This is a genomic window from Streptomyces sp. NPDC058092, from assembly GCF_042884935.1.
Classification (GTDB): Bacteria; Actinomycetota; Actinomycetes; order Streptomycetales; family Streptomycetaceae; genus Streptomyces.
In genome coordinates this window covers 99,164-154,782 of sequence record NZ_JBHVSY010000009.1, presented here as the reverse complement: position 1 = coordinate 154,782, position 55,619 = coordinate 99,164, and the positions used below count along the sequence as shown (strand labels likewise).

General features: G+C 70.3%; 51 protein-coding genes and 1 pseudogene (1 of these 52 cut by a window edge). 31 read left to right on the top strand and 21 right to left on the bottom strand.

Going from position 1 to position 55,619, the window contains the following annotated elements:
- A protein-coding gene (locus tag ACFVV1_RS17345; protein ID WP_389990047.1) for a PH domain-containing protein crosses the window boundary here: on the top strand, nt 1–541 show its 3' end. 1,025 nt of this gene lie to the left of the window's left edge; only the last 541 of its 1,566 coding nucleotides appear in the window; its start codon lies beyond the left edge, outside the window; the stop codon is at nt 539–541.
- 180 nt (nt 542–721) lie between these two features.
- On the opposite strand, the gene pgl is transcribed toward ACFVV1_RS17345, so the two are convergent.
- Genes pgl through tkt form a run of 5 tightly spaced genes read right to left on the bottom strand, consistent with a single transcriptional unit; the run spans nt 722 to nt 7,373 of the window.
- Complete coding sequence (gene pgl / locus ACFVV1_RS17340; protein ID WP_389990046.1) at nt 722–1,504, bottom strand: 6-phosphogluconolactonase; 783 nt, start codon at nt 1,502–1,504, stop codon at nt 722–724.
- A complete protein-coding gene (gene opcA, locus ACFVV1_RS17335) occupies nt 1,501–2,538 on the bottom strand; it encodes a glucose-6-phosphate dehydrogenase assembly protein OpcA (RefSeq protein ID WP_389990045.1) in 1,038 nt (345 codons plus the stop codon). Before opcA ends, pgl begins: the two co-directional genes overlap by 4 nt.
- Nucleotides 2,535–4,067, bottom strand: coding sequence for a glucose-6-phosphate dehydrogenase (gene zwf, locus ACFVV1_RS17330; RefSeq protein WP_389990044.1), 1,533 nt, complete (start codon nt 4,065–4,067; stop codon nt 2,535–2,537). The genes opcA and zwf overlap by 4 nt, the downstream gene beginning before the upstream one ends.
- Nucleotides 4,068–4,072: 5 nt before the next feature.
- Nucleotides 4,073–5,251 (bottom strand): transaldolase, encoded by a 1,179-nt coding sequence (gene tal, locus ACFVV1_RS17325; RefSeq protein WP_389990043.1) that lies wholly within the window; start codon nt 5,249–5,251, stop codon nt 4,073–4,075.
- Between the two features lie 34 nt (nt 5,252–5,285).
- Nucleotides 5,286–7,373 carry a transketolase gene (tkt, locus tag ACFVV1_RS17320; protein ID WP_389990042.1) on the bottom strand — a complete coding sequence of 696 codons (2,088 nt, stop codon included), beginning with the start codon at nt 7,371–7,373 and terminating at the stop codon, nt 5,286–5,288.
- 412 nt (nt 7,374–7,785) lie between these two features.
- On the opposite strand from tkt, the gene ACFVV1_RS17315 reads away from it, so the two are divergent.
- Together ACFVV1_RS17315 and ACFVV1_RS17310 are read left to right on the top strand one after the other, a co-directional pair.
- Nucleotides 7,786–8,739 carry a heme o synthase gene (locus ACFVV1_RS17315; RefSeq protein ID WP_389990041.1) on the top strand — a complete coding sequence of 318 codons (954 nt, stop codon included), beginning with the start codon at nt 7,786–7,788 and terminating at the stop codon, nt 8,737–8,739.
- A gap of 98 nt (nt 8,740–8,837) precedes the next feature.
- Nucleotides 8,838–9,194 carry a hypothetical protein gene (locus tag ACFVV1_RS17310; RefSeq protein ID WP_389990040.1) on the top strand — a complete coding sequence of 119 codons (357 nt, stop codon included), beginning with the start codon at nt 8,838–8,840 and terminating at the stop codon, nt 9,192–9,194.
- Between the two features lie 138 nt (nt 9,195–9,332).
- Here ACFVV1_RS17310 and ACFVV1_RS17305 read toward each other — a convergent pair whose 3' ends face one another.
- The 3 genes from ACFVV1_RS17305 to ACFVV1_RS17295 all read right to left on the bottom strand — a co-directional run bounded on the left by ACFVV1_RS17305 (nt 9,333) and on the right by ACFVV1_RS17295 (nt 12,151).
- On the bottom strand, nt 9,333–10,346 hold the full coding sequence (locus ACFVV1_RS17305) for a heme A synthase (RefSeq protein WP_389990039.1): 1,014 nt from the start codon (nt 10,344–10,346) through the stop codon (nt 9,333–9,335).
- Between the two features lie 96 nt (nt 10,347–10,442).
- Nucleotides 10,443–11,228, bottom strand: coding sequence for an ABC transporter permease (locus ACFVV1_RS17300; RefSeq protein ID WP_389990038.1), 786 nt, complete (start codon nt 11,226–11,228; stop codon nt 10,443–10,445).
- The gene (locus ACFVV1_RS17295; protein WP_389990037.1) at nt 11,225–12,151 is read right to left on the bottom strand and encodes an ABC transporter ATP-binding protein; all 927 of its coding nucleotides are present in this window, start codon (nt 12,149–12,151) and stop codon (nt 11,225–11,227) included. The genes ACFVV1_RS17300 and ACFVV1_RS17295 overlap by 4 nt, the downstream gene beginning before the upstream one ends.
- A gap of 136 nt (nt 12,152–12,287) precedes the next feature.
- Here ACFVV1_RS17295 and ACFVV1_RS17290 point away from each other — a divergent pair, with 136 nt between their 5' ends.
- The 11 genes from ACFVV1_RS17290 to ACFVV1_RS17240 all read left to right on the top strand — a co-directional run bounded on the left by ACFVV1_RS17290 (nt 12,288) and on the right by ACFVV1_RS17240 (nt 20,235).
- A complete protein-coding gene (locus tag ACFVV1_RS17290) occupies nt 12,288–13,028 on the top strand; it encodes a helix-turn-helix transcriptional regulator (RefSeq protein WP_389990036.1) in 741 nt (246 codons plus the stop codon).
- On the top strand, nt 13,025–14,446 hold the full coding sequence (sufB, locus tag ACFVV1_RS17285; protein WP_093899511.1) for a Fe-S cluster assembly protein SufB: 1,422 nt from the start codon (nt 13,025–13,027) through the stop codon (nt 14,444–14,446). The genes ACFVV1_RS17290 and sufB overlap by 4 nt, the downstream gene beginning before the upstream one ends.
- A gap of 59 nt (nt 14,447–14,505) precedes the next feature.
- Nucleotides 14,506–15,723, top strand: a complete 1,218-nt coding sequence (gene sufD / locus ACFVV1_RS17280) for a Fe-S cluster assembly protein SufD (RefSeq protein WP_389990035.1) — start codon at nt 14,506–14,508, stop codon at nt 15,721–15,723.
- Nucleotides 15,723–16,040: a bifunctional 3-phenylpropionate/cinnamic acid dioxygenase ferredoxin subunit gene (locus ACFVV1_RS17275; RefSeq protein WP_389990034.1), complete on the top strand. Its 318-nt coding sequence runs from the start codon at nt 15,723–15,725 to the stop codon at nt 16,038–16,040. The genes sufD and ACFVV1_RS17275 overlap by 1 nt, the downstream gene beginning before the upstream one ends.
- A 7-nt stretch (nt 16,041–16,047) precedes the next feature.
- The gene (sufC, locus tag ACFVV1_RS17270; RefSeq protein WP_389990033.1) at nt 16,048–16,812 is read left to right on the top strand and encodes a Fe-S cluster assembly ATPase SufC; all 765 of its coding nucleotides are present in this window, start codon (nt 16,048–16,050) and stop codon (nt 16,810–16,812) included.
- Complete coding sequence (locus ACFVV1_RS17265; RefSeq protein ID WP_389990032.1) at nt 16,809–18,065, top strand: cysteine desulfurase; 1,257 nt, start codon at nt 16,809–16,811, stop codon at nt 18,063–18,065. The genes sufC and ACFVV1_RS17265 overlap by 4 nt, the downstream gene beginning before the upstream one ends.
- A 26-nt stretch (nt 18,066–18,091) precedes the next feature.
- On the top strand, nt 18,092–18,547 hold the full coding sequence (gene sufU, locus ACFVV1_RS17260; protein ID WP_148834121.1) for a Fe-S cluster assembly sulfur transfer protein SufU: 456 nt from the start codon (nt 18,092–18,094) through the stop codon (nt 18,545–18,547).
- Nucleotides 18,544–18,897, top strand: coding sequence for a metal-sulfur cluster assembly factor (locus tag ACFVV1_RS17255; RefSeq protein ID WP_389990031.1), 354 nt, complete (start codon nt 18,544–18,546; stop codon nt 18,895–18,897). The genes sufU and ACFVV1_RS17255 overlap by 4 nt, the downstream gene beginning before the upstream one ends.
- Before the next feature lie 84 nt (nt 18,898–18,981).
- Entirely contained in the window at nt 18,982–19,164 is a 183-nt protein-coding gene (locus tag ACFVV1_RS17250; RefSeq protein WP_389990187.1) for a hypothetical protein, read from the top strand.
- Between the two features lie 64 nt (nt 19,165–19,228).
- Nucleotides 19,229–19,594, top strand: a complete 366-nt coding sequence (locus tag ACFVV1_RS17245; RefSeq protein WP_389990030.1) for a VOC family protein — start codon at nt 19,229–19,231, stop codon at nt 19,592–19,594.
- Nucleotides 19,595–19,761: 167 nt separating this feature from the next.
- Nucleotides 19,762–20,235, top strand: coding sequence for a carboxymuconolactone decarboxylase family protein (locus tag ACFVV1_RS17240; protein WP_389990029.1), 474 nt, complete (start codon nt 19,762–19,764; stop codon nt 20,233–20,235).
- Nucleotides 20,236–20,346: 111 nt separating this feature from the next.
- On the opposite strand, the gene ACFVV1_RS17235 is transcribed toward ACFVV1_RS17240, so the two are convergent.
- Nucleotides 20,347–21,351: a hypothetical protein gene (locus ACFVV1_RS17235; RefSeq protein WP_389990028.1), complete on the bottom strand. Its 1,005-nt coding sequence runs from the start codon at nt 21,349–21,351 to the stop codon at nt 20,347–20,349.
- 220 nt (nt 21,352–21,571) lie between these two features.
- On the opposite strand from ACFVV1_RS17235, the gene ACFVV1_RS17230 reads away from it, so the two are divergent.
- Together ACFVV1_RS17230 and ACFVV1_RS17225 are read left to right on the top strand one after the other, a co-directional pair.
- Nucleotides 21,572–21,892 (top strand): multidrug efflux SMR transporter, encoded by a 321-nt coding sequence (locus ACFVV1_RS17230; protein ID WP_266745506.1) that lies wholly within the window; start codon nt 21,572–21,574, stop codon nt 21,890–21,892.
- The gene (locus ACFVV1_RS17225) at nt 21,892–22,428 is read left to right on the top strand and encodes a TetR/AcrR family transcriptional regulator (RefSeq protein WP_389990027.1); all 537 of its coding nucleotides are present in this window, start codon (nt 21,892–21,894) and stop codon (nt 22,426–22,428) included. The genes ACFVV1_RS17230 and ACFVV1_RS17225 overlap by 1 nt, the downstream gene beginning before the upstream one ends.
- A gap of 21 nt (nt 22,429–22,449) precedes the next feature.
- On the opposite strand, the gene ACFVV1_RS17220 is transcribed toward ACFVV1_RS17225, so the two are convergent.
- On the bottom strand, nt 22,450–23,337 hold the full coding sequence (locus ACFVV1_RS17220) for a winged helix-turn-helix transcriptional regulator (protein WP_389990026.1): 888 nt from the start codon (nt 23,335–23,337) through the stop codon (nt 22,450–22,452).
- 107 nt (nt 23,338–23,444) lie between these two features.
- On the opposite strand from ACFVV1_RS17220, the gene ACFVV1_RS17215 reads away from it, so the two are divergent.
- Together ACFVV1_RS17215 and dapD are read left to right on the top strand one after the other, a co-directional pair.
- Complete coding sequence (locus ACFVV1_RS17215) at nt 23,445–24,686, top strand: MFS transporter (RefSeq protein WP_389990025.1); 1,242 nt, start codon at nt 23,445–23,447, stop codon at nt 24,684–24,686.
- A gap of 89 nt (nt 24,687–24,775) precedes the next feature.
- Nucleotides 24,776–25,765, top strand: a complete 990-nt coding sequence (gene dapD / locus ACFVV1_RS17210) for a 2,3,4,5-tetrahydropyridine-2,6-dicarboxylate N-succinyltransferase (protein WP_389990024.1) — start codon at nt 24,776–24,778, stop codon at nt 25,763–25,765.
- Here dapD and dapA read toward each other — a convergent pair.
- Complete coding sequence (gene dapA, locus ACFVV1_RS17205; protein WP_389990023.1) at nt 25,762–26,646, bottom strand: 4-hydroxy-tetrahydrodipicolinate synthase; 885 nt, start codon at nt 26,644–26,646, stop codon at nt 25,762–25,764. The genes dapD and dapA overlap by 4 nt on opposite strands.
- A 216-nt stretch (nt 26,647–26,862) precedes the next feature.
- Between dapA and ACFVV1_RS17200 the strand changes: the two genes are divergently transcribed.
- A complete protein-coding gene (locus ACFVV1_RS17200) occupies nt 26,863–27,507 on the top strand; it encodes a DUF4232 domain-containing protein (protein WP_389990178.1) in 645 nt (214 codons plus the stop codon).
- 61 nt (nt 27,508–27,568) lie between these two features.
- Here ACFVV1_RS17200 and ACFVV1_RS17195 read toward each other — a convergent pair whose 3' ends face one another.
- Nucleotides 27,569–28,702 carry a lipid II:glycine glycyltransferase FemX gene (locus ACFVV1_RS17195; RefSeq protein WP_389990022.1) on the bottom strand — a complete coding sequence of 378 codons (1,134 nt, stop codon included), beginning with the start codon at nt 28,700–28,702 and terminating at the stop codon, nt 27,569–27,571.
- Between the two features lie 137 nt (nt 28,703–28,839).
- Here ACFVV1_RS17195 and ACFVV1_RS17190 point away from each other — a divergent pair, with 137 nt between their 5' ends.
- Nucleotides 28,840–29,553: an antibiotic biosynthesis monooxygenase gene (locus ACFVV1_RS17190; protein WP_389990021.1), complete on the top strand. Its 714-nt coding sequence runs from the start codon at nt 28,840–28,842 to the stop codon at nt 29,551–29,553.
- A gap of 12 nt (nt 29,554–29,565) precedes the next feature.
- On the opposite strand, the gene ACFVV1_RS17185 is transcribed toward ACFVV1_RS17190, so the two are convergent.
- The gene (locus tag ACFVV1_RS17185) at nt 29,566–31,431 is read right to left on the bottom strand and encodes an endonuclease/exonuclease/phosphatase family protein (RefSeq protein WP_389990020.1); all 1,866 of its coding nucleotides are present in this window, start codon (nt 31,429–31,431) and stop codon (nt 29,566–29,568) included.
- A 205-nt stretch (nt 31,432–31,636) separates the two neighbouring features.
- Between ACFVV1_RS17185 and ACFVV1_RS17180 the strand changes: the two genes are divergently transcribed.
- The 4 genes from ACFVV1_RS17180 (at nt 31,637) to ACFVV1_RS17165 (ending at nt 37,178) form a co-directional block, all read left to right on the top strand.
- A complete protein-coding gene (locus ACFVV1_RS17180) occupies nt 31,637–33,085 on the top strand; it encodes a hypothetical protein (RefSeq protein ID WP_389990019.1) in 1,449 nt (482 codons plus the stop codon).
- A gap of 254 nt (nt 33,086–33,339) precedes the next feature.
- Complete coding sequence (locus ACFVV1_RS17175) at nt 33,340–34,800, top strand: alkaline phosphatase PhoX (protein ID WP_389990018.1); 1,461 nt, start codon at nt 33,340–33,342, stop codon at nt 34,798–34,800.
- 491 nt (nt 34,801–35,291) lie between these two features.
- Nucleotides 35,292–36,869 carry a TROVE domain-containing protein gene (locus ACFVV1_RS17170; protein ID WP_389990017.1) on the top strand — a complete coding sequence of 526 codons (1,578 nt, stop codon included), beginning with the start codon at nt 35,292–35,294 and terminating at the stop codon, nt 36,867–36,869.
- Nucleotides 36,870–36,947: 78 nt separating this feature from the next.
- Nucleotides 36,948–37,178: a hypothetical protein gene (locus ACFVV1_RS17165; RefSeq protein WP_037691698.1), complete on the top strand. Its 231-nt coding sequence runs from the start codon at nt 36,948–36,950 to the stop codon at nt 37,176–37,178.
- A 122-nt stretch (nt 37,179–37,300) separates the two neighbouring features.
- Here ACFVV1_RS17165 and ACFVV1_RS17160 read toward each other — a convergent pair whose 3' ends face one another.
- From ACFVV1_RS17160 to ACFVV1_RS17150, 3 genes are all read right to left on the bottom strand, one after another.
- A complete protein-coding gene (locus ACFVV1_RS17160; protein WP_389990016.1) occupies nt 37,301–38,506 on the bottom strand; it encodes a TerD family protein in 1,206 nt (401 codons plus the stop codon).
- Between the two features lie 160 nt (nt 38,507–38,666).
- On the bottom strand, nt 38,667–38,885 hold the full coding sequence (locus tag ACFVV1_RS17155; protein WP_389990015.1) for a hypothetical protein: 219 nt from the start codon (nt 38,883–38,885) through the stop codon (nt 38,667–38,669).
- A gap of 67 nt (nt 38,886–38,952) precedes the next feature.
- Complete coding sequence (locus tag ACFVV1_RS17150; protein WP_389990014.1) at nt 38,953–39,762, bottom strand: NAD-dependent epimerase/dehydratase family protein; 810 nt, start codon at nt 39,760–39,762, stop codon at nt 38,953–38,955.
- Nucleotides 39,763–40,234: 472 nt separating this feature from the next.
- Between ACFVV1_RS17150 and ACFVV1_RS17145 the strand changes: the two genes are divergently transcribed.
- Both ACFVV1_RS17145 and ACFVV1_RS17140 read left to right on the top strand, forming a co-directional pair.
- Entirely contained in the window at nt 40,235–41,194 is a 960-nt protein-coding gene (locus ACFVV1_RS17145; protein ID WP_389990013.1) for a 5-dehydro-4-deoxyglucarate dehydratase, read from the top strand.
- Nucleotides 41,191–42,369, top strand: coding sequence for a hypothetical protein (locus ACFVV1_RS17140; protein WP_389990012.1), 1,179 nt, complete (start codon nt 41,191–41,193; stop codon nt 42,367–42,369). Before ACFVV1_RS17145 ends, ACFVV1_RS17140 begins: the two co-directional genes overlap by 4 nt.
- Here ACFVV1_RS17140 and ACFVV1_RS17135 read toward each other — a convergent pair.
- The 4 genes and pseudogenes from ACFVV1_RS17135 to ACFVV1_RS17120 form a co-directional block, all read right to left on the bottom strand.
- Nucleotides 42,352–43,584 carry an MFS transporter gene (locus ACFVV1_RS17135; protein ID WP_389990177.1) on the bottom strand — a complete coding sequence of 411 codons (1,233 nt, stop codon included), beginning with the start codon at nt 43,582–43,584 and terminating at the stop codon, nt 42,352–42,354. The genes ACFVV1_RS17140 and ACFVV1_RS17135 overlap by 18 nt on opposite strands.
- A gap of 223 nt (nt 43,585–43,807) precedes the next feature.
- Nucleotides 43,808–45,259 (bottom strand): penicillin-binding transpeptidase domain-containing protein, encoded by a 1,452-nt coding sequence (locus tag ACFVV1_RS17130; RefSeq protein ID WP_389990011.1) that lies wholly within the window; start codon nt 45,257–45,259, stop codon nt 43,808–43,810.
- A 203-nt stretch (nt 45,260–45,462) separates the two neighbouring features.
- Nucleotides 45,463–45,937: pseudogene (locus ACFVV1_RS17125) on the bottom strand (GNAT family N-acetyltransferase).
- Between the two features lie 3 nt (nt 45,938–45,940).
- Nucleotides 45,941–46,711, bottom strand: coding sequence for an IclR family transcriptional regulator (locus ACFVV1_RS17120; protein ID WP_389990010.1), 771 nt, complete (start codon nt 46,709–46,711; stop codon nt 45,941–45,943).
- Nucleotides 46,712–46,883: 172 nt separating this feature from the next.
- On the opposite strand from ACFVV1_RS17120, the gene ACFVV1_RS17115 reads away from it, so the two are divergent.
- The 5 genes from ACFVV1_RS17115 to ACFVV1_RS17095 all read left to right on the top strand — a co-directional run bounded on the left by ACFVV1_RS17115 (nt 46,884) and on the right by ACFVV1_RS17095 (nt 54,982).
- Entirely contained in the window at nt 46,884–48,404 is a 1,521-nt protein-coding gene (locus ACFVV1_RS17115; protein ID WP_389990009.1) for an aldehyde dehydrogenase (NADP(+)), read from the top strand.
- Entirely contained in the window at nt 48,401–49,012 is a 612-nt protein-coding gene (locus tag ACFVV1_RS17110) for a DUF1349 domain-containing protein (protein WP_389990008.1), read from the top strand. Before ACFVV1_RS17115 ends, ACFVV1_RS17110 begins: the two co-directional genes overlap by 4 nt.
- A gap of 108 nt (nt 49,013–49,120) precedes the next feature.
- Nucleotides 49,121–49,474 carry a hypothetical protein gene (locus ACFVV1_RS17105; protein ID WP_389990007.1) on the top strand — a complete coding sequence of 118 codons (354 nt, stop codon included), beginning with the start codon at nt 49,121–49,123 and terminating at the stop codon, nt 49,472–49,474.
- 241 nt (nt 49,475–49,715) lie between these two features.
- Nucleotides 49,716–53,693 (top strand): metallophosphoesterase, encoded by a 3,978-nt coding sequence (locus tag ACFVV1_RS17100; protein ID WP_389990006.1) that lies wholly within the window; start codon nt 49,716–49,718, stop codon nt 53,691–53,693.
- A 116-nt stretch (nt 53,694–53,809) separates the two neighbouring features.
- On the top strand, nt 53,810–54,982 hold the full coding sequence (locus ACFVV1_RS17095) for a HupE/UreJ family protein (protein WP_389990005.1): 1,173 nt from the start codon (nt 53,810–53,812) through the stop codon (nt 54,980–54,982).
- Between the two features lie 190 nt (nt 54,983–55,172).
- Here the strand turns inward: ACFVV1_RS17095 and ACFVV1_RS17090 are convergent, their stop codons facing one another.
- Nucleotides 55,173–55,472, bottom strand: a complete 300-nt coding sequence (locus tag ACFVV1_RS17090) for a hypothetical protein (RefSeq protein WP_389990004.1) — start codon at nt 55,470–55,472, stop codon at nt 55,173–55,175.
- Nucleotides 55,473–55,619: the final 147 nt, after the last annotated feature.

Genomic DNA, 55,619 nt, shown 5'->3' with positions numbered 1-55,619 from the left:
CGCGCCCCGGCCCGTCGCCGACACGGTGGCCGCCGACGTCCTGCGCGCGACCACGTCCCCGACCGGCGTCCCGCTGACCGGGCACCCCCTCGCGGCCCGCGGCCGCCGGCTGCGCCGGGCGTTCTGGGCCGTCGTCGTCCCCGTATGCGTCCAGGCCGTGCTCGGCGTGCTGCTGACCCCCGTACTGCTCTGGACCGCGCTCGGCTGCGCAGCCGTGGGGCTGCCTCTGGGGGTGTTCCTGGCCCGGGACGCGTACCGCGGTCTGGGGCATGCCCTCAGCGGCGAATACCTGGTGGTCCGGTCGGGCACGGTCCGGCGCTCGACCGCCGCGCTGGAGCGGGCCGGTGTCATCGGCTGGACGGTCCGGCAGACGTACTTCCAGCGGCGGTCCGGGGTGCTGAGTCTCACCGCGACGACGGCCGCCGGAGCGGGCGCGTACACGGCGTACGACGCGGACGCGAGCGAGGGCCTCGACTTCGCCTCGCAGGCCGTCCCGGGCCTGCTGGAACCCTTCCTGGAGCGCACCCCGGCGGCCGGCTGATCGCTGGATCGGCCGTGCATCGTGCCGATGACGCGGAACCTGCTGCCCCCGGTGTCGGCCGGTGCCACGAAAATCCGGGTCGTCGGGATACGGCGCGCCGGGCTCCCTGCCATTTCACGCCGCGGGCCCGGCCGCTCCAGGGAGCGAACCGGGCCCGGGCACAACGGTACTGACGGCCGCTCAGGGAGAGGCCGGCGGATACAGCGCACGCGGCAGCCGCGAGGCCGCCGCCGCGTCCAGCAGCCACAGGGTGCGGCTGCGTCCGTACGCACCGGCCGCCGGGGCCTGGATCTCCCCGGCACCCGAGAGCGCGATCTCCGCTGCCTCCGCCTTGTCCTCACCCGCGGCGAGCAGCCACACCTCGCGCGCCGCCCGGATCGCGGGCAGCGTGAGCGAGACCCGGGTGGGCGGCGGCTTGGGGGCGCCGTGCACACCGACGACGGTGCGCTCGGTCTCCCGTACCGCAGGCAGTTCCGGGAAGAGCGACGCGACATGCGTGTCCGGACCCACGCCCAGCATCAGCACATCGAACGTCGGCACCGGACCGTGGTCCTCCGGACCGGCCGCCGCGGCCAGTTCCTCGGCGTACGCGGCCGCGGCCGTTTCGGCGTCATTGCCGCAGGGGCCGTCCGAGGCGGGCATCGCGTGCACTCGGGACGGGGTCAGCGGCACCGAGTCCAGCAGGGCCTCTCGGGCCTGCGTGACGTTGCGCTCCGGATCGCCTTCCGGCAGGAACCGCTCGTCGCCCCACCACAGATCGAGCCGCGACCAGTCGATCGCGTCCCGGGCGGGCGCGGCGGCGAGGGCGGCCAGCAGGCCGTTGCCATTGCGCCCGCCGGTGAGGACCACCGAGGCGTAGCCACGGGCGGCCTGGGCGTCCACGATCCTCGTGATCAGCCGGGCCGCGGCGGCCTGCGCCATCAGCTCCTTGTCGCGGTGCACGACAAGCTGAGGGGCACTCACTTCGTCGCCGCCTTCTTGGCCGCCGTCTTCTTGGCGGCGGCCGGGGCGGCGGCGGTCCCGCCGGACTTCGGCTCGGCGGACTTGGGCTCGGCAGGCTTCTGCTCCGCCGGCCCGCCGAGCTTCTCCACGCCGAACTTCACCGTCGCCGCATAGGTGTTGTCCGGGTCCAGGCGCCGCAGCTCCTCGGCGAGCAGCTCGGAGGTTTCCCGCCGCTTGAGCGCCACCGCACGGTCGGGCTGGCCCTGCATCGAGAGCGTGGCCAGCGAACCGTCCGGCCGGTCCAGGACGATGACACCGTTCTTGGTCGCCATCCGCACGGCCGTCAGACCGGGGCCGTCGGACCGGGTGCGCTCCACCGGAACCTTGAGCCGGTCGGCGAGCCACATGGCGAGCAGCTCACAGCTCGGGTTCTCCGACTCGCCCTCGACCGTCGCCGCGACGACCTCGACGTCCTGCTGGTCGAGCGCGGCCGCGAGCATGGAGCGCCACGGCGTGATGCGGGTCCAGGCCAGGTCCGTGTCGCCCGGGGTGTACGACCGGGCGCGGACCGCGAGTTCGTCGCTCGGGTGCTCCGAGGAGTACGCGTCCGTGATCCGGCGCTGGGCGAGCGCGCCCAGCGGGTCCTTCGCCGGGTCGTCGGGTGCGTCCTCGGGCCACCAGACCACGACCGGGGCGTCCGGCAGCAGCAGCGGCAGGACCACCGACTGGGCGTGGTTGGCCAGCTCGCCGTGGAGACGCAGGACGACGGTCTCGCCGGTACCCGCGTCGGAGCCGACCCGCACCTCGGCGTCGAGCCGGGCGTCCCGGCGGCTGCGCGGCGAGCGGCTGACCCGCTTGATCACCGCGATGATCCGCGAGGGGTGCTCGCGCGAGGCGTCGCCGGCCGACTTGAGCGCGTCGTACGCGTTCTCCTCGTCGGTGACGATGACCAGGGTCAGCACCATGCCGATGGCCGGGGTGCCGATGGCCCGGCGGGCCGACACCAGCGCCTGGTTGATCTTGCTGGAAGTGGTCTCCGTGAGATCGATCTTCATGGCCGACGCCAGCTCCGTCCGTCTCGTGCGAGCATCTCGTCCGCCTCGGCCGGGCCCCAGGTGCCCGCCGGGTACTGCGCGGGCTTGCCGTGCTTGTCCCAGTACTTCTCGATCGGGTCGAGGATGTTCCAGGAGAGCTCGACCTCCTGGTGCCGCGGGAACAGGTTGGCGTCGCCGAGCAGCACATCGAGGATGAGCCGCTCGTACGCCTCCGGGCTGGACTCCGTGAAGGACTCGCCGTACGCGAAGTCCATCGTGACGTCCCGGACCTCCATCGAGGTGCCGGGCACCTTGGAGCCGAACCGCACGGTCACGCCCTCGTCCGGCTGGACCCGGATGACCAGGGCGTTGCCGCCCAGCTCCTCCGTCGCACCGGACTCGAAGGGCAGATACGGGGCGCGCTTGAAGACGACCGCGATCTCCGTGACCCGGCGGCCGAGCCGCTTTCCGGTACGGAGGTAGAACGGCACGCCCGCCCAGCGGCGGTTGTTGATCGTCAGCTTGATCGCGGCGAAGGTGTCGGTCGTCGACTTGGGGTCGATGCCGTCCTCCTCCAGATAGCCGAGGACCTCCTCGCCGCCCTGCCAGGCGCGCGCGTACTGGCCGCGCACCGTGTGCTTGCCCAGGTCGTCCGGCAGCTCCACCGCCGTGAGCACCTTGAGCTTCTCGGCGACCAGGGCCTTCGGGTGGAAGGAGCCGGGCTCCTCCATGGCCGTCAGCGCCAGCAGCTGGAGCAGGTGGTTCTGGATGACGTCACGGGCGGCACCGATGCCGTCGTAGTAGCCGGCCCGGCCGCCGATGCCGATGTCCTCGGCCATCGTGATCTGGACGTGGTCGACGTACGACCTGTTCCAGATCGGCTCGAACATCGTGTTGGCGAACCGCAGCGCCAGGATGTTCTGGACCGTCTCCTTGCCCAGGTAGTGGTCGATCCGGAAGACCTCGTTGGGCGGGAACACATCGTGCACGATCTGGTTGAGCTCCTGCGCGCTCTTCAGATCGTGGCCGAAGGGCTTCTCGATGACGGCACGCCGCCAGGAACCCTCCTTCTGGTCCGCGAGCCCGTGCTTCTTGAGCTGCTGGACGACCTTGGGGAAGAACTTCGGCGGCACGGACAGATAGAAGGCGAAGTTGCCGCCCGTGCCCTGTGCCTTGTCGAGCTCCTGGATCGTGGCCTTCAGCGTTTCGAAGGCCTCGTCGTCGTCGAAGTTGCCCTGGACGAAGCGCATCCCCTGGATGAGCTGCTGCCAGACCTCTTCGCGGAACGGCGTACGGGCGTGCTGCTTGACGGCGTCGTGGACCTCCTGTGCGAAGTCCTCGTCCTGCCACTCGCGGCGCGCGAAACCAATGAGTGAGAAGCCCGGCGGGAGCAGGCCGCGGTTGGCCAGGTCGTAGATGGCGGGCATCAGCTTTTTACGGGACAAATCGCCCGTGACGCCAAAGATCACCAGGCCCGACGGCCCCGCGATGCGCGGGAGCCGTCGATCCTGAGGGTCACGAAGCGGGTTGGCTCCGGGAACACCAGACAAGGTGGTCAGCCCTCCGAAGGGGCGAGGCGCTTGAGCTCCGCCTCGGTCGAGTTGAGCAGGTCGATCCAGGACGCCTCGAACTTCTCGACACCCTCGTCCTCGAGGAGCTGGACGACGTCGTCGTAGGAGATCCCGAGCTTCGCGACGCCGTCGAGCTCGGCACGCGCCTGCTCGTAGGTGCCGGCGATGGTGTTGCCCGTGATCTGTCCGTGGTCCGCGGTGGCGTCCAGGGTGGCCTCGGGCATGGTGTTCACCGTGCCGGGGGCGACCAGGTCGTCGACGTACAGGGTGTCCTTGTACGCGGGGTCCTTGACACCGGTCGAGGCCCACAGCGGGCGCTGCTTGTTGGCGTGCGCCTTGTCCAGGGCGGCCCAGCGGTCCGACGGCTGTGTCGATTCGTCGGCGGAGCCGAACACCTCCTCGTACGCCTGGTAGGCGAGCCGGGCGTTGGCGAGTGCCGCCTTGCCCTTGAGCGCCTTGGCCTCGTCGGTGCCGATCGCGTCGAGCCGCTTGTCGATCTCGGTGTCCACGCGGGACACGAAGAACGAAGCCACCGAGTGGATCTTGGACAGGTCCAGGCCCGCGGCCTTCGCCTTCTCCAGACCCGCCAGGTAGGCGTCCATGACCTCGCGGTAGCGCTCCAGCGAGAAGATCAGCGTGACGTTGACGCTGATGCCCTTTCCGATGACCTCGGTGATCGCCGGGAGACCGGCCTTCGTCGCCGGGATCTTGATGAGCGTGTTGGGCCGGTCCACCAGCCAGGCCAGCTGCTTGGCCTCGGCGACGGTGGCGTCGGTGTGGTGGGCCAGCCGCGGGTCGACCTCGATGGAGACCCGGCCGTCCTGGCCGTCCGTGGCGTCGTAGACCGGACGCAGGATGTCCGCGGCGTCCCGCACATCGGCCGTCGTGATCATGCGGACGGCCTCGTCGACGGTGACCTTGCGGGTGGCGAGGTCGGCGAGCTGCTGCTCGTATCCATCCCCACTCCCGGCTGCGCCCGAGCGGGGAGACCCCACTCCGTGCGAGATCGCCTTCTGGAAGATCGACGGGTTGGTGGTGACGCCCACGACGTGCTGCTGGTCGATCAGCTCGGCGAGGTTGCCCGAGGTGATCCGCTTGCGCGACAGGTCATCGAGCCAGATCGCCACGCCCTCGTCGGAGAGGCGCTTGAGTGCGTCTGTCATGAGAATTGCATCTCCTACTTGTCGTATAACGGCGTCAGCGCGTGGCGGCGGCGAGAGATTCCCGCGCGGCGGCGGCGACGTGCTCGCCGGTGAACCCGAACTCACGGAAGAGGACCTTGGCGTCGGCCGAGGCACCGAAGTGCTCCAGCGAGACGATCCGGCCGGCGTCTCCGACGTACCGGTGCCAGGTCAGACCGATACCGGCCTCGACCGCGACCCGGGCCTTCACGGACGGCGGCAGAACGCTGTCCTTGTACGCCTGGTCCTGCTCCTCGAACCACTCGACCGACGGCATCGAGACCACCCGGGTCGGGATGCCGGCCGCCTGCAGCTCCTCGCGCGCCTCGACGGCGAGGTGCACCTCGGAGCCCGTACCGATGAGGAGGACCTGGGCGTCGCCGCCCTCGGCCTCGAAGAGCACGTAGCCGCCCTTGGCCGCGTCCTCGTTCGCCTCGTACGTCGGCACGCCCTGGCGGGTCAGCGCCAGGCCGTGCGGGGCTCCCTTGCCGAACACCTTGGTGTAGCGGCGCAGGATCTCGCGCCAGGCGACGGCGGTCTCGTTCGCGTCGGCCGGGCGGACGATGTTCAGGCCCGGGATGGCACGCAGCGAGGCCAGGTGCTCCACCGGCTGGTGGGTCGGGCCGTCCTCGCCGAGACCGATGGAGTCGTGCGTCCACACGTAGGTCACCGGCAGGTGCATCAGCGCGGACAGACGCACGGCGTTGCGCATGTAGTCGGAGAACACCAGGAAGGTGCCGCCGTAGATACGGGTGTGGCCGTGCAGCGCGATGCCGTTCATGGCGGCGGCCATGGCGTGCTCGCGGATGCCGAAGTGGATCGTGCGGCCGTACGGGTCCGCGCCCGGCAGCGGGTTGCCCGCCGGGAGGAACGACGACGTCTTGTCGATCGTCGTGTTGTTCGAGCCCGCCAGGTCGGCGGAGCCGCCCCACAGCTCGGGGACGATCTCGCCGAGAGCCTGGAGCACCTTGCCGGAGGCGGCACGGGTGGCGACGCTGTGGCCCGGCTCGAAGACCGGGAGCCTGTCCTCCCACCCCGTGGGCAGCTCGCCCGCGGAGATCCGGTCGAACTCGGCGGCGCGCTCCGGGTTGGCGGTGCGCCACGCGGCGAGGGACTTCTCCCACTCGGCCTTGGCCTCGCGGCCGCGGTCCAGCGCCTCACGGGTGTGGGAGATGACCTCGTCGGAGACCTCGAAGGACTTCTCCGGGTCGAAGCCGAGGACCTTCTTCGTCGCGGCGACCTCTTCGTCACCGAGTGCCGAGCCGTGCGAGGCCTCGGTGTTCTGGGCGTGCGGGGCGGGCCAGGCGATGATCGAGCGGGCCGCGATGAACGACGGGCGCTCGGTCTCGGCCTTGGCGGCCTGCAGCGCCGCGTACAGACCCGCGGGGTCCAGGTCGCCGCTGGGCAGCTGGTCGACGCGCTGGACGTGCCAGCCGTACGCCTCGTACCGCTTCAGGGTGTCCTCGGAGACCGCGGTCTCCGTGTCGCCCTCGATGGAGATGTGGTTGTCGTCCCACAGCAGGACCAGGTTGCCGAGCTTCTGGTGCCCGGCCAGCGAGGACGCCTCCGCGGAGATGCCCTCCTGGAGGCAGCCGTCGCCCGCGATGACCCAGATCATGTGGTCGAACGGGGAGGTGCCGGGGGCCGCCTCCGGGTCGAACAGGCCGCGCTCGTAACGGGCGGCCATCGCCATGCCCACCGCGTTGGCGACACCCTGGCCCAGCGGGCCCGTGGTCGTCTCGACGCCGGTGGTGTGGCCGTACTCCGGGTGACCGGGAGTCTTCGAGCCCCAGGTACGGAAGGCCTTGAGGTCATCGAGCTCCAGGCCGTACCCGGCCAGGTAGAGCTGGATGTAGAGGGTCAGGCTGCTGTGCCCCGCGGAGAGCACGAACCGGTCGCGACCGGTCCACTCCGCGTCGGCGGGGTCGTGCCGCATCACCTTCTGGAAGAGGGTGTACGCGGCGGGAGCCAGGCTCATCGCCGTGCCCGGGTGGCCGTTTCCGACCTTCTGTACGGCGTCGGCGGCAAGGACGCGGACAGTATCCACGGCCCGCTGGTCCAATTCGGTCCACTGGAGGTCTGTGGTGGTCGGCTTGGTGCTCACCCTGAGTCAGGGCTCCTCTCCACTGTTGTAAACCGGTGACTGGTGACCGCACCGGGCGCTGTCGAGCCTACCCCCGTCGGAACGTGCATTTTCCGGCTGCTTTCCAGGGTGCGGGTGGTCCGCGGAGTTCGCCTCCCGTATGAGCGCGACGGCTCACTTCTGGGCCCTCCGATGAGCGCGTCCGACCCCGTCCGAGCCCTCCGATGAGCGTGTCCTTCCACTTATGTGCCACCCGGTGAGCGAGGCCCCTCATATGCCACTTTGATGAGCACGTCCCTTTACCTCTGCGCCACTTCAACACGACCCCACCCCCGCGAAGGGCGGCCTGTCCCCAACGTCTACAGTGGTCTGGTTCGCGCAAGTCTTTACTGGGCCTTCACGCCCGGAGCTTGCTGGGATTTCTCTGTCAGGGGTGTGCGTGACGGCCGTCGAGTCCCGACCCGCAGGGGTCGCCTTGACTCCCAGCCCAGGGGGCCATCGCCCGTTCGGGGCCCGTGTCAAGGCATTCGTGGCGTTGACCAAGCCTCGGATCATCGAGCTGTTGCTGATCACCACTGTTCCGGTGATGTTCCTTGCCGCTCAGGGTGTACCCGATCTGTGGCTCGTTCTCACTACCACCATCGGGGGATATCTCTCCGCGGGCGGTGCCAACGCGCTGAATATGTACATCGACCGCGACATCGACGCGTTGATGGACCGTACGTCGCAGCGTCCGCTGGTCACCGGAATGGTGAGCCCGCGTGAGTGCCTGGCCTTCGGTATCGCCCTCGCGGTGATCTCCACGGTCTGGTTCGGACTGCTGGTCAACTGGCTGTCGGCGGCGCTGTCGCTCGGTGCGCTGCTCTTCTACGTCGTCGTCTACACGATGCTGCTGAAGCGCCGCACCTCGCAGAACATCGTCTGGGGCGGCATCGCGGGCTGCATGCCGGTCCTCATCGGCTGGTCCGCCGTGACCAACTCGATGTCCTGGGCCGCGGTCATCCTCTTCGCCGTCATCTTCTTCTGGACGCCGCCGCACTACTGGCCGCTGTCGATGAAGGTGAAGGACGACTACGCCCGCGTCGGTGTCCCGATGCTCCCGGTCATCGCCTCCAACCGGGTGGTGGCCCGCCAGATCGTCGTCTACAGCTGGGTGATGGTGGCGGTCTCGCTGTTGCTCACCCCGCTCGGCTACACCGGCTGGTTCTACACGGCGGTGGCGCTGCTGACCGGCGGGTTCTGGCTCTGGGAGGCCCACGGCCTGCTCCACCGGGCCAAGGCCGGGGTGACCGGCGGGAAGCTCAAGGAGATGCGGCTGTTCCACTGGTCGATCACCTATGTCTCGCTGCTCTTCGTCGCCGTGGCGGTCGACCCCTTCCTGAGGTAGTCCCGCTTCACCGACACCTGCCGACGGGCGGGGCACGTGGCCCAGGCCACGTGCCCCGCCCGTCGCACGTTGATCTACCCGTCGGTAGCATCTTGAGTATGGCAGAGACGGCAGAGACCCAGGTGGAGAGCGGCAAGCAGGCGGCCCGCGCGGAGCGCAGGGCGGCGAAGCTCGCCAAGCAGATCGGTGCCTTCGCCAAGGCGCACGGCGGTGCGGAGGGACAGCTCGCCTACATCGGGCAGCTGGGCACCCGCATCGTTCTCGTGGGCGAGGACGGCGGCTGGGGCGATCTGGTCGCCCCGTCGTACGCGGTCGCCGAGAGCGCCGCTCGGAAGGCCGGGATCACGATGCACGAGTCCTTCGACGGGGAGTTCGCCGCGAAGGTCCGCACCGGCCCGTACGAGTGGACGCGGATGGCCGGCATTCAGGTCGGCGGTCCGGCGAACAAGGCGTGACCTCACGGGCCCTCAAGCAGACGGGCCCTCATACATACGTCGAAACGTCGATCGCCGGACGGCCTGATGCACAGGCCCGTCCGGCGATCGACGTATGTATGAGGGGCGTCCGCCCGGGCGCCCGCCGTTATCCCCCGCTCAGCCCGCCGTGACCGGCTCCGGCTGCTCGGCGGAGGGGCCGGGCGCCGCGTCGACGTCCACCGGGCGCTCCCGCAGTGACAGCAGCACCCGCACGACCGCGATCCACACGAGGCACGAGCCGAACATGTGCAGTCCGACCAGTACTTCCGGCGTGTCGGTGAAATATTGCACGTACCCGACAAGCCCCTGCCCCAGCAGCACCAGGAAGAGATCACGGGTGCGGTGCAGCGGGCCGATCGGCGCGTCCACGGCCTTCAGTACGAACCAGAGGGCGACGGTCAGCGCCACCACGGCCCAGGCCAGATCGGCGTGCAGCTGCGTGATCATCTTCCAGTCGATCGGAATGCGGTGGACGTCGCTGGAGTCACCCGCGTGCCGTCCGGCGCCGGTGACGACCGTGCCGACCGCGATCAGCAGCCCCGCCACGACCGCGAGCAGCCAGGTCAGCTGGGACACCGCCTTGCCCACCAGCGGCCGGGGCGCCGCGTCGCCCTCACGGACCCGCTGCCACGTCACCATCGCGACGGTGAGCAGTGCCGTGGAGAGCAGGAAGTGCGCCGCGACGGTGTACGGGTTGAGGCCGACCAGTACCACGATGCCGCCGAGCACCGCGTTGCCCATGACCACCCAGAACTGCACCCAGCCGAGCCGGGTGAGACCGCGCCGCCAGGGCTTCGCGGACCGGGCGGCGATGATCGCCCACCCGACGGCCGCGCACAGGACGTACGTCAGCATCCGGTTGCCGAACTCGATGGCGCCGTGGAAGCCCATCGCGCTCGTCGCCGTGAGGCTCTCGTCGGTGCACTTGGGCCAGGTCGGGCAGCCCAGGCCGGAGCCCGTCAGCCGTACGGCGCCGCCGGTCACGACGATGATCACGGCCATGACGACGGCCGACATGGCCGCACGGCGGACCGTGCGGGGGGACGGAGTCCATCGCTCGGCGATGTAGGGGAGCGGGTTCCGCACGGCTTGAGCGACTTCGGCTCGGGTCAGCTTAGGCACGCGCACCATCGTAGGCGGCGGCTTGTGCAAGCTTTCACGAGGGGGACGAGTTACCCGAAACGTCGACGGAGCGCATCCGCGGGCTCACTTCCGGCGGAGGGAATCTCACTCCCAGCGGAAGAACTTCGCCGCCGCGCCCAGCCCGAGCACCGCCCACACCGCGAGGATGCCGAGGTCGCTCCACGGCATCGACGCGCCGTGCTGCAGTACGTCGCGCAGCCCGTCCGACAGGGCCGCGATCGGCAGCAGCCCCAGCGCCGACTGGACCGCGTCCGGGAACTTCTCCAGCGGCACGATGACGCCGCCGCCGACCAGCAGCAGCAGGAAGACCAGATTGGCCGCGGCGAGCGTCGCCTCCGCCTTCAGCGTCCCGGCCATCAGCAGCCCGAGCCCGGAGAAGGCCGCGGTGCCGAGCACGAGCAGCATCAGGACGGCGAACGGGTTGCCGTGCGGCGACCAGCCCAGCGCGAACGCGATGACCGTCAGCAGTACCACCTGCAGTACCTCGGTGACCAGCACGGAGAGAGTCTTGGCGGTCATCAGGGCCCAGCGGGGCAGCGGCGAGGCACCGAGCCGCTTGAGCACCCCGTACCGCCGCTCGAAGCCGGTGGCGATGGCCTGGCCGGTGAAGGCCGTCGACATCACGGCGAGCGCGAGGATACCGGGCGCCAGGAAGTCCACTGATTTGCCCGCGGCCCCCATCGTCTCAGTGGGCACAGCCACGATGTCGACCGCGCTGAACAGCACCAGCAGCAGCGTCGGGATGATCACGGTCAGCAGCAGCTGCTCGCCGTTGCGCAGCAGCATCCGCGTCTCCAGCGCGGTCTGCGTGGTGATCATGCGGGACAGCGGGGCGGCGCCCGGCCGCGGGGTGTACGTACCGGCGCTCATGCGCGCAGCTCCTTGCCGGTCAGTTCCAGGAAGACGTCCTCCAGAGTGTGCCGCTCCACGGAGATGCCGGACGGCATCACGTCGTGCTGCGCGCACCAGGAGGTGACGGCGGCCAGCAACTGCGGGCCGACGTCGCCGGTGATGCGGTACGTGCCCGGGGTGAGCTCGGCCGCCTCCGTGCCGTCGGGCAGCACCTTCAGCAGGGAGCCGAGGTCGAGACCGGGGCGGCCGGTGAAGCGCAGGGTGTTCTCGGCGCCGCCGCGGCAGAGCGTCTCCGGGCTGCCCTGGGCGATGACCTTGCCCGCGTCGATGACAGCGACGTCGTCGGCGAGCTCCTCGGCCTCGTCCATGAAGTGCGTGGTCAGGACGGTGGACACGCCATCGGCGCGCAGCTCCCGTACGAGATCCCAGGTGGAGCGGCGGGCCTGCGGGTCGAGGCCGGCGGTCGGCTCGTCCAGGAAGACCAGCTCGGGGCGGCCGACGACGGCCATCGCCAGGGCGAGCCGCTGCTGCTGGCCGCCGGAGAGCCGGCGGTAGGCCGTCCGGCCGCAGCTGCCGAGGCCGAGGCGCTCGATCAGGGCGTCGACGTCCAGCGGATGGGCATGGAGTTTCGCCATGTGGCGGAGCATCTCGTCGGCGCGCGCCCCGGAGTAGACGCCGCCCGACTGGAGCATCACGCCGATCCGGGGGCGGAGCCGCGCGGCGTCGGCGACCGGATCGAGGCCGAGGACCCGTACCGTCCCGCCATCCGGACGGCGGTAGCCCTCGCAGGTTTCTATGGTGGTGGTCTTGCCGGCGCCGTTGGGGCCGAGGACGGCGGTGACCGCGCCGGTGCGTACACACAGGTCGAGGCCGTCCACAGCGGTCTTGGGGCCGTACCGCTTTACCAGGCCACGGACCTGTACGACGGACTCGCTCTTCATGGCCGGTAAGTCTAGGCAGGGGCGGGAAACGCCCGTGTCCCGGGGGCGCATTAGGTGACCCTAAGTGATGAACCGCACCGTAGATCGTTCCGGACCGTGGTTGTCAGGGCGAGATGAATTACGCAACAATGGCGTTGTGAAATACGTTGGCGAGGTTCCGCAGGAGGAACTCGCGACCGGAGAGCGCTCGACGCGCAACCGTGTCGCGCGCTCCATCCTGGACCACGGCCCGTCCACGGTTGCCGAGCTGGCCACGCGCCTGGGCCTGACCCAGGCCGCGGTACGCCGCCATCTCGACGCCCTCGTCTCCGACGGTGTCGTCGAGGCCCGCGAACAGCGGGTGTACGGCGCGCGGACCCGGGGCCGCCCGGCCAAGGTGTTCGCCCTCACCGACTGCGGGCGGGACGCCTTCGACCAGTCCTACGACAAGCTCGCCGCGGACGCGCTGCGCTGGATCGCCGAGACCTCGGGCGACGAGGCGGTCGTCGCTTTCGCCCGGGCCAGGATCGCGGCCCAGTCCGAGGCGTACCGCGCGGCGGTCGAGGCCGCGGACCCGGAGGCGCGGACCAAGGCCTTGGCCAAGGCCTTGTCGGCCGACGGGTACGCTGCTACCGCGCGTAGCGCGCCCGGCCCGCAGCAGGGCGAGCAGCTGTGCCAGCACCACTGCCCGGTCGCCCATGTCGCCGAGCAGTACCCGCAGCTGTGCGAGGCGGAGACGGAGTTCTTCTCCAGCCTCCTCGGGACCCATGTGCAGCGTCTGGCCACCATCGCCCACGGCGACGGTGTGTGTACGACGTACATTCCGCGCAGCGGCCACGCAGCACCACAGACCACCCATTCAGTATCTGCAAGCACGGCCGGGAGGAACCCCGCATGACGCTCCCCACGGAGACTGCCCACCCTGAGCTCGAGGGTCTGGGCACGTACGAATTCGGCTGGGCCGACTCCGACGCGGCAGGCGCCGCAGCCAAGCGCGGGCTCTCCGAGGATGTCGTCCGCGACATCTCGGCGAAGAAGAACGAGCCCGAGTGGATGCTGAAGCTGCGCCTGAAGGGCCTCAGGCTCTTCGACAAGAAGCCCATGCCGAACTGGGGTTCCGACCTGTCGGGCATCGACTTCGACAACATCAAGTACTTCGTTCGGTCCACGGAGAAGCAGGCGGAGTCCTGGGAGGACCTGCCCGAGGACATCAAGAACACCTACGACAAGCTCGGCATCCCGGAGGCGGAGAAGCAGCGCCTGGTCGCCGGTGTCGCTGCGCAGTACGAGTCCGAGGTCGTCTACCACCAGATCCGTGAGGACCTGGAGGAGCAGGGCGTCATCTTCCTCGACACCGACACCGCGCTGAAGGAGCACCCGGAGCTCTTCAAGGAGTACTTCGGCACCGTCATCCCGGTCGGCGACAACAAGTTCGCCTCGCTGAACTCGGCCGTGTGGTCCGGTGGCTCGTTCATCTACGTCCCCAAGGGTGTCCGCGTCGACATCCCGCTGCAGGCCTACTTCCGTATCAACACGGAGAACATGGGCCAGTTCGAGCGGACGCTGATCATCGTCGACGAGGACGCCTACGTCCACTACGTCGAGGGCTGCACCGCGCCGATCTACTCCTCCGACTCGCTGCACTCCGCGGTCGTCGAGATCATCGTGAAGAAGGGCGGCCGCTGCCGCTACACGACGATCCAGAACTGGTCGAACAACGTCTACAACCTGGTCACCAAGCGCGCCGTGGCCTACGAGGGCGCCACCATGGAGTGGGTCGACGGCAACATCGGCTCCAAGGTCACCATGAAGTACCCGGCCGTCTACCTGATGGGCGAGCACGCCAAGGGCGAGACCCTGTCCATCGCCTTCGCGGGCGAGGGCCAGCACCAGGACGCCGGCGCCAAGATGGTCCACATGGCGCCGAACACCTCCTCCAACATCGTCTCCAAGTCGGTGGCGCGAGGCGGTGGCCGTACCTCCTACCGCGGTCTGATCGAGATCGGCGAGGGCGCGCCGGGCGCGAAGTCCAACGTGCTCTGTGACGCGCTGCTGGTCGACACCATCTCGCGCTCCGACACCTACCCCTACGTCGACGTCCGCGAGGACGACGTGTCGATGGGGCACGAGGCAACCGTCTCCAAGGTCTCCGAGGACCAGCTCTTCTACCTGATGAGCCGCGGTCTGACGGAGTTCGAGGCGATGGCGATGATCGTGCGCGGCTTCGTCGAGCCGATCGCGAAGGAGCTGCCGATGGAGTACGCACTTGAGCTCAACCGGCTGATCGAGCTGCAGATGGAGGGTTCGGTCGGCTAGCACGGCCGGACGACCGAACTCCCCGACTTTTGACAGAGAAAGCGAGCACTACGACAGCCATGGCTGAGGCTCAGAACTCCCCCACTCTCGGCTCCGCTCGAGCGGGGGGGCCCCCTCCGGCGGGGTCCACCACCACCGGGGCCATCGCGGTGGCCGCCGAGTCGACCGTCGCCACGCGCATGAGCGCGCCCCCGTCCTACGACGTCGCGGACTTCCCGGTCCCGCACGGCCGCGAGGAGGAGTGGCGGTTCACGCCGCTGGAGCGGCTGCGCGGACTGCACGACGGCACGGCCGTCGCCACCGGCGGCGCCGTGAAGGTCGCGATCGAGGCCCCCGAGGGCGTCACGGTCGAGACCGTCGGCCGCGACGACTCCCGGCTCGGGAGGGCCGGCACCCCGGTGGACCGCGTCGCCGCCCAGGCGTACACGTCCTTCGAGCAGGCGTCCGTCGTCACGGTCGCCAAGGAGGCCGTGCTCACCGAGCCGATCCGCATCGCGGTGCACGGCGAGGGCGGCGTGGCCTACGGCCACCAGGTCGTCGAGCTGGGTGCCTTCGCCGAGGCCGTCGTCGTCATCGACCACACCGGTGACGCGGTGCTCGCCGCCAACGTGGAATACGTCCTCGGTGACGGCGCGAAGCTCACCGTCGTCTCCGTGCAGGACTGGGACGAGACCGCGGTCCACGTCGGCCAGCACAACGCGCTGGTCGGCCGGGACGCCTCGTTCAAGTCGATCGTCGTCACCTTCGGCGGTGACCTGGTCCGTCTCCACCCGCGTGTCAGCTACGCGGGCACCGGCGGCGAGGCCGAGCTCTTCGGCCTGTACTTCACCGACAAGGGCCAGCACCAGGAGCACCGCCTCCTGGTCGACCACAACACCCCGCACTGCAAGTCCAACGCCGCCTACAAGGGCGCGCTCCAGGGCGACGGCGCACACGCGGTGTGGATCGGTGACGTCCTCATCCAGGCCAGGGCCGAGGGCACCGACACCTACGAGATGAACCGCAACCTCGTCCTGACGGACGGTGCGCGGGTCGACTCGGTGCCGAACCTGGAGATCGAGACCGGTGAGATCGTGGGCGCCGGCCATGCCTCCGCGACCGGCCGTTTCGACGACGAGCAGCTCTTCTACCTGATGTCCCGCGGCATCGCGGCCGGGGAGGCCCGCCGCCTCGTCGTACGCGGCTTCTTCGCCGAGCTCGTCCAGCAGATCGGCCTGCCGGACGTCGAGGCGCGGCTGCTCGACAAGATCGAGACCGAGCTGAAGGCTTCCGTCTGATGGCCTTCGTCAAAGCCTGTGCGCTGAGTGAGCTGGAGGACGACACCCCGAAGCGGGTGGAGCTCGACGGCGTCCCGGTGTCCGTCGTCCGCACCGAGGGCGAGGTGTTCGCGATCAACGACATCTGCTCGCACGCGAACGTCTCCCTGTCCGAGGGAGAGGTCGAGGACTGCATGATCGAGTGCTGGCTGCACGGCTCCAGCTTCGACCTCCGCACCGGCAAGCCGTCCAGCCTTCCCGCGACGCGCCCCGTCCCCGTATACCCCGTCAAGATCCAAGGGGACGATGTGCTCGTCTCCGTCACCCAGGAGTCCTGAGTCACCCATGGCAACGCTTGAAATCCGCGACCTGCACGTCTCCGTCGAGGCCGACAACGCCACGAAGGAGATCCTCAAGGGCGTCGACCTGATCGTGAAGCAGGGCGAGACCCACGCCATCATGGGCCCCAACGGGTCCGGCAAGTCCACCCTCGCGTACTCCCTCGCAGGTCACCCCAAGTACACGATCACCAGCGGTTCGGTGACCCTGGACGGCGAGGACGTCCTGGAGATGACCGTCGACGAGCGCGCCCGCGCCGGTCTGTTCCTCGCGATGCAGTACCCGGTCGAGATCCCCGGTGTCTCGGTCTCCAACTTCCTGCGCACCTCCGCCACCGCCGTCCGCGGCGAGGCGCCCAAGCTGCGTACCTGGGTGAAGGAGGTCAAGGAGACGATGGGCCGGCTCCACATGGACCCGGCGTTCGCCGAGCGCAACGTCAACGAGGGCTTCTCCGGCGGTGAGAAGAAGCGCCACGAGATCCTCCAGCTGGAGCTCCTGAAGCCGAAGGTCGCGATCCTCGACGAGACCGACTCCGGTCTGGACGTCGACGCCCTGCGCATCGTCTCCGAGGGCGTCAACCGGGTCCGCGAGACCGGCGAGGTCGGCACCCTGCTGATCACGCACTACACGCGGATCCTCCGCTACATCAAGCCCGACTTCGTGCACGTCTTCGCCAACGGCCGCATCGCCGAGTCCGGCGGCGCCGAACTTGCCGACAAGCTGGAGAACGAGGGCTACGAGGCATATGTGAAGGGTGGCGCTTCCGCGTGACACAGCTGCCGGGCCTCCTCGACACCGAGTCGATCCGCAAGGACTTCCCCCTCCTGGACCGTACGGTCCACGACGGGAAGAAGGTCGTCTACCTGGACAGTGCGGCGACGTCGCAGAAGCCGCGCCAGGTCCTCGATGCCCTCAACGAGTACTACGAGCGGCACAACGCCAACGTGCACCGCGGCGTGTACACGATCGCGGAGGAGGCCACGGCGCTGTACGAAGGCGCCCGTGACAAGATCGCCGCGTTCATCAACGCGCCCAGCCGCAACGAGGTGATCTTCACCAAGAACGCCTCCGAGTCGCTCAACCTCGTGGCCAACATGCTCGGCTGGGCCGATGAGCCCTACCGGGTGGACCACGAAACCGAGATCGTCACCACGGAGATGGAGCACCACTCCAACATCGTGCCGTGGCAGCTGCTCTCGCAGCGCACCGGCGCGAAGCTGAAGTGGTTCGGCATCACCGACGACGGCCGCCTCGACCTGTCCAACATCGACGAGATCATCACGGAGAAGACGAAGATCGTCACCTTCACCCTGGTCTCCAACATCATGGGCACGATCAACCCGGTCGAGAAGATCATCCGCCGCGCCCAGCAGGTCGGCGCGCTGGTCTGCATCGATGCCTCGCAGGCCGCCCCGCACATGGTGCTCGACGTGCAGGCGCTGCAGGCCGACTTCGTGGCCTTCACCGGTCACAAGATGGTCGGCCCGACCGGCATCGGCGTGCTCTGGGGACGGCAGGAGCTCCTGGAGGACCTGCCGCCGTTCCTCGGTGGCGGCGAGATGATCGAGACCGTGTCGATGCACTCGTCGACGTACGCCCCCGCGCCGCACAAGTTCGAGGCCGGTACGCCCCCGATCGCGCAGGCCGTCGGCCTCGGCGCGGCCGTGGACTACCTGTCGGCGATCGGCATGGAGAAGATCTACCAGCACGAGCACGCGATCACCCAGTACGCGGTGAAGCGGCTCCTGGAGGTCCCGGACCTCAGGATCATCGGTCCTGCGACGGCCGAGGACCGCGGCGCCACGATCTCCTTCACGCTCGGCGACATCCACCCGCACGACGTGGGCCAGGTGCTCGACGAGCAGGGCATCGCGGTCCGGGTCGGACACCACTGTGCCCGGCCGGTCTGCCTGAGGTTCGGAATTCCTGCGACGACGCGAGCGTCGTTCTACCTGTACTCCACGCCCGCCGAGGTCGACGCCCTGGTGGACGGACTGGAACACGTACGGAACTTTTTCGGTTAATACGCAGAGCGGCTGAGGGTTGACTGGTGAAGCTTGATTCCATGTACCAGGAAGTGATCCTGGACCACTACAAGCACCCCCACGGGCGTGGCCTGCGGGACGGCGACGCCGAGGTGCACCACGTCAACCCGACGTGCGGCGACGAGATCACTCTCCGGGTGAAGTACGACGGCGAGACCATCGCCGATGTGTCGTACGAGGGTCAGGGCTGCTCCATCAGCCAGGCCAGCGCATCCGTGCTCAACGACCTGCTGGTCGGCAAGGAACTGGGCGAGGCGCAGAAGATCCAGGAGACCTTCCTGGAGCTGATGCAGTCGAAGGGCCAGCTGGAGCCGGACGACGCGATGGAGGAGGTACTGGAGGACGCGGTCGCGTTCGCCGGTGTCTCGAAGTACCCGGCCCGGGTCAAGTGCGCGCTATTGAGCTGGATGGCGTGGAAGGACGCGACGGCGAAAGCGCTGTCCGAAGGGAAGACGGCATGAGCGACAACACGGTGACATCCAACGAGGAGCTCACGACCAAGCCGGCCTCCGAGGAGGAGGTCCGCGAGGCCCTGTACGACGTCGTCGACCCCGAGCTGGGCATCGACGTCGTCAACCTGGGCCTGATCTACGGCATCCATATCGATGACGCCAACATCGCCACCCTCGACATGACCCTGACGTCCGCGGCCTGCCCGCTGACCGATGTCATCGAGGACCAGGCGAAGTCCGCGACCGACGGCATCGTCAGCGAGCTGCGGATCAACTGGGTCTGGATGCCGCCGTGGGGCCCGGACAAGATCACGGACGACGGGCGCGAGCAGCTGCGCGCGCTCGGCTTCAACGTCTGAGGCATCACCGACGAACGGCCCCCGGCGTCTGCCGGGGGCCGTTCGTCGGTGTTCGTCCGCCGTACGCGTGATGTGTGTCCGGGGTTGGCGAGGGAACGGGAATCCGAACGCGACCCCACGCCGACGAGAGGCTCGCTGTGCTGCATCAGCCAGCTGATCACGGACGCCGGATCGGCCGATCTGTACGGGGACGGCACGGAGGCCAAGGATCTCGACCACGCCGAGTGGAGGAAGTCCCGGGCCACCTGGTTCACCGTCGGCAGCTGACGGACCGGGCGCCTTCGCGATTCGAGATGGTCAACGGCCATGCCCGCCAGGCAGACTTGCGGGCATGGCCGTTTCCTTTTACAGCATCGTCGTCGACGCCCACGATCTTCCGTCGCTCGCCCGCTTCTGGTGCCAAGTGCTCGACTGGAAGGTGCTCTTCGAGGCCGACGACGAGATCGTCATCGGCGCCGACAAGTCCGCGGTTCCCGGGATCACCTTCGTCCCTGTGCCGGAGAGGAAGACGCTCAAGAACCGGCTGCACATCGACCTCGCCCCCGATGACCAGGTCGCCGAGGTCGAGCGCATCATCGGGCTCGGGGCGCGGCGGGTCGAGATCGGGCAGCAGGCGGATGTGAGCTGGGTGGTGCTGGCGGACCCCGAGGGCAACGAGTTCTGTGTGCTGAGTCCGAAGAACTCGCTCGTCGACTGAGCGACCCCAGGGCGGGGCGACGGCCCGGTAGCGGTCCTGAACGTCGTTGTGGGCGGTCCCTGCCGCGGCTCGACAAGGGAGAGGCGGGTCACATTCCGTCGTGTCACATCTGCCGGGCTGTTTCCGTCAGAGAGGTGTAACCGCCAACAACGGCAAAGGAGTGCACCATGGATGCTCGCTTGAACCTCTTCGCCAACCCGGTCGCGGCCGGGGCACTGAAGCACATCGTCTCGGCGGGCAAGGTGATCGGGGAATCGAAGCTGCCGGCCGCGACGCGGGAGCTGGTGCTGCTCCGTGCCAGTCAGATCAATGGCTGCGGCTTCTGCGTCGACATGCACAGCAAGGACGCGGCGCACGCCGGGGAGACGTCGCTGCGTCTCAACCTGGTCGCGGCCTGGCGGGAGGCCAAGGTATTCACCGATGCCGAGCGCGCTGCCCTGGAACTCGCGGAGCAGGGCACCCGCATCGCCGACGGGGCCGGTGGTGTCAGTGACGAGGTCTGGGCGAATGCTGCCAAGCACTATGACGAGGAGCAGCTCGGCACCCTGGTGTCGCTCATCGCCCTCATCAACGCCTTCAACCGCGTGAACGTCATCACCCAGCAGCCCGCCGGCGACTACCAGCCCGGCCAGTTCGGATAACCAGGGGTGGCCGGGACCGCCGACTCGGTCCGGTACCGGAGCAGCAGACGCCCCGGGCGCCGTTCGCCGGGGTCCGGGGCGTCGTGCTGGACCGTTCGGCGGTCCGGCTGATCAGTACGCCTGGGTGCCGTACGGGGGCGGCGGCGGGGTGGCCGCCGCCTCGGCGAGGGCCGGACCCAGGTTCTCCGTACGGATGCGCCGGTCGACGTAGAGGAGCCCGGTCACCAGCTGCGGGAACGTTGTCGAGACGAGCTGTCCGATCAGCTGCCCCAGCGCCATGATCACCAGATAGCCGCTCATGGCGAAGACGATCGAGGCGGGGTTCGGGTCGTCGGCCAGGGTCGAGCCGCCGATGACACCGGAGAACATGCCGAGGAACGAGAACGGGATCTGGATGACGTAGTTCGCCACGGCCGCCATGAGGAAGGCCAGCAGGGTGATCCCGAAGACCCGCCACCAGTCGCCGCGCACCAGTTGCGACGAGCGGCGCAGTCCCTCCACCGGGCGCTGCCCCTCGAAGACCACAGCCGAGGGGGCCAGGCAGAACTTCACCCAGAGCCAGGCCGCCAGGGGCGCGGTGGCCAGGGCTCCCAGGAGGCCGAGCGAGGTCCACAGCACGGTGCCGGACCCGTGCGAGAGAGTGGTGGCGCCGATCATGATCGCGATGAAGCCGATCATCGCGAGCACCATCGGGATCATCGCGATCAGGGTGGACAGGATCACCGTTCCGATCACCGCCGGCACGCGGGCCCAGGCCCGGCGCCAGATCACGGCGAAGGTGGTCGGCCTGCCCAGGACCGCTTCCTGCAGGATCGCGGGAACGGTCGCGTACATCATGGCCGTACCGACCATGAACGCGACCATCGCGACCAGCCAGACGGCGCCGAAGCCGATCACCAGCGGCACCACGTCCGCCGACGTCGGATCCTCCTCGGCGCTGAGCGAGACGACGTGGCGCAGATGGTCACCGGTCGCGGAGTACGCGATCAGGGCAGCCGCCCCCACGATCACCAGCGCCCCGCCGTACACGGCCGCACCTATGCCGAACAACTGCTTCCAGTAGCGCCCCATCGCGCTGAAGGCGCCGCCGAGTATGTCCCCGAGCTTCAGGGGCATCAGCGGTATCACCCCCGGCTTCGGCGGTGGCATCCAGCCGCCCCATCCCGGTGGCCCCGGGGGTCCTCCGTACGGTGCTCCGCCGCCCCACCCTGCGTCCTGCGCCACTGCTGCTCCGTTGTGTGTCGTCGTCCTGTGTGCTGGTCGGGACACCGTAGCGTCCCGCATGGCGCGAAACCGCCGTACCGTGGCGCGAGCGGCGATGCGTACACTCGTACACATGGGTTATGGACTGCTTGCCGCGGCGATCGCGGCCGAGGTGGCCGGTACGACGGCCATGAAATACAGCGAGGGCTTCACCCGGCTCTGGCCCTCGCTGATCACCGTCGCGGGCTATCTCATCGCCTTCGCCCTGCTCGCCCAGACGCTGAAGACGCTGTCCATGGGCACCGCCTATGCCATCTGGGCCGGGATCGGCACCGCCGCGATCGCCGCCATCGGCATCCTCTTCATGGGGGAGTCCGGCAACCTGGTCAAGCTGGCGGGCATAGCGCTGGTCATCGCCGGAGTGGTGGTGCTGAACCTGGGAGGGGCCCACTGATGACACGCCGTTACGACCCCGAGCGGCGCGGCCGCATCATCGACGCCGCGATCCGGGTGGTCGGTGCCAAGGGCATCGCGGGGCTCAGCCACCGCTCCGTCGCGGCCGAGGCCGATGTGCCGCTCGGCTCGACGACGTATCACTTCGCCTCGCTGGACGAGCTGTTGATCGCGGCGCTGCGCCGGTCGAACGAGAACTTCGCGGAGGTCATGCGGGCGAGCGAGGCCCTGACCGATCCGGCCGTCGACCTCGCCGGGGAACTGGCCGGGCTGCTGGGGGAGTACTTCTCCGGCGGGCGCGGGCGGGCCGAGCTGGAGTACGAGCTCTACCTCGCCGCGCTGCGCAGACCCGCGCTGCGACCGGTCGCCGCCGAGTGGACCGACGGCACGGCCGAGCTGCTGTCCCGGCGGACCGATCCGGCCACGGCGCGGGCGCTGGTCGCGCTCATGGACGGGATCTGTCTGCAGGTGCTGCTCACCGGTGGGGAGTACGACGAGGCGTACGCGCGGGAGATGCTGGGGCGCCTCGTCGGCTGACGGGCCGGTGCCACTCGGGCGTCACGCGCCGGGCAGGCCCGCCCCTCGGATCGCCGTCAGGGCCGCCTGCGCGCTCGCCTCGATGTCCGTGATCGGGTACAGCACCTCGCGGACCGTCCGGTTCCGGTCCACCACCAGCGTCAGCCGCTTCAGCCGGCTCGTCCCTGCCGCGCGGAACGTCGGCAGTCGCAGAGCCGCCGTCAGTTCCAGCTCCGCGTCGGACAGCAGGGGGAAGCGCAGCCGCTCCGCGTCCGCGAACGCCCGTTGCTCGTCCGGGCGTTGGGTGGACACCCCGTGCACGGTCGCGCCCGCCGCCGTGAACTCGGCCAGCTGGTCGCGGTACGTACAGGATTCGAGGGTGCAGCCGCTCGCGCCCGGGATCTGCGCCCACCCCGGCGGATAGGCGTCCCGGCGGGCGTAGGCGCCGGGGAAGCAGTACAGGACGGTGTACGGGGTGTCGGCGACCGGATCGCGCGGCACACCGTCGTGGTCGAGCAGTCGAAGCTCGGGCAGGCGGGTGCCCACCAGGGCGTGCACCCGGGCCGCCTCCTTCGACGCCTCGGCGGCCGTTGCCGTCATCTCCCCGTCTCCCATCACCCAGCTGTCGCCCCAGTCCTGGAGCGCGATCAGCACGGGCAGCAGTGCGCGTCCGCGCCGGGTGAGCCGGTACTCGTACCGGGGTGGCCGGTCCTGGTACGGCTCCCGGGACAGCACTCCCGCGTCGACCAGCAGCCGCAGCCGCTCGGTCAGCACCTTGCGGGACACGCCCAGCTCCTCCTGGAGCGCGTCGAAGCGGTGCACCCCGCGCGCCGTGTCCCGCACGATCAGCAGGGTCCACCAGTCGCCGACGACATCGAGTGCCTGGGCGATCGCGCAGTCGGCGTCGGCCAGGCTGGTGCGCTGGGGCATGGGCTCCTCCGGCGGTCTGCCGCTGCCGTCTCTTACCTGATTGACCTGCAGTCAAGCATGATGCCATAGTCCGTTCCCAAGAGGAACTTACTGGGAGGGTGCTGCTGATGAGGTTCTTCGGGATCGTGCGGGACGTACCGCGCACGGTACGGCTGCTGGCCTTCGGCTCCTTCCTCAACGGGGTCGTCAGCTTCACCTTCGTCTTTCTCTTCGTCTATCTGACCGGCCCGCGCGGGCTGACCGTCCCGCAGGCCGGAGTGATCGCGGGCATCGGCGGCATCGGCCTCGTCGCGGGGAACTTCACCGGCGGCTGGTTCGGCGATCACTACGGCCACCGCCGGATGCTGCTGACCGGTGCGCTGGTCAGCGGGACGGCGCTGGCCACCCTGCCCATCCTGCCGGTCGTCGCGATGTACGGGGTGCTGCCGCTCGCGCAGTACGCGGCAGGTGTGGTGCGCGCCGCCAACTCCGCCCTCGTCGCCGTCTCCGTCCCCGAGGGCGGCCGGCGCCAGAGCTTCGCCCTCGTGCGGGCCGGGAGCAACGCCGCGTTCGCCGTCGGCCCGCCGCTCGGCGCGCTGATCGCCGCCCGCTTCTCGTACGACTGGCTCTTCGTCGCCGACGGCCTCGGGACGCTGTTCTTCGCCGGATACGCGGCGACGGTGCTCCCGGCGCACGGCACCGCACACAGCCGGCCGGTGCGCGCGCCGGGCGCACCCGGGCTGTGGCGGGAGCTGCGGGCCAGGCCCGCGGTGCTGGTCCTGCTCGCCTCGATCCTCTGCGTCGACCTCGTCTACCGCCAGCAGTACTCGACCCTGCCCGTCTTCCTGACCGAGCACGGCCACAGCGCCCAGTTCTACGGCTGGCTGCTCTCCATCAACGGCGGCCTCATCCTCCTGCTGGAACTCCCCGCGGCCCACGCCCTGCGCCGACGCGCGCCGCTGGGCATCGTGGGCGCCGGGCTGCTGCTGGTGGGACTGGGCTACGCGGTGCTGATCCCGGGGGCAGGGGCGCTGTTCGCCGTCACGATGATGGCCTCGCTGACGGCGGGCGAGATCCTCTACAAGACCACCGCGACGGCGTACGTCGCCGATCAGGCCCCCGCCCATGCCCAGGGCCGCTTCCAGAGCCTGTACGCGGGCGCCTCCATCAGCGGGCAGGTGCTGGCACCACCGCTCGGCGGCGCCCTCTACGCCGCCGCGCCCGAACTGCTCTGGCCGGCCTGCGCGGTGCTGGCGGGCAGTGCGGGGGCGGCGGTGCTGGCGGCGCGGCGGCTGGGCGGACCCGCGGCGGTGGCGGCGCGCGCGGAGGAACCCGTACCGGCACCCGAGCGGCAGACGCAGCCCGGCTGAGCGGGTGGCCGGGGCTCCCGGGGCGCGTGCGCGACCACCCGGCGAGACCGGTTGGCAACGACGGCGCCCCGCCGGTTAGGTTTCGTGTCATGACCGACACGACTCCTGCTCGCACCACCGGCGCCGTCGCCGCCGGCCTCGCCACCATCGCCGGCGACGGTTCCGTTCTCGACACCTGGTTCCCCGCCCCCGAGCTCACCGCCGAGCCGGGCCCGGCCGGAACCGAACGGCTCACCCCCGACCAGGCCGTCGACCTCCTCGGCGACGGCGCCGCCAAGGCCCTCGGTGTGGACGCCCGCCGAGGTGTCGAGATCGTCGCCGTACGTACGGTCATCGCCTCGCTCGACGACAAGCCGCTCGACGCGCACGACGCGTACCTGCGCCTGCACCTGCTCTCGCACCGCCTCGTCCGGCCGCACGGCCAGAACCTGGACGGCCTCTTCGGCCTCCTCGCCAACGTCGCCTGGACCTCGCTCGGCCCGGTCGCCGTGGACGACGTGGAGAGGGTGCGGCTGAACGCCCGCGCCGAGGGCCTGCACCTCCAGGTCACCTCGGTCGACAAGTTCCCCCGGATGACGGACTACGTCGCGCCGAAGGGCGTCCGGATCGCCGACGCCGACCGGGTCAGGCTCGGCGCGCACCTCGCCTCCGGCACCACTGTCATGCACGAGGGCTTCGTCAACTTCAACGCGGGCACCCTCGGCACGTCGATGGTCGAGGGCCGGATCTCCGCGGGTGTCGTCGTCGGCAACGGCTCCGACATCGGCGGCGGCGCCTCCACGATGGGCACCCTCTCCGGCGGCGGCAAGGAGCGCATCGTCATCGGCGAGCGCTGCCTGATCGGTGCCGAGGCCGGTGTCGGGATCGCGCTCGGCGACGAGTGCGTCGTCGAGGCCGGGCTCTACATCACGGCCGGCAGCCGTATCACGATGCCGGACGGGCAGATCGTCAAGGCCCGCGAGCTCTCCGGCGCTTCGAACATCCTCTTCCGCCGCAACTCGGTCACCGGCGCCGTCGAGGCCCGCCCCAACAACGCGGTCTGGGGCGGTCTCAACGACATCCTGCACAGCCACAACTAGCGTGTCGCGGCGAGGAGTTCCTCGTACGCCCGCCGCAGCCCGTCGGTCGCCCCGCGCCCGGCGGGCTGCAGCGGTTCGCGGACCGGCCCGGCGTCGAGCAGTGCCTTCGCCGTGACCGTGCCGGGCAGCCCGGACGCCATCATCAGTTCGGCGAGCGGGACGGTCAGCCGGTTGAGCCGGGCGGCCCCGGCCGTGTCCCCGGCGTCGAAGGCGTCCAGCACCGCCCGCAGCTGCCGGGGTGCCACATTGGCGACCGTGCTGACGTAGCCCGCCGCGCCGACCGCGTACAGCGGCAGGTTCAGTTCCTCGCAGCCCGAGTAGTAGGCCAGCGACGTCGCGCCGATCACCTTCGTCGAGCCGAGCAGGTCGTACGCGCAGTCCTTCACGGCCACGATGCGCGGGTGCTCCGCGAGCCGCAGCAGGGTCTCCGGCTCGATGCGGGTGCCGGTGCGGCCGGGGATGTCGTACAGCATGAGCGGAAGGCCGGTGGCATCGGCGACGCGCCACAAGTGCGCCTCGACGGCGGCCTGCGGCGGTCTGCTGTAGTACGGAGTCACCACCAACAGGCCGTCCGCGCCCGCCTGTTCGGCCTGCCGGGCGAGGGCCACGGTGTGCCGGGTGTCCGGGCTGCCGACCCCGGCGACGATCGGCACGCCGTCGCCGACCGCCGCCCGGACGGCCCGCAGCAGCGCGGTCTTCTCCGCGTCGGAGGTGGTCGGGGACTCGCCGGTGGTGCCACTGAGCACCAGACCGTCGCAGCCGTCGGCGACCAGCGAGGCGGCAAGCTTCCCGGCGGCGTCCGGGTCCAGCGCTCCGGAGGCGGTGAACGGCGTGATCATGGCGCAGAGTGCTCGGCCGAAGGGGGCTACGGGTGCTGTCATTCCCGAAGTGTCGGTCGACCGGACCGTGAAGGTCCACTTAGTTCTGCTTGGGGTGAAGGGGAAGAAACGTTCAACAGTTGTGGGAAGGGGTTCCACGCTCTGGCATGATCGAACGCCTATGCGGCAGGCCGACACGGGGGCGGGTGCATGACTGTACGGGAACGGACAGGGGCGGAGAACGGAACCGGGTCCGGGAGGCGGCGGCCGGTGGTGGCCGTGCTCATGGCCGGGGCGCTGGGCCTGTCGCTCTCGGGTTGCGCCGGTTTTCTCGTGCCGGCGGGCGAGGGCGAGCCGGAGCCGACACCGAGCTGGTCGTACAGGGTGCACGCCGACAAGCTGCCGTCACCGTTTCCGAGCGTCCCCGCAGCGCTTCCCGACCGGCCGCCGACTCCGTCGGCGCAGGGGCCCGGCCCCACACCCACCGGGAGCCCCGACCGGGCCGACTGCCCGTCCTCCGGCGTCGTCGTCGGCATGGGCGAGATCGAGGCCGCGCTGGGCCACCGGGCCGTCGGTCTCACCCTCACCAACTGCGGCAGCAAGCCGTACCGCGTCGACGGCTATCCGTCGGTCCGGGCACTGGACGAGGCCGGTGATCCGCTGCCGGTCCCGGTGAATCCGGGCTCCTCGTACATGGGGACCGACCGGGGCCCGAAGGAGGTCATGCTGAAGCCGGGGGAGACGGTGCGGTCGCTTCTCGCGTGGGTCTCCACCGCGACCGGAGGGGATCTCATCGAGGGCGACGCGCTGGAGATCGCACCGGCCCCCGGACTGGAGGCGCGCACCTTCCCGCTGGAGGGCAGCGACGTACGGCTGCTCGACGAGCTGAACATGACCGCCTGGCGGACCGATTCCTCGCAGTAGTACCGCGGCGGCCCCGGACCGGAGGACGAGCTCGGCGGGCAGGCCGGCGCGGGTGGTGGGGTCAGCGGCGCGCCATGTAGAGGGAGAAGGCCTTGTGGAGCACCCTGTTGATCGGGTATTCCCACTCGCCGAGGTACTCGGCGGCCCGGCCGCCGGTGCCGACCTTGAAGCGCAGCAGCCCCAGGAGATGGTTGCTCTCGTCCAGGGTGTCGGTGATGCCGCGCAGGTCGTAGACGGCCGCGCCCCTCTCGTGCGCGTCGCTCATCATGCGCCACTGGACGGCGTTGCTGGGCTGGACCTCGCGCTTGCGGCCGGTCGAGGCGCCGTAGGAGTACCAGACGTGGTTCCCCACGGTCAGCATCGTCGCCGCGGAGAGCGTTTCGCCGTCGTGGTGGGCCAGATAGAGCCGCATCCGGTCGGGGTCCTCGGCCCGCAGCACGGTCCACATGCGCTGGAAGTAGCCGAGCGGGCGAGGGATGAAGCGGTCGCGCTCGGCCGTCTCGCGGTACAGCTCGTAGAAGGCCGGGAGGTCCTCGTAGTCGCCCTCGACGACCTTGACGCCCGACTTCTCCGCCTTCTTGATGTTGCGCCGCCACTGCTGGTTCAGGTTGCCCAGGATCTCCTCCAGCGACCGCCCGGCGAACGGCACCTGGAAGACGTACCGGGGCTGTCCGGCGCTGAAGCCGTCCTCGCCGTCCTCCTCGCCCTGCTGCCAGCCCAGTGCGCGCAGCTGTTCCACCAGCGCGGCGGCCTGCGGCTCTTCCGTGTCCGGCGCCACGTCGCGCAGCCGTCCGGCGGCCGGGTCCGCGATGGCGTCCTTGACCGTCTGGGCGTCCCAGCGGCGGGCGACCACCGGCGGGCCCATGCGCACCGAGAACGCGCCCTGCGCCTTCAGATGGGCCAGCATCGGCGCCAGCCACCGCCCCAGACCGGCGTCGTGCCAGTCGATGACGGGGCCCTCCGGCAGATACGCCAGATAGCGTTTCACCCGGGGGATCGGCCGGTAGAGGACGAGCCCGGCTCCGACGATCCGGTCCCGGCCGGTGGCGTCGCGGTCGAACCAGCCGATGCTCTCCGCTCGCCAGTCGGGCTTCACATCGCCCCACGACGGAACCTGCATATGGCTCACGGCGGGCCGGCTCGCGACGAACGCCAGATGCTCCTCGCGGGTGATCGCCCTGAGACGCGGTTCCATGCGGTACTCCGTTCGTTGTCCCGTCGGTGTGCCTGACGGCGTCACCGGAAGAGTGGTGTTGACCTCAAGCGCACTTGACCTACCAGTGTGGTCGGCAGCGGCGCACCACGCGGGTGCACCGGTCAGGAGGACCCGTCATGAGCGTGCGATTCGAATCCCGTCCCGATCTTGCCCGTAACGACGTCGGACCGGTCAAGGCGAGCACCTGGGATGTCGGCACCCCCGAGCGGCAGCGGCGGACGGTCGAGGCCGTCCGTACCGCGTGGGAAGGCCGGGAGTGGCCGCATCCGGGGCTGCTCTCGTACACCGTCCATGCCGGTGAGGACGGGAAGACCTTGTTCCACTACAGCCAGTGGAGTGGTGAGCAGGCGTACCAGGAGTTCTTCGGGCACGGCCGGGACGAGCGGAACGCGGACATCGACGCCGCCGTGCCGGGCATCCGGCGGCTCGGGCTGCACACCTTCGAGATGTACCGCTCCGTGCCGCCGGCGGAGGGAGACGGGCGGGAACCGGGGTGCGTCGTGATCGTCGACGTCGAGTTCGAGGGGCCGGACAAGGCGCGGCAGCGGGACTGGGTGGACACCGTGTTCGAGGCGCTGGGGACCGATCCGGCGCCCGCACCCGGCGGCCTCTCCGGGCACTTCCACGTCAGCACCGACGGAACGCGCGTACTCAATTACGCCGAATGGGAGAGCGCGCGGGCCCATGTCGAGGCGCTGGCCGCGCCCGGTGACGGGATCGGGTCGAGGACGCCGCAGTGGGAGCGGGTGCAGTCGTACCCGGGGATGAGCGGCGGCGGCGTGCACCGGTACACGCCCGCGCTCAGCATGCGGCCGAGCGCGGGCGTGTAGGGGCGCGACGGGCTACGGACGGAAGCGCAGCACCTGCGGGTCGTGGTCGCTGTTCTGCGCGGCGAACTCCGCGTTGATGTGGACGCTGTCGTAGTGGAAGCCGTGGATCGACGGGCTGGTCAGGATCTGGTCGAGCACCTGGGTGTTGCCCTGGTACACGTACGAGTAACGCTCCGAGCGCGGCAGGGACTTGATCGCCGGATACAGCACGCCACCGGCCGCCAGCGCCTCGGTCGTGCCGGAGAACTCGAAGTCGTTGATGTCGCCGACGACCAGGACGTCCGCGTTCTTCTGGACGCTCAGCAGCTTCTTGACGAAGGTGTTGACCGCCTTGCCCTGCGCGTGCCGCTGGACCTCCGACGAGCGGGTGGGCGGCTGGTGCTGCGAGACGATGGACTCGTCGCCGCCCTTGGACGCGAAGTGGTTGGCGACGACGAAGACCGTACGGCCGCGGAAGGTGAACTCTCCGGCGAGCGGCTTGCGGCTGTTCGTCCACGCCGGGTTCGCCGGGTCGATCCGGCCGGGGGAGTGGGTCAGGGCCGCCCCGCCCCCCGCCCGTACGACATCGGTCGCGGTCGTCGCGTCGCCGCCCGCGCGGTCGGTGAACGACACCCGCTCCGGGTTGAAGAGGAACACCTGGCGGATGTTGCCGCCGGGCTCGCCGCCGTCCTTCTTGTTCTCCGGATCGATGGAACGCCACTGGTACGCCGGGCCGCCCGCGGCCACGATCGCGTCGGTGAACATCGTGACCGTCCGGTCGGCGGAGACCGTGCCGTCGTCCGTCGCGCCGTTGTCGTCCTGGATCTCCTCCAGCGCCACGATGTCGGGCGAGGCGAGGTTGTCGACCACCGCGGCGGCGAGCGCGTCGAACTTCTCCTGCGGGTCGCCGGGGTCGAGGTTCTCGACGTTGTACGTCGCCACCGCCAGCTCGTTGTCGTGCTGCTTGCCGGTCGTCTCCCGGCGCAGCCCGTCGGCGGTGACCTTGCCCAGGGTGCGGGCGGTCAGCGTGTAGCCGCCGTACTGGTTGAAGTCGAGCGGGCCCTCGGTCGTACCGGACAGCACATCGCCGACATCGGCGGCCGGGAAGGGCTGCTCGGTGAGCGGCACCAGCGACTGGATCTGGAGCCGGCCGGTGTTCTGCGCGGTGTACGAGCCGTAGACCGTGCCGCCGCGGTTGTTGGCGTTCTCGTGCGGCTTCACCGTCACCCACAGCTCGGCGTGCGGGTCGGTGGCGCCGATCACCCGCGAGGAGCCGATGCGGATGTTCATGCCCTCCAGGGACTCGTAGTAGTCCAGGGCGTAGCGGGACGGGGCGAGGGGGAGCGCGTCGATCGAGCCGCCCGCCGCAGGGTCGCCCGCCGGGGTGTACCGGGCGGGGACCGAGCGCTCCGAGACCGTCACCGGCGCGGGCAGGGCGTTGCCCGAGGAGACCACGGCGATGGTGGGCCTGGTGATCTGGGTGAGCGACTGGTTGCCGGAGGAGGCGCCGCCCGCGACGAACTCGGCGACCGTGCCCGAGACCGTGACCGCGTCACCGACCGCGACGGTCGGCGCGGAGCCGGTGTAGACGAAGACGCCCTCGCTGGTGGCGGGGTCGGCGTCGGGGTTCGGGTCCTGGAACCAGAAGCCCTTCGAGCCGTACGTCCGCACACCCGTGACGATGCCCGCGACCCCGCCGACCTGTTGGCCGACGAGCGGGGATATCCGGGTGGTGCCCTGGATGTCGTGGATCCGGACCTGGCCGCCGGCGGCCGGGGAGGAGGCGGCCGGGGAGGAGGCGGACGCGGAAGTGGTCGCTGCGCCGGTGAGCAGGCCCGCGGCGAGCGCGGCGGCGACTACGGCGGATACGGCGGTTGTTCTGGACGATGCGGCGGGCATCAAGAGCTCCGGAGTATCGAGGGGGACGATGGGGTCTACGCGCGTAAATCTCTTGTGTGGGCGCATCCGTTGTCAAGAACCTCCGGGTGGACGGAAGCCGTCCGCTTCATGAACCAGGTGGCATGGGGCGAAATGCGTCTACGCTTGGGCCGCCCGATCCCGTACGCGCCCCGTACGCCCCGTACGTCCCGAGGAGAACCACCTGATGTCCGCAGAGCGCCCCACCCTGCCGCCCGTAAGGCTGCGCACCGAGGCCGAGCTGGCACGGGACGCGCTCGCCGCGCCGCTGCTCGCCCGCGCCGTCCGGCTCGCCCGCTGGGCGGGCCCGGAGACCCGGGTCGGCGCCGGTGGCGAGCTCGTCGAAGCGCAGTTGCCCGCGGCGGCCGAGCACCTCGGCCGCACGGCGGACGAGGACGGCGCGGCGGAGGCCAGCGAGGCGTGGCGGCTCGCGGTCGACACGGGACTGGTCGACGTCGAGGACCCGGAGGAGACCGACGGGGAGGACGCGGAGGGGACCGCCGCCGCCGGTGAGAACCTGGCGCTGATCACCGGAGGTTCGCCGCAGGAGGTCCTGTCGATCTGGCTCGACGGACTGGAGGCCGTCCACGCCGATGCCACCGCGCCCTTCTTCGAGGACTTCGCCGACCTCGTCGGCGAGGACGGCACGGTGGACTTCGATTCCCTGGACTGGGATCCGGAGGCCGAGGCGGAATTCCTCGACGGGGTCCTCGGCAATCTGTACCTGCTCACCGTCGGCGACGGCGGCGCGGACGCGGCGCCCGTACCGCTGCCCGCGCTCGCCGCGTCGATGCTGGTGCCGGAGGACATGGGCGAGCCCACCGACGACATCCTTGAGCAGGTGTCCGAGGCGATGATGCGCCTCGACGACCAGTTCCGGGTCCTCGAACCCATGGGGATCGTCGAATACCGCCCGGTGGACGAGGCGTTGCTGGCCGAGGAGGGCGAGGACACCGCCGTCGTGGACGACGACGAGGACGTCACCCGGTACGGAATGGTGAAGCTGACCCCCCTCGGCCTGTACGGCATCCGGGCCCGGATGCTGGAGGCCGGGGTGGACGCCCCGGCGATCGGCGACCTCGCGGACAAGGGGGCCGACGCGCTCCTCGGCGGCATCGCGTACTACCCCGAGGCGGCGGCGCGCGGCGAGATCGAGCTGTGGCTCACCCGGCGCGGTGCGGACGGCGCCGCGGCCGAACTCCTGGCGGCGGCCCGCGGAACGGACCGGCAGGCGCCGCTGCGGCGGCTCAACTGCCAGCAGGCGCTCGCCCTGGTCGGCGCGGAGGCGGAGCCCGCGGTACGCGCGGTGCTGGACGACGCCGAGCTGGGCGGCCTCGCCCGGGTCTGGCTCGCGGAGCTGGGCGCGGCGGACGTACCCGCGCCGCCCGAGTCGATGATCTTCTGGCTCGCCATCGACACGATCGCGGCCCAGCTGGAGGCCGAGGGCGACCTGGACGAGCTCCAGGGCCTGGTCGAGGGCCTGGCGGGTCAGCACAGCGGTTTCTTCGGCGAGGCGTGGCGGGTGGAGCACCCGGCGACGGCGGACGTCCTCGAAGCGATGGGGCGGCTGCACAGCGACAAGAAGCAGGCCAAGGAGGCCCGCAAGGCGGCGTTCAAGGCACGGTCGCGGGCCTGAGGCACGCGAGCGGGCGTGGCGACGGCCGGCTCCGGACAGCCGCGTACGGGCAGCTGTACGCGGCCGGCTGCAGCTGCCCGTCCGCATCCGGCCGTCTGTACCGCATACGGCACCGCATCCGGCCGGCGGTGCTGTATGCGGCCAACTGCACAGGAAGGATGCCCCTCGACGTCGTCCGCAGTTCAACTGGTGTTCGGGCAGGGGCGCGACTGTGGGCGCGCCAACAACCCGCTCAGTTGCTCCAGGAGTACGTGATGCCCTTCACGCGCAGGGAATTCACCAAACAGTCCGCCCTCACCGGTGCCGGCATCGCCCTGACCGGTACCGTCGCCGCGCTGGCCACCGCGCCCGGCGCCCTGGCCGCGGAGGACGCGAAGCACAGCGACAACGAGCACGGGAACGGCCACGGAAACCACGGCGAGCCGGGCTACGGGCCGCTGATCGCCGACCCCCAGGGCCTCCTCGCGCTGCCCGCCGGCTTCGAGTACAAGGTCATCACCCACAGCGGTGTCACCAAGCTGGAGACCGGCGAGTACACCCCCTCCAACCACGACGGCACGGCCACCTTCGAGGGCCCCCGCGGCGTCACCCTGCTCGTCAACAACCACGAGCTGAGCGGCACCCGCGCAGGCTGGGAGCACCCGGTACCGCTCGCCGAGGGCCTCGTCTACGACCCCATCGCGGCCGGTGGCTGCACCGTGGTGGAGACCCGCCGCGACGGCCGTACCGCCGAGTGGGTCGGCATCGCCGGTACGTCCACCAACTGCGCCGGTGGCGCCACCCCGTGGGGCACGTGGCTCACCTGCGAGGAGACCGAGGACAAGGCCGGCAAGAACGGCCTGCTCAAGGACCACGGTTACGTCTTCGAGGTCGACCCGTACGACAAGCGCGCCAACCGCGACCCGCGCCCCATCAAGGCGTTCGGCCGGTACGCCCACGAGGCCGTCGTCATCGACCCCAAGCTCGGCCACGCCTATCTGACCGAGGACGCCGCGGGCCCCAACGGGCTCCTCTACCGCTGGGTGCCGCCGCACGGCTTCCGGCACGGCCGCGGCAAGCTGCGCACGCTCGCCGACGACGCCGGTGTCCTCCAGGCCACCAAGTGCTTCGACAGCAACGGCAAGTTCGTCGACGACCTGTCCCGCGCCACCAAGATCGGCACGGTGTACGGCGTGGACTGGGTCGACGTACCCGACCGTGACGCGAAGACCGTCTCGGTGCGCAAGCAGTTCGCGGGCGGCGAGATCACCCGCGCCCGCAAGCTCGAAGGCATGTGGTGGGGCGACGGCGGCGCGTACCTCGTCTCCTCGTTCGCCCGCGGCGAGAGCCCCGTCCAGCACGACGGCCAGGTCTGGTTCTACGACCCGAAGCGCCGCACGCTGACGCTGAAGGTGCTCCTCGGGGTGAACGCCGACCCGTCGAAGGACGGCGCCTTCGACGGCCCGGACAACATCACCGTCTCGCCGTACGGCGGTCTGGTCATCGCCGAGGACGGCAATGGCATCCAGCACCTGTTCGGGGCGACCGACAGCGGCCGCACCTACCCGATCGCGCGCAACGAGCTGAACGTCGGCAGCGAACAGGAGCCGGAGTACAGCGAGTTCACCGGTGTCACGTTCTCGCCCGACGGCAAGACGCTGTACGCCAACATCCAGACGCCGGGCATCATGCTCGCCATCACCGGTCCGTGGAAGCGTCAGCCGAACCGCCCCTGACGGCCGGTGACGCGACGGGGGTATTTCCCTCGCGCTCAGTGGAGTTCCCCCTCTAGAGTCCTGTCCGTGTCCAGGTGCGCAGGCAGGACCTACTTCCAAGGAGGATGTCGCGGGTTCGAGTCCCGCCGCCCGTATGCGTACAGGCGTAGCTCAGCGGCAGAGCGCCTTCGTCGGTTCCGCCGACCCTGATCTCTGGACAGCACGCATTCATCAGCAATGACTGCATGCACCTCCCGGTGCGCAGGCTGCGGCTACTTCTTGAAACGAAAAACGCCGCCGCCGACTCTGATCTCGGGAGGCACAGACATCGGGGGGTGCCCGGTGCGCAGGTGACGGATACTTCTCGGATCCGACGGTTGCGGGTTCACGTCCCGCCCGGCCACGGCCGGTAGCTCAAAGCGGTAGAGCATCGGGCAAGCCCGTTGCCGACTCCTGACCTCGGGCACCCCTTTTCCGCTGTGCCTTCTCCCAATGAATTCGGGGGAATTCACATGGCACGCTTCAATATCCGCACCAAGCCCCGCGTCACCTCGCCCGTGACATCGACCGGACGCACCGCGCCCACCCATCAGGGCGGCCGAGGGCATCTCCGGGACAACCGCTCCGAACTCTTTCTGCTCGCCGTCGCCAATTTCGTTTCGCAGCAGACCTTTTACGAGGACGGCGAGCAGCGCGACAACCGCTTCGCCGAACTGGTGCGCGTACTCGCCGTCGGCGACCCCGAGTGGACCGCCGGCCTGCTCCACTGGCTGCGCCGCGACGGCGGGATGCGTACCGCCTCGATCGTCGGCGCCGCCGAGTACGTGAAGGCGCGGCTCGACGCGGGGGCCGACGACGGACCCTCCAACCGCCAGGTCGTCGACTCCGTCCTGCTGCGCGCCGACGAGCCCGGTGAGCTCCTCGGATACTGGACCTCGCGCTACGGACGTGCCGTGCCCAAGCCCGTCAAGCGCGGCATCGCCGATGCCGTACGCCGCCTCTACAACGGCACGTCGCTGCTGAAGTACGACACCGCGTCCAAGGGCTACCGCTTCGGCGACATCCTGAACCTGGTGCACGCCTCGCCCGACCCTCACAAGCCGTGGCAGGGCGAGCTGTTCCGGTACGCCCTCGACCGCCGTCACCACCCGGAGGCGGCCGTGGTGCCGGTCTCCGACCGCACCCTCACCGCTCACCGCGTGCTGATGGAACTTCCGGTGGGGGAGCGCCGGGCCGTGGTCGAGAGCGCGGACGGGGCGGAGCGGCTGGCGGCCGCGGGCATGACCTGGGAGGCCCTGGCGGGCTGGCTGCAGGGGCCGATGGACGCCGCGGCCTGGGAAGCGGTGATTCCGTCGATGGGCGCGATGGCGCTCGTCCGCAATCTGCGCAACTTCGACGAGGCGGGCGTCTCGGACGAGGTCGCCGCGCAGGTCGCGGCGAAGATCTGCGACCCGGACGTGGTCGCCGCGTCGCGGCAGTTCCCGTTCCGCTACCTCGCGGCCTACCAGCACGCGCCCTCGCTGCGCTGGGCCCACCCGCTGGAGAAGGCGCTCGGCCACTCCCTGAGCAATGTGCCCGCGCTGCCGGGACGGACGCTGATCCTGGTCGACCGCTCGGGCTCGATGTGGTCGCCGCTGTCGGACCGCTCGCAGCTCAACCGGGCCGACGCCGCCGCGATCTTCGGCACGGCGCTGGCGCTGCGGGCCGCCGCCGCCGATCTGGTGCAGTTCGGTACGAACAGCGCACCGGTGAGGTATCGCCGGCGCGAGTCCGTGCTGAAGGTCCTGGAGCGCTTCGGTGACCTCGGCGGCACCAACACCGCCGAGGCGGTGCGCCGCCACTACAAGAGGCATGACCGGGTACTGATCGTCACCGACGAGCAGGCATCGTTCTCGTACGCCGCGGACGCCACCGGGAGCGTGCCGTCCGGGGTGCCCGTCTACACCTGGAACCTGGCCGGATACCGGGTCGGGCACGCCGAGTCGGGAGGTGGGAACCGCCACACCTTCGGGGGTCTTTCGGACGCGGCGTTCCGCATGGTGCCGTTGCTGGAAGCGGGCCGGGACGCGGACTGGCCCTGGAATCGCTGATTACGAATCCGGCATCAGTGGGCCCCCAGGAGTGGACGGGCATGGCGTCGGGCGTTCCCAGGGCGCATACTCAAGGTAATGAAACAGTCAGCCGGATCCCGGCGCTACCTGCCTTCCAGTCCCTTCAACCGCCCGGCCCAGGCGGCCCCACCGGTCGAATTGTTCGATGTGGGCGACAGGGTGTCGCACGACCAGTTCGGACTCGGTCGCGTCCTTGCTGTCGAGGGCGACAACGACGCAGTACTCATCGACTTCTCGGGGCGGCAGGGGAGGATCCTGAGCCCGTACTCCAAGCTGACCAAGCTCTGAGAGAGCCGGCGAGCACGCGCAGCGTCTGCGGTTCCGTCACGCTCTCCGGCTTCAGGGGCACCTGGCACTCGCAGGTGCCCCTGAAGTCGTACCGGAGGCACTATCCGCAAGCCCTTGCGGCGTTACAGCGCCTGGGCGGCGGGCTTCACCATGCCGCGGACGGTGCGTGACTTCACGAAGTCGCCCAGGGCCGTCATCTCCCACTCGCCGGAGAACTGCTTGATCAGCTTGGCCATCATCACGCCGGTCTGCGGCTCGGCGCCGGTCAGGTCGAAGCGGACCAGCTCCTCACCGGTGGTGGCGTCGATCAGCCGGCAGTAGGCCTTGGCGACCTCGGTGAACTTCTGGCCGGTGAACGAGTTGACCGTGAAGACCAGGCCGGTCGCCTCCGCCGGGATCCGGCCCAGGTCGACGACGATCACCTCGTCGTCCCCCGCGCCCTCGCCCGTGAGGTTGTCGCCGGAGTGCTTGATCGCGCCGTTCAGGATGGAGAGCTTGCCGAAGTAGCAGCTGTCCAGGTGGTTCCGGTTGGGGCCGTAGGCGATCACCGAGGCGTCGAGGTCGATGTCCTTGCCGCGGAACGCGGGCTCCCAGCCGAGGCCCATCTTGACCTGGGAGAGCAGCGGCCGGCCGGCCTTGACCAGGGAGACCGTCTGGTTCTTCTGGAGGCTGACCCGGCCCTTGTCGAGGTTGATCTTGCCGGAGGCGGCGGGCGCGGGCGCGGCGGCGGGCGGGGTGGCGGGGGCCGCGGGCGCGGCGGTCCGCGGGTCCACGGGCGGGGCGGCGGGCATCGGGGGCACGACGGGCGCGGGCGCGGCAGCGGGCTCCTCCTCGACCGAGACACCGAAGTCCGTGGCGATTCCGGCCAGCCCGTTCGCATAGCCCTGGCCGACCGCGCGGGCCTTCCAGGCGCCGTTGCGGAGGTAGACCTCGATGACCACGAGCGCCGTCTCGGCGCCCAGCTGGGGCGGCGTGAACGTGGCGAGCACACTGCTGTCGTCAGCGTTGCGCACGGTCGCGGTGGGTTCGATGCCCTGGAAGGTCTGGCCCGCCGCGTCCGGGCTCGCCGTGACGACGATCTTCTCGATGCCGGGCGGGACCGCGGTGGTGTCCACCACGATCGCGTCCGGCGCGGTGCCGCCGCCGGAGCGGTACGTCACGCCGGGGCCGGTGGGCTGGTTGTAGAAGATGAAGTCGTCGTCGGAGCGCACTTTGCCGTCGGCGGTGAGCAGCAGGCCCGAAACGTCGAGCCGCACCGGGGCGGAGACGTCCACTGCCACGCGGGCGGCGGAGAGAGGGATGTTCGAGCCGGGGGTCATAGCGGTCATGCCCGGGGTAACGAACGACCCGGCTTTGCCGTTCCCTTACCTTCGCGGACCTTCGCGGACCTTCGCGGACCTTGGCGGACCTTGGCGGACCTTGGCGGACCTTGGCGGACCTTCGCGGATCTTGGCGGGCGTTCAGCCGTACGGAGCAGGAGCCCCTCCGTCAGCGATGGCGGGGGTGGCCGCAGGCCGTGCGCTCGTTGCCGTGCTTGTACGCCCCGGTCCATCGGGCCATCACGAGTTGTGCGTCCCCGGACTCCACCTCGGCCAGGAACTTCTCCGCCCGGCCGCCGCGCAGCGTGCCCGCGGGGCGGCCGTGGTGGGTGATGGTGACGGTCGCGTCGCCGTGCTGTTCGTACAGGAATCCGGAGGGTCTCGGCATGGCTCCGCATCCTGCCGTGCGCCGGGGTGCGCTGTCGCGAGTATTTCCGCGGACCGAAGCCGCGGGTTCAGCGCGGCCAGATCGGCGGGTTGGTGCAGAAGTGGCCGCCGAGGTGGGCGTGGTCGGGGTTGTCCGGGTTCAGCTCGCCCTGTTCGGCGAGGAGCTTGGCCGCGTACGGCTCCGAGTCGTCCCTGGGCTCGTATCCGAGCGAGCGTGCCGTCGTCAGGTCCCACCACAGCCGGGTGTTGTCGGACGAGCCGTGGACGACGGTGTGCCGCACGTCCTCGGCGGTGAGCGCGGCGTGGAAGAGCCGGGCGCCGTCCTCGGGGCTCATCCAGACCGAGAGCATCCGTACGGATGTCGGCTCCGGGAAGCAGGAGCCGATGCGTACGGAGACGGTCTCCATGCCGTGCCGGTCCCAGTACAGCTGGGCGAGGTCCTCGCCGAAGGACTTGGACAGTCCGTAGAAGGTGTCGGGGCGGCGCGGGGCGTCGATCGGGATCAGCGGATCGCCGGGGAGCGGGCGGGGGGTGTATCCGATGACGTGGTTGGAGGAGGCGAACACGATGCGCCGGACGCCCTCTTCGCGCGCGGCCTCGTAGAGGTTGTACGTCCCCTGGATGTTCGCCTTCAGAATTTTGTCGAAAGAGGCTTCCAGGGAGATGCCCGCGAGGTGGATGATCGCGTCGACGCCCCGCACGGCCTCGCGCAGCGCCTCCTCGTCACCGAGGCCGGCCGTGATCGCGTCCGGCTCGCCCTCGACCGGGGCGACGTCGAAGAGGCGGAGCTCGTAGCCGTACGCGGACAGAAGTCCGCGCATCAGGGTGCCGAGACCGCCGGCGGCGCCGGTGAGCAGGACGGTGCGGGGAGCGGGCATACGCGGATCTCCTCGGTACATAGGTGCACACGACATAGGTGCACGCGCGCGATGTGCGCGCGCTGCACGGGCCCTGCGGCTCTTGCGGCGCGTACACACGGGGCGCCAAATCCATGGACTGCATTCATATGCATGGACACGCTAAGAAGTCCGGGCGTGTCGCGTCAAGAGTGTGGGCATGCGGTCGGCGGAGTCGGCTGCTCCTGTTTCCGGTGCCTGTCCGGTGCCCTGTCCGGTGCCCTGTCCGGTGCCATCCGACGTCTGTCCGACGTCTGTCCGGCTGCCTGTCCGGCTGCCTGTCCCGGCTGTCTGTCCGGCTGTCTGTTCGGCGTCGAAATCTCCGCTGCCGGGCTCGGGCAGGTTGCGCGTTCTCGTCTTGACCTGCGCCGGGCAGCTGCCTTAGCGTGAGCTCGTTCATGAATATGGACACCGATCAGAATTGTGCACGCCGGAATCTGCTCAGGGAGCGCCCGTGACCTCAGCCCCTCTTGCCGCCCGACTCAACCGTGTCGCCGGGCCGCTCTTCTTCCCCGTCACCGCGTACGGACCGGACGGCGCCGTCGACCTCGACGCCTTCCGCGCACATGTGCGGACCGGTGTCGACGCCGGTGCGGCAGCCGTCTTCGCCTGCTGCGGAACCGGCGAGTTCCACGCGCTGACACCGGAGGAATTCCGCCTCGTCGTCGCCGCGGCCGTCGAGGAGACCGCCGGAGAGGTGCCCGTCGTCGCGGGCGCCGGGTACGGCACGGCGCTCGCGATCCAGTACGCGAGGCTCGCGGAGGAGGCGGGCGCGGACGGGCTCCTGGCCATGCCCCCGTATCTCGTCGTCGCCGACCAGGCCGGGCTGCTGGGCCACTACACGGCGCTCGCCGCGGCCACCGGTCTGGAGACGATCGTCTACCAGCGGGACAACGCCGTCTTCACCCCGGAGACCGTCGTCGCGCTGGCCGGGACGCCCGGCGTCATCGGCCTCAAGGACGGCTACGGCGACCTCGACCTGATGCAGCGCATCGTCAGCGCCGTCCGCACCGAACGGCCCGGCCACGAATTCCTGTACTTCAACGGGCTGCCCACCGCCGAACTCACCGGCCTCGCCTACCGGGGCATCGGCGTCACGCTCTACTCCTCCGCCGTCTTCGCCTTCGCGCCCGACATCGCGCTCGCCTTCTACCGGGCGCTGGACTCCGGCGACACCGACCTGGTCGACGCGCTCCTCGACCACTTCTACCGGCCGCTCGTCGAACTGCGCGCCAAGGGCCGCGGCTACGCCGTCTCGCTCGTCAAGGCGGCGGTCCGGCTGGGCGGTCTGGACGTGGGCGAGGTCCGCACCCCGCTCACCGAGCCTCCCGCCGCCCACGTCGAGGAGCTCACCGGGATCATCGCGCGCGGCCGTGCCCTGCTGGAGAAGTACGGGCAGGAGCGGCACGGATGAAGACCTCCGCCTTCCTCTATCCGTGGGACGTCGTCGGCGACCCGGACGCGGCCGCCCGCGTCGCGGACCTGGGCGTCCAGCAGGTGACGCTCGCCGCGGCCTACCACTCCACCCGGGCACTGACCCCGCGCCACCCGGGCCGGCGCATCGTCACCGCCGAGCACGCCGCGGTGCTCTACCCGCCGGACGCCGCCCGGTGGGCCGGGCGCGAACTGCGTCCGTACGAGCAGTCCTGGGTGGCCTCGGACGATCCGTACGCCGAGGCCGCACAGGCGCTCACCGAGGCCGGCCTGGAGGTGCACACCTGGGTGGTCCTCGCGCACAACTCCCGGCTGGGCGCCGAGCATCCGGACACCTCCGTCATCAACGCCTACGGCGACCGCTACCCGTGGGCGCCCTGCATCGCACAGCCCGCGGTCCGCGCCTATCTGCTGGACCTGGCGGCGGAGGCGGCGGTCCGGGACGGTGCGTGCGGCACCGAACTGGAGTCCTGCGGCTGGTACGGCTTCGCGCATCTGCACGCCCACGACAAGATCGCGGGCGTCGGCCTCGGGGACGCGGCGCAGTATCTGATGTCGCTCTGCTTCTGCCCGGCCTGCCGGACCGGATACACCGGACACGGCCTGGACGCCGATGAGCTGGCCACGGCCGTACGGCGGGGCCTGGAACCGGCCTGGTCCGGTTCCGGCTCCCCGGAGGCAGGGTGGGCGGGCATCGAGAAGCTCCTCGGCGCCGGCCTCGCCGCCGCCACCCTCCAGTGGCGCGGCCAGGTCGCCCGTACGCTCCAGGAAGCCGTGGTCGCCGCGGTACGGGCGGCGGCGGAGCCCGGCTTCCAGGTGCTGCTGCACGCCGACCCCGCCCCGTACCGCTGCGGTGCCAACGTCGGTGTGGACCCGGAGCACATCCTGTCCGTGGCGGACGGTGCGGTGCTGCCGTGCACCGGCGGCGACGCGGCGCGCGAGGCCGTGCTCGGCCCGTTCGCCGGGCGCGACGGCGTGCTCGCGGCCAACTTCACCGTGGTCACGGGCATGGGCGGCAGCCCCGCCACGCTGGAGCGGGACGCCGCGCACGCGGCATCGCTCGGCGCGAACCAACTGCGCCTGTACCACGCCGGGCTGGCCTCCGGGCCGGACCTCGATGCCGTCGCCGGAGCGCTGTCACGCCTCGGTCGATGAAGGAAGCGGGCCGGTGGGGGCGTCCGTCAGCCTCCCCCACCGGCCCGTGACCAGCAGGGCCGCGGTCAGCAGCGCCGCCGCACCGACCAGCGGCAGCAGTACCCGGATGTCCACCAGTGCGATCAGCCCGGCGCCGAGCGCCAGCGCCACCGCGTTCGGCACCATCATCAGCGTGTTCGCCGTTGCGGCGGTGCGGCCCAGCAGGGCGTCCGGGGTCTCCCGCTGCACCGCCGTCATCGCGGCGATCAGCACACACGGCAGCCCGATCCCGATGGCCGCGCTCCCCGCCAGCGCCACCGCGTCGTACGGCAGCGCCCGTGCCCCCACCGCCACCGCGAACAGCGCGATCCCGGCCGCCGTGAACACCCGCTCCGGCAGCCGCCGCAGCAACGGCCCGGCCAGCAGCCCCACGGCGACGGACCCGGCGCCCTGTACCGCGTAGAGCACGCCCGCGTACGTGGGGGAGTGCCCGAGACCGTCGTCGACGAAGGCGTAGACCGCCGCCCCGTTGAGTCCCGCGCACAGCATCGTCACCGATCCCGCCAGCACGAGTGGCCGCAGCACCGGAGACCGCCACAACTGGCGTGCGCCCGCCGCGAGGTCGCCCCGGCGTCCGACCGGAGTGGTCGCGACCGGCTCCCGCACCGGCAGCAGCGCGTAGACCCCGGCCGCCAGCGCGAACGACACCGCGTCCAGCAGCGCCACCGCGCTGCCCCCGAACCGGCCGTACAGAGCCGCGCCGGTCAGCGGCGCCAGCAGCTTCATGCCCTCGTTCGCCGTCATCCGCAGCCCGTTGAAATCACCCAGCAGCCGCGCGTCGACGGCCCCGGCGACCAGCGCCGACTCGGCCGCGTCCATCAGCACGGAACTTGTTCCGTACAGGACGAGCACGGCGAAGAGGATCCAGATCCGCCCCGCCGAGTCGACCACGGCCAGCGAGGCCACCAGCCCCGCCATCACGAGGTTCGACGCGACGAGGAGCGGCTTCCTGGGCAGGCGGTCGGCGATCGCCCCGAGCGCGGGCCCGACCAGCACCGGCAGCCACATCGCGAAGACGGCGAGCGCCGCCAGACTGTCCGAGCCGGTGAGCGACTTGACCCAGACCCCGGCCGCGAGCCACATCGCGGACGTCCCGAAACCGGAGACGACGACCGCCGCCAGGAACAGCCCCGCCGTACGGTCCCGCAGCACCCGCACCGTCGCCGACCCCGCCATCGCACCCACCACAACCCTCCTGACCCGCACGTTCGTCACGTGTTCAGGCTGGTGGCTGAGGACGCCCGGCGGCATCGGGCGGATGCCCTACTCCGCACCCGGCCGCGCCCGCCGGCCCCGCACCAGGTGTACGGCACATGCCGGATGCCCGCGAAGCAGGCGCTGGAGAAGTACGCGCGCCCGCTTCAAGAAGGTCACTCCGTCCGCCGGCCGCCCGCGACTGTCACCCCTTGAGCGCCGCCTTCATCATCTTCTGGGCGATCGGCGCCGCCAGACCGTTGCCGCTGACCTCCGCGCGGGCCGCGCCCGAGTCCTCGACGACCACCGCCACCGCGACCTCCTTGCCGCTGGACCTGTCCTTCGCGTACGAGGTGAACCAGGCGTACGGGGACTTGCTGTTGCCCACGCCGTTCTGCGCGGTACCCGTCTTGCCGCCCACCTCGGCCCCGGCGATCCGGGCGTTGGTGCCGGTGCCCTCTTCGACGACGGTCACCATCGCGCTGCGCAGCTGCTCGGCGGTGGACTGCGAGACGACCCGCTTCGTGTCTCCGTCCGCGAAGTCCTGCAACGTGTTGCCCTTGGAGTCCGTCACCCGGGACACCATGTGGGGTGCGGCCAGTTCGCCGTCGTTGGCGAGGGCGGCCGAGACCATGGCGATCTGCAGCGGCGTCGCGGTGACCTCGAACTGGCCGATGCCCGACATCGCCGTCTGCGCCTTGTCCATGCCGGACGGGTAGACGCTCTCGGAGGCCCGCACCGGCATGTCCAGCTTCGCGGTGTTGAAGCCGAACTTCTCCGCCATCGCCCTGACCTTGTCCTGGCCGAGGTCGACGGCGATCTTCCCGAAGACGTTGTTGCAGGAGTACTGGAGCGCGGTGCGCAGCGTGGCGTTCTTGCAGGGGGCCGAGGCGCTCTCGTTCTCCAGATTCCTGCTGCTGCCGGGCAGCGGGTACGGATTGGGGCTGTCCGTACGCTCGTCGACGGAGCTGTACAGCCCGTCTTCCAGCGCCGCGGCCGCCACCACCAGCTTGAACGTCGAACCGGGTGCCAGCGGCTGCCGCAGCGCGCGGTTGACCAGCGACTTGTCCTTGTCGTCGAGCAGCTTCTTCCAGGCGTCGCCGTCCGCCGACCCGCTGATCTTCGACGGGTCGTACGAAGGAGTGGACACCACGCCCAGGACCTGCCCGGTCTTCGGGTCGATCGCGACCGCCGCACCCTTGTCGGTGCCGAGCGCCTCGTACGCCGCCTTCTGCACAGCCGGGTCGATCGTCGTCAGGACGTCGCCGGGGGCCGCCTGCTTGCCCGTCACCACGTCCATCGGGCTCTTCAGCCGGTCATCGGTGCCGTCCAGCACATGGCTGTAGATCCCTTCGAGCTGCGTGGCACCGTACGCCTGCGAGCTGTAGCCGGTGACGGCCGAGTAGAGATCGCCCTGCTTGTAGGTGCGCTTGTACGCGAGGTCGCTGCCCACCGTCCTCTTCGATCCGGTGACCGGGTTCCCGGCCACGATGATGTCGCCGAGCGGCTGCGCGTACTGCGCGATGGTCTTCCGCCGGTTGTGGTCGTTGTCTGCGAGCGCCCGTGCCTGGTACGCCTGCACCCAGGTCGCCCGCAGCAGCAGGGCGAGCACCAGCAGCAGGCAGAAGACCGAGGTGTGCCTGATCGTTTTGTTCATCCCACGGGAGGGACGAGCGGGGCGAGGCGCGGGGTTCCCGAATATGCCGCTTCTCACCGATTCCTCATGAGCGGCCGGGGCACCCGGGGGGTGATGAAACCCGGCTCGTACGCCGCTGTCACACTTCCGTGCGGCCCGCACCGGCACGTCGTGCCCCGCGACGATCCGCCTCCGCCGCGCGGCGGAGACGGATCGTCGTCCGCTCATCCCGGCAGGGTGAACAGCAGCTCGTCGGTGTCCTCACCGCGGGCGTGCGAGTAGCCGTGGTCCTTGCCGGTGACGGCGGACCCGCACCTCTCCAGCACCCGGCGCGAACCGGTGTTGTCGGCCGCCGCCCGTGCGTGCAGCGGGCGTTCCGGTACGACGTCGAGCAGCGCCCGCAGCGCGGCCGTCGCGAGCCCGCGGCCCCGGTGCGCCCGGTCGGATCCAGTAGGTGACCCGGCGGTCGTCCGGCGGCCCGTACGCCCCGGCGTTGCCGACCACCACGCCGTCCGCGGCCACCGTCCGCATCACGACCGAGCCGTCGGCCAGGACGCGCCGCCAGTGGGCATCGAACGCGTGCTGGTCGGTGGGGTCCTCGCTGGTGAAGGCGGCCGTCCTGACCGACTCCGGGTCGGACATGAACACGAAGAACGACGGCAGATCGCCCTCCCGCACCTCGCGCGGGGAAACCCGCATGGTTCAGAGCCTCCGGGTGGCCAGCGTCAGGCGGTCCCGCGCGTCGAACAGCGCGTCCTTCACCATCTGCTCGTGCGCGGGCGTGAGCCGGGCGACCGGCACCGAGCAGCTGATGGCGTCGCGAGCGGGGGTGCGGTACGGGACGGCGATGCCGAAGCAGCGCAGCCCGAGGGTGTTCTCCTCGCGGTCCACCGCGTAGCCCTGCTCGCGGATGAGGTGCAGCTCCTCGATGAGCTTCTCGCGGTCGGTGATGGTGTGCTCGGTCAGCGCGGGCAGGGTCTCCGGGAGCATCTTGCGGACCTGCTCGTCGCTGTGGGTGGCCAGCAGCGCCTTGCCGAGCGAGGTGGAATGCGCGGGCAGCCGGCGGCCGACACGGGTGAAGGGGCGCAGATAGTGCTGGGACTGCCGGGTGGCGAGGTACACCACGTTCGTGCCGTCGAGGCGGGCCAGGTGGATGGTCTCCGTCGTGTCGTCGGAGAGCCGGTCCAGCGTCGGGCGGGCGGCCGCGACGACCTCGTCGCCGTCGATGTACGAGGTGCCGACGAGCAGGGCCCGTACGCCGATCCCGTACCGCGTGCCCGTCGCGTCGGTCTCCACCCAGCCCAGCTCCACCAGCGTGCGCAGCAGCATGTAGAGGCTGGACTTGGGATAGCCGACGGCCTCCTGCACCGCAGCGAGCGAGTGCATGCCGGGTCGCCCGGCGAAGTATTCGAGCAGTTCCACCGTCCGCACAGCGGACTTGACCTGTGCCCCACCAGACTCGGCAGCCGACATCGCCCTACGCCCCTTCCAGCCCACTTACGAAATCCTGCGACCTCTTGAACTCAGCGACTTCTTGCCAACACCGAACGCCCGGAAATAGAGTCGCCGCATATTCACGATCAGGAACTCTGTTCAGAATAACGAACAACTTCTGATGTGTGGCAGTGGAGCGGAAGGAATCACGGTGGCAGCAGCACCAGTCTGGAGCGTCGACCCCCGCACCGGGAACCCGCGTGAGCAGGTTGCGGTGGAGGCTACAGCGGAGGAGGTCGACCGTGCGGTCCGGGCCGCCCACGCGGTACGCGCATCGCTCGCCGACCGCACCGTGCGTGCCGCGTTCCTGCGTGCCGCCGCCGAGCTGCTCACCGAGGCCGGGGAGCACATCATCGAGGCCGCCGACGCCGAGACCGCACTCGGCCCGGCCCGGCTCACCGGTGAACTCGCGCGCACCGCAGCCCAGATGAGGGCCTTCGCGGAGGTCGTCGACGAGGGCGCCTTCCTCGACATCCACATCGACCACGAGGACGCCACCAGGACCCCGCCCTGGCCCGACCTGCGCCGCTACAAGATCCCGCTCGGCGTCGTCGCCGTGTACGCGGCCAGCAACTTCCCGCTCGCCTTCTCCGTCCCCGGCGGCGACACCGCGAGCGCACTGGCCGCCGGCTGCCCGGTCGTCGTCAAGGCGCACCCCGACCACCCCGCCACCTCCGAACTGTGCGCCTCCGTACTGCGCCGGGCGGCGGCCCGCGTCGGCCTGCCGGAGGACGTACTGGTCCTGGTGCACGGCTTCGAGGCGGGTATCGAGCTGATCAAGCACCCGCTCGTCGCCGCCGCCGGCTTCACCGGCTCCGTACGCGGCGGACGCGCCCTGTTCGACGCGGCGGGCGCCCGCCCCACCCCCATCCCCTTCCACGGCGAGCTGGGCTCCCTCAACCCCGTCGTCGTCACCGAGGCCGCCGCCGCCGAGCGCGGCGAGCAGATCGGCGCCGGGCTCGCGGGCTCGATGACGATGGGGTCGGGCCAGTTCTGCACCAAGCCCGGCTTCGTCCTGGCCCCGGCCGGGGAGAGCGGCGACCGGCTGCTGAAGTCCCTGACCGACGCGGTCAGCGACACCGAGGCCGGGGTCCTGCTCGACCACCGGATGCGCGACGCGTTCGTCGCGGGCGTACGCGAACGGGCCGAACTGCCCGACGTGGAGGCCCCGGTCACCCCCGGCGCGGGCGGCGAGCACACCGTCTCGGCCGGCTTCCTCACCGTACCGGCGCACCTCCTCACCGCCGAGGGCCCGCACGACGCGCTCCTGGAGGAGTGCTTCGGCCCCGTCACCGTCGTCGCCCGCTACGCCTCCGCGGACGAGATCACCGCCGTCCTCTCCCGGCTCCCCGGCAACCTCACCGCCACCCTCCAGATCGCCACGGACGGCGCCGACGCCGACGCCCCCGGACTCCTCGCGGCCCTCACCCCGCTGGCCGGCCGGGTCCTCGTCAACGGCTGGCCGACCGGCGTCGCCGTCGCCCCCGCCCAGCACCACGGCGGCCCCTACCCGGCCACCACCTCCACCTCCACCTCGGTCGGCGCCACCGCCATCGAACGCTGGCTGCGCCCGGTCACCTACCAGACGACCCCCGAGGCCCTGCTCCCCCCGGAGCTCCGCGAGGACAACCCCCTGAGCCTGCCCCGCCGAGTGAACGGCCGCCGCGCATGACCCCGCGCCTCCCCGAACTCCCCTTTGAGCTGCACCCCTTCGGCCCCGCAACCGACTGGACGTACGACAACGGCGCACTGACCGGCCGCGCGGGCGCCCGCCAGGACCGCTTCGTACCACCGGGCGGCGAAGCCCTCGACCCCGCGAGCGACGCCCCCCGTCTCCTCGGCACCGCACCTCCGGGCGACTTCCAACTCCTCGCCCGGGTGCGCGTCGGCTTCGCCGCGGCCTTCGACGCGGGCGTGCTCTACCTCCACGTCGGTGAACGCGAGTGGGCCAAGATCTGCCTGGAACTCTCCCCGGACCTCCCCACCGTCTGTACGGTCGTCACCCGCGGCCACTCCGACGACGCCAACTCCTTCGTCGTGGACGGCGACAGCTGCTGGCTCCGCCTCAGCCGCACCGGCAACGCGTTCGCCTTCCACGCCTCCGCCGACGGCGAGAAGTGGACCTTCGTCCGCGTCTTCGCCCTCGGCGATCCGCAGGAGGAGGCCGCGGCATCGGTCGGCTTCCTGGTCCAGTCGCCCACGGGCGAGGGCTGCGAGGCGACCTTCGACCGGATCGAGTTCCGTACGACGGGACTTGAGGACCTGCGCGACGGCAGCTGAGCAGACCCACACATCCGGCGCACCGTCGAACGAATGAGCGCGCATACTCAGCGGAACCGAGTACCGGCGCCCAACCCTCCGCGCCTGTCGGAGGGTTGGATGGGCCGTATGAAGACCACTCCCGCCGCCGAGGCTCGCACGGCCGACACCGAGCGTGCGGACCGCAACACCCGCACGGCCTCATGGTTCGCCCTGGGAATGCTCGTGCCCGCGCTGATCGGCTCCGGCCTCTTCGTGCTGAGCACGACCCGGGCGTCCGGCTGCCTGACCTACGGCGTGGAGTGCGCCGATGTCCCCCAGGGCTGGATCCCCGGTTGCCTGGTGGCGGCGGTCGTGCTCGGCGCCGCGGCGGTCGCCTGGCCGCGGAAGTGGCTGCCGTTCACCTCCGCCCGCGGCTGGCTGCTGGGCCTGCACATCGCGGCGCAGCTCATGACGGTGTCGCTGATCCTCAGTTACGCCTGATGACACGTCGGCCCACGTCTCGCGACGCGGCTGGGGCAACGTCCCGCCCCGGCAGCCCCCGGGCGTCCGGCCAGGGCGTCGGCTGCCATGTGGGGTGTTATGCCGTGAAGGGATCCTTCCACTGATGGTTCACGGGTGATACGACTCCGTTCATCTGCGCCGCCCACCATCCACGATGGGCATGTCGTACAACTTCACGGCGTGCCCTTCACCTTGCGGCGATCAGGAAGGACGGCTGCTGATGCGGCCAACAGAGCGGCGAATACGGCCGGGTGGCAGATCGGGCGGACGACGGCTGGCGGGGGTGGCCCTCACCGCGCTGCTCCTCGCGAGCGGCAACCTGACCACGGCATACGCCGAAACCGGTTCGGGACAGCGCACACCAGGGCAGAGCGGGTCGGCGGACGCCACGAGTCTGCCGGTCCTCACCCCCGGCGACGGGGCCTATCTGGAGGACACGGAGAAGGTCGCGGCCACGCCGACGCTGGCCGGCGACTCCGTGACGGGGCTCGCGGTCGACGGGAAGGCGATCGACGCGGAGCGGACGGTCGGGGTGTCCCGGCTCGGCTTCGACGTCGGGTCGAACTCGACGGAGGCTCGCTACCACAACTACGTGCTGGTCAACGGCGAGTACCGGGCCGAGATCGGTGACCTCGTCAATGAGCGGGGCACGATCGAGATCCCGAACCAGCACCTGGTCAAGGGCGAGAACAAGATCGCGATCCTGGCCGGCGCGGTCGACAGCTCGTGCGGCACCAATTACGACGACTTCGTGCTGTCCGACATCAGCCTGGACCTCCTCGGCGAGGTCGCGGACGGCGAGGAGAACGAGTACACGTACTCCTTCGGCGACGGCAGCTGCGGTTCGAACACCTCGCTGCTGACGAAGGCGACGCTCAGCTTCTTCGTCCTGGGCGACCCGCAGGGCACCACTGGCCTCAAAGCCGATCTGGACACCACGGAGTTCGCCAACGGCGAGCACGCCCTCACCGCGAAAACCACCTCGGGCAAGACCGTCAAGAACACAGTGACGGTGAACAACGCCCCGGCGGGCGCCCCCCGGCTGCTGCCCAAGGACGGCACGCTGGTGAAGGGTCCGCAGCCGGTGTTCGCGAACTTCCCGGCGGGCGCCGAGGGCGACGTCGAGTCGCTGACCGTGGACGGTGGCACGCCTGTCACCGATCCGCACCTCGGCAACGGCGCGGCGACCTTCTCCTTCGACGTCGGGCCGGACTCGATCGACGACCGGAACGACAACTACCTGCTCGTCAACGGCAAGCGCATCGACCTGGGCGGTACCTGGGTGAGCCAGCGGGTCGACATAGCGATCCCGGCACGCCACCTGGTACCCGGGGACAACACCATCACGGTCGTCACCGGCCCGTACAAGGAGAGCTGCGGCAACAACCGCGACGACTTCGACATCGCGCGGCTCGCTCTCACCCTCGACGGCGCGACCGTCACGGGCCAGGACATCGCGGACTCGTACGCCATGGGCGACGGCACCTGTGGCAGCAGCGACACCCGCCTGCGCGAGGTGGAACTGCACTACACGATCGACGCCCCCGGCGTGCGAGTATCCGACACCCTCGGATCCGGCAACGCGGCCCTCGGTTTCACCGTGGGCAGCAACTCGATCGAGGCCCGCTACCAGAACCACATCCTGGTGAACGGTCAGAAGCACGTGATCGACAGCGACTTCGTCAGCCGGCACGTCGACCTCGCTTTCCCGAACGAGTGGCTCGTCCCCGGCTGGAACACGATCGACTTCGTCACCGGCACATTTCCGACGTCGTGCGGCGACAACCGCGACGACTTCGCCGTCTCCGGCATCACCCTCACCCCGGCGAACGGCACCGCCACCGGCCGGATGCTCAAGGGCTCGTACAGCTTCGGTGACGGCAACTGCGGCGACAACGTCAACCCGCTGACCGAGATCGACCTGGAGTTCTTCGTCGAGGGCCCGGCCCAGGGCCTCCGCGCAGACCTCGACACCGCGAAGATCGACGACGGCAAGCACACCCTGGCCGCGACATCGAAGACGGGCAAGACGGCGACCCGCGTCCTGACCACCGACAACTCGGCGCCCCAGATCGCCTCCAGCATCCCCGCCGCCGGCCAGAGGATCAACGCGTCGGTCGTCCTCGACGTCCGGCTCCAGGACCTCTCCGGCGTGGTGAACGGTCCCGACGTGAAGCTCGACGGCAAGCCGGTCGAGCTCGGCGCCTTTGTGGGTCCCGGTCTGTTCGCCGGCGAGCACACGCTGTCGGTGTCCGGCACCGACAGTCTCGGCAACAGCGGCACCCGCGAGGCCAAGTTCACCTCCGCCGGCATCCCGGACACCCCCGCCGACCTCACCCCGAAGTCCGGGACGACCGACGCGGGCAGCGACGTCAAACTGTCGGCCAAGGTCGCCGAGCCCGACGGCGGCACGGTGAGCGCCACCTTCTCCGAGGCCGAGATCCTCACCCCCAACCAGGTGTACGAGGGAACGGCCGCGTCCGTTCCCACGACGCTCAAGGTCGAGGGCGAGAAGAAGGTGAAGGCCGACGGCCTCGCACCCGCCGACGGCAGGACGCTCGACGCGCCGGCCGCCGAGGACGTCACGTATCAGCGGTTCGACGTCCAGGTGAAGGGCCATGTCGACGCTCCGGTGCTGCGCTGGGAGGGCGTCATCGACCCGGAGCGGCTCGCCGCGCTGCGCGTGTGGAACACCGCGACGAAGCAGTGGGACGTTCTCACCAGTGCCCGCGGCGCCGCCGACGGCGACACCGTCCTGACCGCCGTCGTCGACCGGAAGCACGTCGACGGGCAGCGGGTCCATGTCATGGTGACCGGCGAGGACCCGTTCGCCGACGACGTCGACGCCGGTGATCCGAACAAGTTCGCCGACCCCGACTCGTACGACTTCTCGATCGTCCACTACACCGACACGCAGTACCTCTCCGAGGGCGCGGTGGAGCAGGAGACGGCAGCGGAGCGCGCGGTCTGGGAGAAGGCGTACGGCGACGTCTCGCGCTGGGTCGCCGACAACAAGGACAAGCGCAAGATCGCGTACGTCGCCCACACCGGCGACATCATCGAGAACAACATCCGCAAGCCCGCCGACGAAGCCACCCGGCGCCAGGTCACCGGCGAACTGGAGATGTCCTCGAAGCAGCAGAAGATCCTGGACGACGCGGGTGTGCCGAACGGTGTGATCGCGGGCAACCACGACAACCAGTCGGGCACCGAGAACGGTCCGGACGCGATCTACAACCAGTACTACGGGCCCGAGCGCTACCAGGCGCTCTCCGAGGGCTGGAAGCACGCCAAGTACGGCGGGCCATGGCGCCCGGGCGACAATCAGAACCATTACGACCTGTTCTCCGCCGGCGGCCTCGACTTCGTCGTCGTCGGCCTGTCCTACGGGGTGACGCGCGAGGAAGCCGAATGGGCCGACTCGGTCTTCAAGCGCTATCCCGACCGCAACGGCATCCTGCTCTCGCACGACTACCTCGCCCCGAGCAGCAACCCCGACGGACGCGGCGCCAAGTTCTCCGCGCCGGACGGCTCGATGCTGTACAAGACGGTGGTCCAGGACAACCCGAACGTGTTCCTGATCCTCGCCGGTCATGAGCACGGCGTCGGCACCAACGTGAAGCCGCGTGTCGGCGAGGTCGCCCACGGCGTCGTCGAACTGCTCGCGGACTACCAGTTCTACACGGTGTCCGCGGACCGGCTCGGACTCACCGAGATCGGCGGCTACCGGCCGAACGACCAATTGCAGTTCGGCGCGAGCTTCTTCCGGATGCTCCAGTTCGACGTCGACCGGTCCGAACTGACCGTGGACACCTATTCGCCGCTGCTCGACGAGTTCGGTGCCACCGAGTACGACGCGAACCACCGTTACGACGGAACCGAGGACAACATGGTCCTCCCGATCGACCTCAGCACCCGCAAGACGACCTTCAAGACCGACTCGCTGGCGCTCTACAACCCCGTCAGCATCATCGGGAGGACCGAGGCCGACTCCGGTGGGGTCGCCTCGGTGACCTGGAAGGGACTCAAGCCCGGCACGACCCACGCGTGGTTCGTCACGGCGCGCTCCACCGGCGGCGGCGTGACCGCCTCCGTGCCCAGCGCCTTCGTGACCAAGGACGGCCACGGCCGGCCCGGCACCTGGGGACCCGACGTGCCCGCCTACCCGTGGTTCACGTCGTCCACCGACCGGCGGTGACCGGTTGACCCGCCGGTAGCACGCGACCGGCACCACGCCCGCTGTCCCGGACCCGAGCGGTCCGGGACAGCGGGCCCACCACTGCCCGGCCCTCGACCACGAGAACCGAGACCTCCATGCGTCCCGCCCCCTTGCCCCTGCCGGCACCCGCGCCCTCCTCCCGGCTGCCCGCCGCGCTCATCACCACCGTGGCGGCCCTGGTGGCCGTGCTCGCCATCGGCTTCGCCCACCCGGCCCCCGCCGCCGCGCACGACGCGACCTCGACCGCGTACGTCGCGGTGGAGGGCACCGGAACCCGCATCGAGGCGACCCTCGACCTCGAATACGACCTGCTCATGAAGTCGGCCTGGCTCTACGCCGAGGCGTACGGGGCGAAGAACCGCGCGGAGCAACTGCACCAGCTGAAGACCAATGCCGACGCGGTGACCGAGTACGTCACCGGACGCTTCGCCGTCACCCGCGACGACACCTCCTGCACACCGCGCCGCGTCGGCGACGCGGACGTCCGCACCCGCGGCACCCGGCCGTTCGCCGTCCTCACCCTGGCCTACGACTGCGCGGCGGGCGCAGACGGCACCTACACGATCTCCAGCGCCCTGTTCCCCGACGCCGAGAGCTTCGTCCACAGCACGGAGACGATCGTCCACTACGACATCGACGGGCAGCGGGGCTCGCAGATCCTGACCGCCGCCGAACCATCCCTGGAGACCGGCGGACACCACGAGTCGCACCAGATCGTGGAGTTCTTCCTGCTCGGCACCGAACACCTGCTGTTCGGCCTCGACCACATCCTCTTCCTCCTGTCACTGCTCATAGGAGCCCGTGGCCTGCGCGACATCGTCCGCACGGCGACCGCCTTCACGGTCGCGCACAGCGTCACGTTCCTGCTGGCGGCCGCGGGCGTCGTGAACGTGCCGGGATCGGTCGTGGAGCCGGTCATCGCGGGCTCCATCGTCGTCGTGGCGCTCGCGAGTGTCGTCCTGCGCGACCGCGAGGGGACCGGGCCCTGGCGGCTGCCGGTCGTCTTCCTGTTCGGTCTCGTCCACGGTCTGGGCTTCGCGGGCGCGCTGGGCATCGACGAGAGCTGGTCCTGGGAACTGCTGCTGTCGCTGCTGAGCTTCAACATCGGTATCGAGGCGGTGCAGTTGGGCATCATCGCCGTGGTCTTCCCGCTGTTGCTCCTCCTTCGCAGGACTCCCGCACACCGCTGGGCCCTGCCCGCGATGACCGCGCCCATCGTGATCGTCAGTCTGTACTGGTTCTGGGACCGGCTGTCCGTCGCGGCATGACTCGGGTCCGCCGGAGACCCGTAGCCGTACCTGCTCCGGCGACATGCACGCGATGGTGCCGACCGGACTTCCGGTGGATCACTGCTGCCTCGTCCCGGGCGGCCCACCGCCTTGCGGCTTGTCCGCTCCCCAGGTGCAAGGCCGCAGCCCAGCGGGCCGACTCACTACATCGGACGCCGTCTGAATACGTTCAGGTGGTCCTCCACGTTGCTCCGGATTCGCCGGTGTCCTGGTCGTCCTCCGGATTCCAGTTGGTTTCCCTGATTTCAGCCAGCAGTGCTTTGCGCCTGCCGCGCGACAGGGAGTCCCCGTTGACGCTGTGCATGGCCCAAGGAACGGGGCATGGCCCCTCGTGCTCAGGGTCGGGGCACAACACGTCCGTCAGCCGGTCCATCAGCTCCTCGTGTTCGGCCGCTGTAGCGACCATGGCTATTTCCACCTGCCACAGCCTCGGCTGCTCAGGGGTGTCGTCGGGGGTGGGATCGGACATGACGCTGGTCCTCGTATCAGGTGGGGTGAGGGAACGCCGTCGGGGGGGGGCCCCGCCCCCCCCCCCGGCGGGGGGCGGGTGTTGCCCCCCGGCGAACCGCCCCGGGGGACACCCCGGGGGGGGTGGGCGGGGGCGTATAAAACAAAG

What these genes read in the sequence shown, in the direction of transcription:
- opcA (WP_389990045.1), bottom strand. Translation starts at nt 2,538, where the DNA reads ATGAAGATCGATCTCACGGAGACCACTTCCAGCAAGATCAACCAGGCG.
- tal (WP_389990043.1), bottom strand. Translation starts at nt 5,251, where the DNA reads ATGACAGACGCACTCAAGCGCCTCTCCGACGAGGGCGTGGCGATCTGG.
- ACFVV1_RS17310 (WP_389990040.1), top strand. Translation starts at nt 8,838, where the DNA reads ATGGCAGAGACGGCAGAGACCCAGGTGGAGAGCGGCAAGCAGGCGGCC.
- ACFVV1_RS17305 (WP_389990039.1), bottom strand. Translation starts at nt 10,346, where the DNA reads ATGGTGCGCGTGCCTAAGCTGACCCGAGCCGAAGTCGCTCAAGCCGTG.
- ACFVV1_RS17300 (WP_389990038.1), bottom strand. Translation starts at nt 11,228, where the DNA reads ATGAGCGCCGGTACGTACACCCCGCGGCCGGGCGCCGCCCCGCTGTCC.
- ACFVV1_RS17295 (WP_389990037.1), bottom strand. Translation starts at nt 12,151, where the DNA reads ATGAAGAGCGAGTCCGTCGTACAGGTCCGTGGCCTGGTAAAGCGGTAC.
- sufB (WP_093899511.1), top strand. Translation starts at nt 13,025, where the DNA reads ATGACGCTCCCCACGGAGACTGCCCACCCTGAGCTCGAGGGTCTGGGC.
- sufD (WP_389990035.1), top strand. Translation starts at nt 14,506, where the DNA reads ATGGCTGAGGCTCAGAACTCCCCCACTCTCGGCTCCGCTCGAGCGGGG.
- ACFVV1_RS17275 (WP_389990034.1), top strand. Translation starts at nt 15,723, where the DNA reads ATGGCCTTCGTCAAAGCCTGTGCGCTGAGTGAGCTGGAGGACGACACC.
- sufC (WP_389990033.1), top strand. Translation starts at nt 16,048, where the DNA reads ATGGCAACGCTTGAAATCCGCGACCTGCACGTCTCCGTCGAGGCCGAC.
- ACFVV1_RS17255 (WP_389990031.1), top strand. Translation starts at nt 18,544, where the DNA reads ATGAGCGACAACACGGTGACATCCAACGAGGAGCTCACGACCAAGCCG.
- ACFVV1_RS17245 (WP_389990030.1), top strand. Translation starts at nt 19,229, where the DNA reads ATGGCCGTTTCCTTTTACAGCATCGTCGTCGACGCCCACGATCTTCCG.
- ACFVV1_RS17240 (WP_389990029.1), top strand. Translation starts at nt 19,762, where the DNA reads ATGGATGCTCGCTTGAACCTCTTCGCCAACCCGGTCGCGGCCGGGGCA.
- ACFVV1_RS17235 (WP_389990028.1), bottom strand. Translation starts at nt 21,351, where the DNA reads ATGCCCCTGAAGCTCGGGGACATACTCGGCGGCGCCTTCAGCGCGATG.
- ACFVV1_RS17230 (WP_266745506.1), top strand. Translation starts at nt 21,572, where the DNA reads ATGGGTTATGGACTGCTTGCCGCGGCGATCGCGGCCGAGGTGGCCGGT.
- ACFVV1_RS17225 (WP_389990027.1), top strand. Translation starts at nt 21,892, where the DNA reads ATGACACGCCGTTACGACCCCGAGCGGCGCGGCCGCATCATCGACGCC.
- ACFVV1_RS17220 (WP_389990026.1), bottom strand. Translation starts at nt 23,337, where the DNA reads ATGCCCCAGCGCACCAGCCTGGCCGACGCCGACTGCGCGATCGCCCAG.
- ACFVV1_RS17215 (WP_389990025.1), top strand. Translation starts at nt 23,445, where the DNA reads ATGAGGTTCTTCGGGATCGTGCGGGACGTACCGCGCACGGTACGGCTG.
- dapD (WP_389990024.1), top strand. Translation starts at nt 24,776, where the DNA reads ATGACCGACACGACTCCTGCTCGCACCACCGGCGCCGTCGCCGCCGGC.
- dapA (WP_389990023.1), bottom strand. Translation starts at nt 26,646, where the DNA reads ATGACAGCACCCGTAGCCCCCTTCGGCCGAGCACTCTGCGCCATGATC.
- ACFVV1_RS17195 (WP_389990022.1), bottom strand. Translation starts at nt 28,702, where the DNA reads ATGGAACCGCGTCTCAGGGCGATCACCCGCGAGGAGCATCTGGCGTTC.
- ACFVV1_RS17190 (WP_389990021.1), top strand. Translation starts at nt 28,840, where the DNA reads ATGAGCGTGCGATTCGAATCCCGTCCCGATCTTGCCCGTAACGACGTC.
- ACFVV1_RS17185 (WP_389990020.1), bottom strand. Translation starts at nt 31,431, where the DNA reads ATGCCCGCCGCATCGTCCAGAACAACCGCCGTATCCGCCGTAGTCGCC.
- ACFVV1_RS17180 (WP_389990019.1), top strand. Translation starts at nt 31,637, where the DNA reads ATGTCCGCAGAGCGCCCCACCCTGCCGCCCGTAAGGCTGCGCACCGAG.
- ACFVV1_RS17175 (WP_389990018.1), top strand. Translation starts at nt 33,340, where the DNA reads ATGCCCTTCACGCGCAGGGAATTCACCAAACAGTCCGCCCTCACCGGT.
- ACFVV1_RS17170 (WP_389990017.1), top strand. Translation starts at nt 35,292, where the DNA reads ATGGCACGCTTCAATATCCGCACCAAGCCCCGCGTCACCTCGCCCGTG.
- ACFVV1_RS17165 (WP_037691698.1), top strand. Translation starts at nt 36,948, where the DNA reads ATGAAACAGTCAGCCGGATCCCGGCGCTACCTGCCTTCCAGTCCCTTC.
- ACFVV1_RS17160 (WP_389990016.1), bottom strand. Translation starts at nt 38,506, where the DNA reads ATGACCGCTATGACCCCCGGCTCGAACATCCCTCTCTCCGCCGCCCGC.
- ACFVV1_RS17155 (WP_389990015.1), bottom strand. Translation starts at nt 38,885, where the DNA reads ATGCCGAGACCCTCCGGATTCCTGTACGAACAGCACGGCGACGCGACC.
- ACFVV1_RS17150 (WP_389990014.1), bottom strand. Translation starts at nt 39,762, where the DNA reads ATGCCCGCTCCCCGCACCGTCCTGCTCACCGGCGCCGCCGGCGGTCTC.
- ACFVV1_RS17140 (WP_389990012.1), top strand. Translation starts at nt 41,191, where the DNA reads ATGAAGACCTCCGCCTTCCTCTATCCGTGGGACGTCGTCGGCGACCCG.
- ACFVV1_RS17135 (WP_389990177.1), bottom strand. Translation starts at nt 43,584, where the DNA reads ATGGCGGGGTCGGCGACGGTGCGGGTGCTGCGGGACCGTACGGCGGGG.
- ACFVV1_RS17130 (WP_389990011.1), bottom strand. Translation starts at nt 45,259, where the DNA reads ATGAACAAAACGATCAGGCACACCTCGGTCTTCTGCCTGCTGCTGGTG.
- ACFVV1_RS17120 (WP_389990010.1), bottom strand. Translation starts at nt 46,711, where the DNA reads ATGTCGGCTGCCGAGTCTGGTGGGGCACAGGTCAAGTCCGCTGTGCGG.
- ACFVV1_RS17110 (WP_389990008.1), top strand. Translation starts at nt 48,401, where the DNA reads ATGACCCCGCGCCTCCCCGAACTCCCCTTTGAGCTGCACCCCTTCGGC.
- ACFVV1_RS17105 (WP_389990007.1), top strand. Translation starts at nt 49,121, where the DNA reads ATGAAGACCACTCCCGCCGCCGAGGCTCGCACGGCCGACACCGAGCGT.
- ACFVV1_RS17100 (WP_389990006.1), top strand. Translation starts at nt 49,716, where the DNA reads ATGCGGCCAACAGAGCGGCGAATACGGCCGGGTGGCAGATCGGGCGGA.
- ACFVV1_RS17095 (WP_389990005.1), top strand. Translation starts at nt 53,810, where the DNA reads ATGCGTCCCGCCCCCTTGCCCCTGCCGGCACCCGCGCCCTCCTCCCGG.
- ACFVV1_RS17090 (WP_389990004.1), bottom strand. Translation starts at nt 55,472, where the DNA reads ATGTCCGATCCCACCCCCGACGACACCCCTGAGCAGCCGAGGCTGTGG.